This window comes from Candidatus Solincola tengchongensis, from assembly GCF_015711935.1.
GTDB lineage: Bacteria > Actinomycetota > Geothermincolia > Geothermincolales > RBG-13-55-18 > Solincola_A > Solincola_A tengchongensis.
Genome location: NZ_JACVJJ010000047.1, coordinates 1 through 53,447 on the forward strand (window position 1 = coordinate 1; position 53,447 = coordinate 53,447).

The 53,447-nt window shown below is 63.4% G+C and carries 46 protein-coding genes, 1 tRNA gene and 1 pseudogene; 25 read left to right on the forward strand and 23 right to left on the reverse strand.

Annotated features, from left to right (window positions below):
• The first annotated feature begins 118 nt into the window (after positions 1 to 118).
• From H7007_RS03420 to H7007_RS03450, 7 genes are all read left to right on the forward strand, one after another.
• The gene (locus H7007_RS03420) at positions 119 to 484 is read left to right on the forward strand and encodes an ArsR/SmtB family transcription factor (protein WP_287153097.1); all 366 of its coding nucleotides are present in this window, start codon (positions 119 to 121) and stop codon (positions 482 to 484) included.
• A gap of 232 nt (positions 485 to 716) precedes the next feature.
• Positions 717 to 1,886 (forward strand): ACR3 family arsenite efflux transporter, encoded by a 1,170-nt coding sequence (gene arsB / locus H7007_RS03425; RefSeq protein ID WP_287153098.1) that lies wholly within the window; start codon positions 717 to 719, stop codon positions 1,884 to 1,886.
• Positions 1,887 to 2,250: 364 nt separating this feature from the next.
• Complete coding sequence (locus tag H7007_RS03430; RefSeq protein ID WP_287153099.1) at positions 2,251 to 2,829, forward strand: thioredoxin family protein; 579 nt, start codon at positions 2,251 to 2,253, stop codon at positions 2,827 to 2,829.
• A 424-nt stretch (positions 2,830 to 3,253) separates the two neighbouring features.
• Entirely contained in the window at positions 3,254 to 4,429 is a 1,176-nt protein-coding gene (locus H7007_RS03435; protein ID WP_287153143.1) for an aromatic aminobenezylarsenical efflux permease ArsG family transporter, read from the forward strand.
• Between the two features lie 209 nt (positions 4,430 to 4,638).
• A complete protein-coding gene (locus H7007_RS03440) occupies positions 4,639 to 5,019 on the forward strand; it encodes a thioredoxin domain-containing protein (RefSeq protein ID WP_287153100.1) in 381 nt (126 codons plus the stop codon).
• A gap of 3 nt (positions 5,020 to 5,022) precedes the next feature.
• Positions 5,023 to 6,120, forward strand: coding sequence for a putative Se/S carrier protein (locus H7007_RS03445; RefSeq protein WP_287153101.1), 1,098 nt, complete (start codon positions 5,023 to 5,025; stop codon positions 6,118 to 6,120).
• Positions 6,121 to 6,500: 380 nt separating this feature from the next.
• Positions 6,501 to 7,094: a (Fe-S)-binding protein gene (locus tag H7007_RS03450; protein WP_287153102.1), complete on the forward strand. Its 594-nt coding sequence runs from the start codon at positions 6,501 to 6,503 to the stop codon at positions 7,092 to 7,094.
• A gap of 227 nt (positions 7,095 to 7,321) precedes the next feature.
• On the opposite strand, the gene H7007_RS03455 is transcribed toward H7007_RS03450, so the two are convergent.
• Both H7007_RS03455 and H7007_RS03460 read right to left on the reverse strand, forming a co-directional pair.
• Positions 7,322 to 7,555 (reverse strand): hypothetical protein, encoded by a 234-nt coding sequence (locus tag H7007_RS03455; RefSeq protein WP_287153103.1) that lies wholly within the window; start codon positions 7,553 to 7,555, stop codon positions 7,322 to 7,324.
• Between the two features lie 296 nt (positions 7,556 to 7,851).
• Positions 7,852 to 8,715, reverse strand: a complete 864-nt coding sequence (locus H7007_RS03460; protein WP_287153104.1) for a hypothetical protein — start codon at positions 8,713 to 8,715, stop codon at positions 7,852 to 7,854.
• A gap of 640 nt (positions 8,716 to 9,355) precedes the next feature.
• Here H7007_RS03460 and H7007_RS03465 point away from each other — a divergent pair.
• From H7007_RS03465 to H7007_RS03475, 3 genes are all read left to right on the forward strand, one after another.
• Entirely contained in the window at positions 9,356 to 11,194 is a 1,839-nt protein-coding gene (locus tag H7007_RS03465; protein ID WP_287153105.1) for an aldehyde ferredoxin oxidoreductase N-terminal domain-containing protein, read from the forward strand.
• Positions 11,195 to 11,309: 115 nt separating this feature from the next.
• Positions 11,310 to 11,765 carry a tRNA adenosine(34) deaminase TadA gene (gene tadA / locus H7007_RS03470; RefSeq protein ID WP_287153106.1) on the forward strand — a complete coding sequence of 152 codons (456 nt, stop codon included), beginning with the start codon at positions 11,310 to 11,312 and terminating at the stop codon, positions 11,763 to 11,765.
• 239 nt (positions 11,766 to 12,004) lie between these two features.
• Positions 12,005 to 12,096 (forward strand) — tRNA-Ser (locus H7007_RS03475).
• 34 nt (positions 12,097 to 12,130) lie between these two features.
• Here H7007_RS03475 and H7007_RS03480 read toward each other — a convergent pair.
• Positions 12,131 to 13,222: a 4Fe-4S binding protein gene (locus tag H7007_RS03480; protein ID WP_287153107.1), complete on the reverse strand. Its 1,092-nt coding sequence runs from the start codon at positions 13,220 to 13,222 to the stop codon at positions 12,131 to 12,133.
• A 498-nt stretch (positions 13,223 to 13,720) separates the two neighbouring features.
• Positions 13,721 to 14,554 carry a uridine phosphorylase gene (udp, locus tag H7007_RS03485; protein ID WP_287153108.1) on the reverse strand — a complete coding sequence of 278 codons (834 nt, stop codon included), beginning with the start codon at positions 14,552 to 14,554 and terminating at the stop codon, positions 13,721 to 13,723.
• A gap of 761 nt (positions 14,555 to 15,315) precedes the next feature.
• On the opposite strand from udp, the gene H7007_RS03490 reads away from it, so the two are divergent.
• Positions 15,316 to 15,945 carry a hypothetical protein gene (locus tag H7007_RS03490; RefSeq protein ID WP_287153109.1) on the forward strand — a complete coding sequence of 210 codons (630 nt, stop codon included), beginning with the start codon at positions 15,316 to 15,318 and terminating at the stop codon, positions 15,943 to 15,945.
• Between the two features lie 276 nt (positions 15,946 to 16,221).
• Here the strand turns inward: H7007_RS03490 and H7007_RS03495 are convergent, their stop codons facing one another.
• The 5 genes from H7007_RS03495 to H7007_RS03515 form a co-directional block, all read right to left on the reverse strand.
• On the reverse strand, positions 16,222 to 17,052 hold the full coding sequence (locus tag H7007_RS03495) for a methyltransferase domain-containing protein (protein ID WP_287153110.1): 831 nt from the start codon (positions 17,050 to 17,052) through the stop codon (positions 16,222 to 16,224).
• 13 nt (positions 17,053 to 17,065) lie between these two features.
• Positions 17,066 to 18,085, reverse strand: coding sequence for an alpha-ketoacid dehydrogenase subunit beta (locus H7007_RS03500; RefSeq protein ID WP_287153111.1), 1,020 nt, complete (start codon positions 18,083 to 18,085; stop codon positions 17,066 to 17,068).
• Positions 18,078 to 19,112, reverse strand: coding sequence for a thiamine pyrophosphate-dependent dehydrogenase E1 component subunit alpha (locus H7007_RS03505; protein WP_287153112.1), 1,035 nt, complete (start codon positions 19,110 to 19,112; stop codon positions 18,078 to 18,080). Before H7007_RS03505 ends, H7007_RS03500 begins: the two co-directional genes overlap by 8 nt.
• A 26-nt stretch (positions 19,113 to 19,138) precedes the next feature.
• Positions 19,139 to 20,533: a C45 family autoproteolytic acyltransferase/hydrolase gene (locus H7007_RS03510; protein ID WP_287153113.1), complete on the reverse strand. Its 1,395-nt coding sequence runs from the start codon at positions 20,531 to 20,533 to the stop codon at positions 19,139 to 19,141.
• 98 nt (positions 20,534 to 20,631) lie between these two features.
• Complete coding sequence (locus H7007_RS03515; RefSeq protein ID WP_287153114.1) at positions 20,632 to 22,071, reverse strand: IS1096 element passenger TnpR family protein; 1,440 nt, start codon at positions 22,069 to 22,071, stop codon at positions 20,632 to 20,634.
• A gap of 932 nt (positions 22,072 to 23,003) precedes the next feature.
• Here H7007_RS03515 and H7007_RS03520 point away from each other — a divergent pair.
• Positions 23,004 to 23,999, forward strand: a complete 996-nt coding sequence (locus H7007_RS03520) for a 3'-5' exoribonuclease YhaM family protein (protein ID WP_287153115.1) — start codon at positions 23,004 to 23,006, stop codon at positions 23,997 to 23,999.
• Positions 24,000 to 24,204: 205 nt separating this feature from the next.
• On the opposite strand, the gene H7007_RS03525 is transcribed toward H7007_RS03520, so the two are convergent.
• The 3 genes from H7007_RS03525 to H7007_RS03535 are packed head-to-tail and all read right to left on the reverse strand — an operon-like array spanning position 24,205 to position 28,712.
• Positions 24,205 to 26,442, reverse strand: a complete 2,238-nt coding sequence (locus tag H7007_RS03525; protein ID WP_287153116.1) for a transglutaminase TgpA family protein — start codon at positions 26,440 to 26,442, stop codon at positions 24,205 to 24,207.
• Entirely contained in the window at positions 26,388 to 27,752 is a 1,365-nt protein-coding gene (locus H7007_RS03530; RefSeq protein WP_287153117.1) for a DUF58 domain-containing protein, read from the reverse strand. The genes H7007_RS03525 and H7007_RS03530 overlap by 55 nt, the downstream gene beginning before the upstream one ends.
• Positions 27,753 to 27,761: 9 nt before the next feature.
• On the reverse strand, positions 27,762 to 28,712 hold the full coding sequence (locus tag H7007_RS03535) for an AAA family ATPase (RefSeq protein ID WP_287153118.1): 951 nt from the start codon (positions 28,710 to 28,712) through the stop codon (positions 27,762 to 27,764).
• A gap of 282 nt (positions 28,713 to 28,994) precedes the next feature.
• On the opposite strand from H7007_RS03535, the gene H7007_RS03540 reads away from it, so the two are divergent.
• The 3 genes from H7007_RS03540 (at position 28,995) to H7007_RS03550 (ending at position 32,295) form a co-directional block, all read left to right on the forward strand.
• Entirely contained in the window at positions 28,995 to 29,783 is a 789-nt protein-coding gene (locus H7007_RS03540; protein WP_287153119.1) for a hypothetical protein, read from the forward strand.
• Between the two features lie 205 nt (positions 29,784 to 29,988).
• Positions 29,989 to 31,212, forward strand: a complete 1,224-nt coding sequence (locus H7007_RS03545) for an alkaline phosphatase family protein (RefSeq protein WP_287153120.1) — start codon at positions 29,989 to 29,991, stop codon at positions 31,210 to 31,212.
• A gap of 312 nt (positions 31,213 to 31,524) precedes the next feature.
• A complete protein-coding gene (locus tag H7007_RS03550) occupies positions 31,525 to 32,295 on the forward strand; it encodes an alpha/beta hydrolase family protein (RefSeq protein ID WP_287153121.1) in 771 nt (256 codons plus the stop codon).
• 12 nt (positions 32,296 to 32,307) lie between these two features.
• Here the strand turns inward: H7007_RS03550 and argS are convergent, their stop codons facing one another.
• The 9 genes from argS to H7007_RS03595 form a co-directional block, all read right to left on the reverse strand.
• Positions 32,308 to 34,005 (reverse strand): arginine--tRNA ligase, encoded by a 1,698-nt coding sequence (gene argS / locus H7007_RS03555; RefSeq protein WP_287153122.1) that lies wholly within the window; start codon positions 34,003 to 34,005, stop codon positions 32,308 to 32,310.
• A 435-nt stretch (positions 34,006 to 34,440) separates the two neighbouring features.
• Complete coding sequence (locus H7007_RS03560; RefSeq protein ID WP_287153123.1) at positions 34,441 to 34,821, reverse strand: carboxymuconolactone decarboxylase family protein; 381 nt, start codon at positions 34,819 to 34,821, stop codon at positions 34,441 to 34,443.
• A complete protein-coding gene (locus tag H7007_RS03565; protein ID WP_287153124.1) occupies positions 34,822 to 35,112 on the reverse strand; it encodes a hypothetical protein in 291 nt (96 codons plus the stop codon).
• A gap of 481 nt (positions 35,113 to 35,593) precedes the next feature.
• On the reverse strand, positions 35,594 to 36,103 hold the full coding sequence (locus H7007_RS03570; RefSeq protein ID WP_287153125.1) for a hypothetical protein: 510 nt from the start codon (positions 36,101 to 36,103) through the stop codon (positions 35,594 to 35,596).
• Between the two features lie 307 nt (positions 36,104 to 36,410).
• Complete coding sequence (locus H7007_RS03575; protein ID WP_287153126.1) at positions 36,411 to 37,118, reverse strand: ABC transporter ATP-binding protein; 708 nt, start codon at positions 37,116 to 37,118, stop codon at positions 36,411 to 36,413.
• 11 nt (positions 37,119 to 37,129) lie between these two features.
• Positions 37,130 to 38,647: an ABC transporter permease gene (locus H7007_RS03580; protein ID WP_287153127.1), complete on the reverse strand. Its 1,518-nt coding sequence runs from the start codon at positions 38,645 to 38,647 to the stop codon at positions 37,130 to 37,132.
• A 94-nt stretch (positions 38,648 to 38,741) separates the two neighbouring features.
• Positions 38,742 to 39,497 (reverse strand): hypothetical protein, encoded by a 756-nt coding sequence (locus H7007_RS03585; RefSeq protein ID WP_287153128.1) that lies wholly within the window; start codon positions 39,495 to 39,497, stop codon positions 38,742 to 38,744.
• A 300-nt stretch (positions 39,498 to 39,797) separates the two neighbouring features.
• A complete protein-coding gene (locus H7007_RS03590; RefSeq protein WP_287153129.1) occupies positions 39,798 to 40,499 on the reverse strand; it encodes a response regulator transcription factor in 702 nt (233 codons plus the stop codon).
• Positions 40,500 to 40,839: 340 nt separating this feature from the next.
• Entirely contained in the window at positions 40,840 to 41,925 is a 1,086-nt protein-coding gene (locus H7007_RS03595) for a S1C family serine protease (protein ID WP_287153130.1), read from the reverse strand.
• Positions 41,926 to 42,944: 1,019 nt separating this feature from the next.
• Here H7007_RS03595 and H7007_RS03600 point away from each other — a divergent pair.
• Together H7007_RS03600 and H7007_RS03605 are read left to right on the forward strand one after the other, a co-directional pair.
• Positions 42,945 to 43,439, forward strand: coding sequence for a hypothetical protein (locus H7007_RS03600; RefSeq protein ID WP_287153131.1), 495 nt, complete (start codon positions 42,945 to 42,947; stop codon positions 43,437 to 43,439).
• Complete coding sequence (locus H7007_RS03605; protein WP_287153132.1) at positions 43,439 to 44,248, forward strand: mechanosensitive ion channel family protein; 810 nt, start codon at positions 43,439 to 43,441, stop codon at positions 44,246 to 44,248. The genes H7007_RS03600 and H7007_RS03605 overlap by 1 nt, the downstream gene beginning before the upstream one ends.
• Before the next feature lie 286 nt (positions 44,249 to 44,534).
• Here H7007_RS03605 and H7007_RS03610 read toward each other — a convergent pair whose 3' ends face one another.
• The gene (locus H7007_RS03610; RefSeq protein WP_350340615.1) at positions 44,535 to 45,554 is read right to left on the reverse strand and encodes a radical SAM protein; all 1,020 of its coding nucleotides are present in this window, start codon (positions 45,552 to 45,554) and stop codon (positions 44,535 to 44,537) included.
• A gap of 334 nt (positions 45,555 to 45,888) precedes the next feature.
• Between H7007_RS03610 and H7007_RS03615 the strand changes: the two genes are divergently transcribed.
• The 8 genes from H7007_RS03615 (at position 45,889) to H7007_RS03650 (ending at position 53,190) form a co-directional block, all read left to right on the forward strand.
• Positions 45,889 to 46,404 (forward strand): hypothetical protein, encoded by a 516-nt coding sequence (locus tag H7007_RS03615; protein ID WP_287153134.1) that lies wholly within the window; start codon positions 45,889 to 45,891, stop codon positions 46,402 to 46,404.
• A 596-nt stretch (positions 46,405 to 47,000) separates the two neighbouring features.
• Positions 47,001 to 47,759 (forward strand): HD domain-containing protein, encoded by a 759-nt coding sequence (locus tag H7007_RS03620; RefSeq protein WP_287153135.1) that lies wholly within the window; start codon positions 47,001 to 47,003, stop codon positions 47,757 to 47,759.
• A gap of 180 nt (positions 47,760 to 47,939) precedes the next feature.
• Complete coding sequence (locus H7007_RS03625; protein ID WP_287153136.1) at positions 47,940 to 48,848, forward strand: AAA family ATPase; 909 nt, start codon at positions 47,940 to 47,942, stop codon at positions 48,846 to 48,848.
• A gap of 19 nt (positions 48,849 to 48,867) precedes the next feature.
• The gene (locus H7007_RS03630; RefSeq protein ID WP_287153137.1) at positions 48,868 to 50,247 is read left to right on the forward strand and encodes a vWA domain-containing protein; all 1,380 of its coding nucleotides are present in this window, start codon (positions 48,868 to 48,870) and stop codon (positions 50,245 to 50,247) included.
• An 882-nt stretch (positions 50,248 to 51,129) separates the two neighbouring features.
• On the forward strand, positions 51,130 to 52,098 hold the full coding sequence (gene trxB, locus H7007_RS03635) for a thioredoxin-disulfide reductase (protein WP_287153138.1): 969 nt from the start codon (positions 51,130 to 51,132) through the stop codon (positions 52,096 to 52,098).
• 87 nt (positions 52,099 to 52,185) lie between these two features.
• On the forward strand, positions 52,186 to 52,515 hold the full coding sequence (gene trxA, locus H7007_RS03640) for a thioredoxin (protein ID WP_287153139.1): 330 nt from the start codon (positions 52,186 to 52,188) through the stop codon (positions 52,513 to 52,515).
• A 62-nt stretch (positions 52,516 to 52,577) separates the two neighbouring features.
• Positions 52,578 to 53,006 carry a DUF3842 family protein gene (locus H7007_RS03645; protein ID WP_287153140.1) on the forward strand — a complete coding sequence of 143 codons (429 nt, stop codon included), beginning with the start codon at positions 52,578 to 52,580 and terminating at the stop codon, positions 53,004 to 53,006.
• Positions 52,999 to 53,190 (forward strand): CooT family nickel-binding protein, encoded by a 192-nt coding sequence (locus H7007_RS03650; RefSeq protein WP_287153141.1) that lies wholly within the window; start codon positions 52,999 to 53,001, stop codon positions 53,188 to 53,190. The genes H7007_RS03645 and H7007_RS03650 overlap by 8 nt, the downstream gene beginning before the upstream one ends.
• Before the next feature lie 35 nt (positions 53,191 to 53,225).
• Here the strand turns inward: H7007_RS03650 and H7007_RS03655 are convergent.
• Positions 53,226 to 53,447, reverse strand: a pseudogene (locus H7007_RS03655) (hypothetical protein); the annotation flags it as partial.

A 53,447-nucleotide genomic window follows, 5' to 3' on the forward strand; every position in this document is an offset into this window, starting at 1 on the left:
CACCCAGCTTCCTGTGTACGACTGCGGAAGAAGACTTTAGTAGTTGACATCGATATTTTTATTTATTAAATTCGGTTACGAATTATATAAATAAGAATTTATATAAAATATTTAACAAATGAACGAATTCGACAGGCCCTGCATAGAAAGCGAAGCGGTTAACGATCTTCAGGTGTTCTTGCGGGCCGTAGCCGACGCAACCCGCCTGCGTATATTGTGCTTGCTCTTCGATGGAGAAAAGAGTGTTTGTTACCTCGAGGAAAGGCTCGGCGTCTCTCAGCCTCTTGTGTCGCACCATCTTTCCGTGCTCCGCGACGTGGGGCTCATCAGGTCCAGGAAGAGCGGGACCTGGTCCTATTATTCCCTGGTTCCGGAGGCGATGTTTAGGCTAAACCAGCTTTTCCTGCGTGTCCTGGGCGCGGAAAAGATTCCGGAGAACTATCCCTTCAGGGAGGAATGCGATGAGCTCGCGGTCTTAAAGTAACCATTGTGCGCCTGGGCGGCTAAAGGCGGGGTTGCGGAGTTCGTGTAACGGGTTTAATTGCTTTGGGAGGTCCGGGACGCGGGTGATGTGCAGTTGCAGGCATCTATTAGGGGATTTTCGGTGTAGCGGATCCGTAACTTGGAAGGTTTGAAGGGACCGGGGTTCGGGGAACCGCACCCTGGGGTTGAATCGAAGGCGGTGGAAATCGAAAAAACCGAGGGGGGAACAACCGGTGGAACAGCCTAAGGTAGCGCGCAGGCTTGGCTTCTTCGAGAAGTACCTGACTTTCTGGGTTCTGGTGTGCATCGGCATCGGAATACTGCTGGGCAAGGCCTTCCCAAGGATGGGGGAGGCCCTGGACAAGGTCTCCGTGGCCCAGGTGTCCATCCCCATCGCCGTGTGTCTCTTCTTCATGATGTATCCCATCATGGTCAAGATAGACTTCGCCGAGGTCATCAAGGCGGGGAAGACCCCCAAACCCGTGCTCCTGACCCTCTTCGTCAACTGGTGCATCAAGCCCTTCACCATGGTGGCCATCGCCACCTTTTTTCTGGGCTTCGTCTTCAAGCGGTGGATCCCCGGTGCGGACCTGGGCACCCATTATGTCCCCGCCACGGGAGGCATCCTGGTGGACGGAGTCCTCAGGCCGGAGCTCTTCCGGTCCTATATCTCCGGATGCATCCTCCTGGGCATCGCGCCCTGCACGGCCATGGTCCTGGTCTGGGGTTACCTGGCCAAGGGCAACGACGGCCACACCCTGGTCATGGTGGCCATCAACTCCCTGACCATGCTTTTCCTCTACGCTCCCCTGGGAGGGTGGCTCCTGGGCGTGAACAGCATGCCCGTTCCCTGGCTGACCATCGTGCTATCCGTGGGAATTTACGTGGCCTTGCCTTTGATAGCGGGATATTATTCCAGGAAATGGATACTAAAGCGCAAAGGGATGGACTGGTTCCAGGAGAAGTTCATCCACTACCTCACGCCCATCACCATCATCGCCCTCCTGGTGACCCTGATCATCCTCTTCAGCCTCAAGGGCCAGCTGATCATCGACCAGCCCATGTCCATCCTCTACATAGCCATACCCTTGTTCATCCAGACCAACCTCATCTTTTGGATAGGATACGGGTTGGCGAAGCTGATAAAGCTCAACTACCGGGACGCGGCCCCCTCGGCCATGATCGGTGCCTCCAACCACTTCGAGGTGGCCATAGCCACGGCCACCGTGCTCTACGGCATCGCCTCCGGCGCCGCCCTGGCCACCGTGGTGGGGGTGCTCATCGAGGTGCCGGTGATGCTCCTGCTGGTGAAGATATGCCTCAGGACCCAGAACTGGTTCCGTGCCGAGGAAGTCCCGTCCGTGGCGGCAGCCGACGGGGGTTCTCCTGAGGAGAGACGGTAAGGGCTTTCTGATATGTTCACGGGCGAAACAAGAAAGGAGGGGCAGGGTCGCGGTCCGGCGTGTGAGGCCGGGAGAAGGCTCGGCCGGGGTTGAGCCCCGCGGGAGCGCCCTCCGGCGGATGTTGGAGCATTGAGTGTAGGGAGAGACAATTTTGGTAACTCATTACGGCGTTGAGCACGAAAGGAAGCAGGAGCTTTGGGGGTTGGCTGAGTGGGTCTTCACGCTCCACGGATGATGGAAACGATCGGCAAAATGAGGATAGATACGTTTGTATTACTCGGTCGAGCTTTGCGGGCCCACGTATTTCGCAAAGCGGTTTGCGAAAGAGTGAACGGAAACTCGAAGACGGGAAAGGAATCGTGGCATGGCTGACTTTTACGAGAAGTCATTCCTGAAGGCGCGTCGGTCGGGTGGTGAGGAGAAGAAAAAGGAGGGGTCGAGGGCGGGAAAAATACTTATCGTGTCCCTTGCCGTACTCGCCTCCCTGGCCTTCCTCTTCCTGGCGGATTGCGGTTGCGGGGAACAGAGCGGGCACAAGGAAGAAATGCGGGCGGAGGTAGAGCAAGAGGAACAGGAACTTAAGGGGAATTCCTCCCAAAGCTTGCAGACTACGGCGAGCCCCTCACAGAAAGCCATAGAGTCGGCCCTCCAGGCGGGGAGGCCGGTCTTTCTGAATTTCCATTCCAATCAATGCATCCCATGTAAGGAGATGGAGAAGGCCATCGAGGAGGTGCGGCCGGAATACGAGGGTCGCGTGGCCTTCGTCGTGGTGGACGTCTATGACCCCGCCGAGATGGTTCTCTGCGATCGTTTCCAGGTGAGGGTCATCCCGACCAGCTTCTTCATCCGGCCCGACGGAACCGTGGTCGATGCCTATGAGGGCTTACTGCGGGCACCCGAATTAAGGAACATGCTGAACCGCCTCCTGGCCGGCCAGGCATGATTACCGGAGGATGTAGATCCGTGCTGTTGCGTAGCCGGAATCCTCGGTCGCCAGTATCTCGACGCCCGTGATGCTTATCGGGGGAGCGCAGTCCCGGCAGCAAGGAAAGGAGGCCGACGACTCCGAGCATTTTACCGGTGGTTTGAGAGGCACAGAGGGTCGTCGTTGAGATCGGTTTGCGCGGCATCGGAAAAATCCGCGACATGGAAGACCTGGGCATAGGGCGAGAGATGGCAATGGACAAATCATGCCGGGGGAAGTCTGGATAAGTGCGGAACCCGGAAGAGGCGGAAGGTGGACGAGAGAGGGTTTAAGAGTCGAGACGTCAGGGCATAAAGGGCGCACGTGCAGGCCGGTAAGAGTGTAAAGGCAAACCTGGGAAGAGCGGAAGAACGGGGAGAGGCTGTGGGTGGCGAGCGGAGAAATGGGTAGCGACAAGTGTCCCGGGACTACTACAAGCCTAGCCTTAAAAGCCTCTATTGCGGCCTTTTTGTTTGTAGTCGTCCTTGCGATTTTAGTCGCTCCTGCTCGAGCGTCGGAGGAGGATGGGACCACGGAATTTGACGCGGAGCTGCTCTACTTCTACCCGCACATCCGTTGCATATCCTGCGAGCAGGTGGAAGCCTACGCCGAGGAGGCGGCGGCCGCTTACCGGGGCCACGGTAAGGAGGGAGTTCCCTTCAGGCGCCTGGCCATTGACGACCCGGCCAACCGCGAGCTGGTGGAGAGGTTCGGCGTGGTGGGCTCCTCGCTCTTCCTGGTCTTGAAAAGGGATGGGGGCGAGGTTTTCCGGGAGCTCAAGGAGGTGTGGTTCAAGTGGGATAACCGCGAGGGGTGCATCTCCTACATCCATTCCGAGTTGGATCGCGCCCTGGAGGAGGGCTTGCCTTCAGGTGATTCCGGCATACCCCTGGAGGGCATCCCCCTCCTGGCGGCCCTAATGCTGGGCATGATCACCGCCGTCTCCCCCTGCCCCCTGGCCACGAACCTGGCCGCGGTGGCCTACATCGCCAGGGACCTGGGCGACCGCGGCCGGGCGGCGGCGGCCGGCGCGCTCTATACCCTGGGGCGGATGTTGTCTTACGTGGTCTTGGGCGTCCTCCTGGTATATGTGGGAGCCAGCGTGGTGCGCGTTTCCGATTTCCTGCGCAACTCCTCGGTTTATTACCTGGGGCCCCTGCTCGTCTTCGCGGCCCTGGTGATGCTCGATGTCCTCGACCTCTCGTTCTTCAAGGGAGGGCGCATAGCCCGCCTTGGGGAGAGGTTGTCCGGTTGGGGCATGCTGGGAGCGCTCCCCCTGGGCGCCCTCTTCGCCCTCGCCTTCTGCCCCTACAGCGCCGTGCTTTTCTTCGGCATGCTCATCCCGCTGGCCCTGGGGACGGCGGGAGGAGGCGTTTTACTGCCCGCCGTCTATGCCCTGGGTACCGGCCTCCCCGTGCTGGTCTTCGCCCTGGCCGTCGCCTTCGGTGTGGGGGCCTGGGCGCGACACGCGGAGAAGGTGCAGAAGTGGGAAAGGTATTTCCGCAAGGGTGCCGGCCTGGTCTTTCTGGGGGTGGGGATATATTATCTCGCCTTGCTGGTCAAGACGGTCTGGCGGTAGAGGCGGCGTCCTATTTGCCGGTGATGGTAGGCCGTGGCCTCCTGTAGCGCGGAAGATCAGGCCGGCAAAGCGAATGCCGGCACTTGCGCGCGGGATCCGGCGCTCCCGCGTGCGGGAGGGCTGTAAAAGAAAGGCGCGATGCGGCGTCCCGAATCGATTGACTGAGCCGGATGAGATACGGGAAAGCCTTGTGGGAGGAAGTGGTAGACATGGCGGACGCGGTTCAAAAGGTGGAGTTCTTCATCCCCGCACCGGCATGCTCCTGTTCGGGGCCGGTCTCCCTGCGGGACGCGGAGAAGCTGTCCCGGCTGGAGGTGCTGATGTCCGAGGTGGAGAGGAGGTTTCCGTCTGCGGAGCTGGTCCGATACCCCATGAGCGACGACCGGGCTTATACCGAGGGTTTGGCCAGACTGGCCTCCTACCTGCGCGAGGCCGGAGAGGAGGACTTCGCCTCCCGGGTGGCCTTCTCCCTGCGATATGTGCTCCCGGCGGTGGCTGTGGACGGGAGGCTGGTGGCCTACGGTAGGGTGCCCGACCTGGAAGAGGTGGAGTATACGCTGAGGACGGGGGAAGCGAGAAGGGAAGATTAGGCTGTGGCCGGGAAGAAGGAAGCGATTCTCGTATTTCCCTCCACCCACCACATGTTGCTCGCCGAGGCGCTGCTCAGGGACGAGGGCTTCCGATTGCGGCTGGTGCCCGCCCCTCCGCAGGCCGGGGAGCTGTGCACCACGGCTATAGCCGTCCCCGCCTCGGATGGCGGGAAAGCCGCGAGCCTGCTGGAAGAGCGGGCCGTTCTGGTCAAGGCGGTGCTTTTCCCGGAGGAAGCGGGCATGGAGGCGTTCGGCATCCTGCCCGCGGAACTCGCGGCTGATTTGCCGAGGACCCCCGGTCTCGAGGAGATCATGAGGAGAGTGGCCAGGAAAGAGGGCTTGGGCCGAGAGGATGTCGTGGCCTTGCTGGAAATGGGAGGCGGTGCGGGACTACTCTGCCGCGCCGCGGAAGCCCTGGCCGGCGCGCTCACGGGTCGGCAAGCGGTTCCCGCCGTGGTCCTGGACCTCTCCGGCGGGAGAGGGATGGGGATCGAGGAAAAGACTCCGGAAGGGCGTGGCAATGGCCGGGATCTCGGGCGTTTGAGAGAGCTCGTAGCGGAGATGTCCTCCCGGGGCCTCGTCTACCTGATACTTTCCCTCGGGGAACGGGAGGAGCTGCCCTGGAGCGCGGAGGAGTTCCGGGGAGCGATGAGAGAGGGGATCGTGACCGTGGTCCACGCCGATAGGTTGCCCCTCCGATCCGGTGAGTTGGTGAGGGATTTCAGGATCCGGCAGATCTTGCTGCGGCGGGATGACCTTCGCCGAATGAACCCCGGCGAGCTGGCCGACGAGGTGATGTTCCTGCGGGACAACCGCCCGGGACCGGTGGGGAGCGGGAATCTTCTGCCCATCCTTTCCAGAGACGTGAAAGGCGAGGAGGAGACGAGCAAGATCCGGTCAGCCCTCGCCGCCCTACGCCTGGTTATGGGGGGGTCCTTCCTCCCGCTCCCGGAGCCCCTCTGGAGGCGAGGGGAGCTTTGTGGGGGAAACCTATTGATCATGGAAAGCGTCTCGGAAGGGGTCGGGAAGGCGCTGGCGGAGGCCGAGTATATACTCGCCACAAAGGGGTGGTCGATAAGAAAGGCGAAAGGAACCGCCTGAGGATGTTTCATGCGTGTCTCGAAGCCCATTCCTCGTATCATAGACGGCCGGAAAAGGATGAGGGGCCTGCTAGAGTCCGTGGCACGGGACGAGGGCGACATCCGACCGGAGGGCAAACCTTAGGCGCCAGAGGGATGAACTGCGTTATCCCTCTGGGATTGACATTGGATCGGAATCTGTGAGCCGGGTTCGTGATGCCCAAAGCGGGAAAAGGGCGAGGATTGAATTTATAGGGAAGCGGGCCCTTGCAGGAAAGGCGCCACCGTAACGGGGGATTCCCCCTCTTTGGGTTACGGTTAATGAGGCGGACAACCGTTTCGTCGGGGCCAGTGCACGAGCAGCGACGCTGGAAGGGCCTGACGATATTGAAAGGAAGGCGTATGCTCATCGACAGGATCGAGATCGAGCAGGTGGAGCCCTGCTTCGCCGACGAGACCAAGATCAGGCTCATCGCCCGCATACCGACGGACGTGAGCGAGCTCCTTCCCTACCTCAACGCGTTGCTGGCCAATGCAACGTACGTGGGAGAGGGCGGCGGAAAGCACAAGGGGGCAGGACAGGAGAACTCCACCGCCTATGCCGGCGACCGGCCCGCTCTCACCTTCACCAGGGGCCAGCGGCTTATCACCGTTTATCCCCGTAGGGTGACCATAGCCAAGGCTGAAGACGTGGCCGACGCCGAGGAGGTCCTGGCCTGGTTGGCAGAGCGCCTGAACTACGTTTGCCAGCATCGGGAGGAGATAGAGCCCGTCACGGAGGGCAAGATAAAGATAAAGCCCCTGGACATATACGGACTCCTTCCCCAGACCAACTGCAGGGAGTGCGGGGAGCAGAGCTGCCTGGCCTTCGCCCTCCTCCTGTTGCAGGAGAAACACCGCCCGCGGGACTGCTCTCCTCTCTACCGAGAGGAAAGGTGGAAGGGAAAGAGGGAAAGGTTGGAGGAGGTCATGGCCTCCCTGGGACTTCCCACCTGAGAGACCTTCTGGGTTGAGGGACAAGCGATTTCGGTCTTTGGCCGATCCCGAGCCCTTTCGAGGCGGTCGACACCGTTGCTACGGGTGGCTCATGGTTCTTGAACCCCCTTCCGCGCGGGGCGGGATAGGTGGAGGAATGTGTTTCGCGAGGAAAGGTGATGGAGAGAGATCTGGCATATGGTCTCGTCGCGGAAACCTGGAAAAATGTCCTGTACGATCTGAAAAGGTTATGCCTTGAGGGACTTTATCCTCTCCGCCAGGTTGGATCCCACGTCCTTGCCGGAAAAGAAGGACACAGACTTGCTTATCTTCTCCGCCAACTCGGGCAGGTGGGCCGGGGTGAGGGTATCCGGGGTGCAGCCTATCAGCTCGCAGTTCTTCTTGACCGTGGCCTTGGCGATGAACTCACCCACCGCCTCCGAAAGTATCTTCTCTATCTCCTGCGCCAGTTTATTGGCCACCTTCCCTCCTTCAAGGTCCTCCACCCCGTCAAAGAGACCCTCCAAGGGTTAAGTCATACAATATATCGTTAACCATGCCGCCAAACTTTATCCTTTTTGCTGCTGGGGCCGAAGGGCCCTCCGACATCAAACAGAAATTTATTTTATCGTAATCGGCGCATCTTGGGAGGGCTCGAACCGTTAGGCCGCCCCTTTCGGGTTTCTCCTGCCGGGGCATGCTCCAAACCCAGGTACCCTCCCTCGGACCCTACCTTTCTCGCTGCGTCACGGCGGCCGATAGCGGGCAAAGCGGAACCTTAAGGGCCATCGAGTTCCCTTTCCATGCGCTGGAGCACTTTCTGCCCGCTCCGCAGCAATCCCTGCAGAGCGGCATAGGCGCTGCCCTCGTCCACCTTCACCTCTCCTTCGAAAGTGCCCTCCATTATCTCCCTGGCCTGGCGGTTTAGCTCCTCGATAGGGCCGGCCACGTATTTGTGCGTGAGGTAGCGGAGGCCGAAGGTGGTCAGGAGCAGGGACAGGATCACCGCCAGCACGGCGGCGATTCCTATCCGCAGCAAGTTGCCGTTCCTCTGGTCCCGGTAATATTCCTCCAGGTAAGACATCTTCTCCGTGCGGTCCACGATCATGTTGGTCCTGATTCCTCCGCCCCCAAAACCGGGGATGGGGCTTTGCACCGGGAAGAATACGGAGATGAAGAAGCCACTGCGGTCTCCAAGGTGATCAAGAGTTACGTATTCCTGGCTTTCCGTTGGAATGGGCAAATCGACGGGCTTGACGTCGATCCCCGGCTGGGCGGCGTAAGCGAGGTATCCGTCGCCGGACACGAAACCCACGAAATCCACGGGATAAAAGAGGAGGATCACCTTCGTCGCGTATCGGTATATCTCCGACACATCGCCCGTCAGAAGCTTGTTTATGAGGTCCTGGTTGAAGATTTCCAGCAGTTCGGTGGAGAAATTGCTGACGATGAAGGCGCTCCCGGTTTCCTTGAGTCCCAGGACCGCCTCCTCGATGACCTTCTGCTTGCCATCGGAGAGGTTGCGGTTGGTGGTGACCACCGTATCCACGGTAAAGTAGGCGATGATCGCCAGTACCAGCAGCAGGAAGGACACCGAGACGGCTATCGAAAACATGTGCATCTCGCGGCCTCTGCCCGACATCAGGCACCTCCTCCAAGATCTGAGCAAACCGCAATGTATGGCGTGAATTTGATTCGGCAATCGCCCTACCCACCTTTAGGTCGTTCCCGGCCAGTACCCTTTTGGACGTCTCTCCCTTTCATGCCCTCCCTCCAGAAAAAGTTATAGAATGACCAAGAGGAGCGGCAATTTGGAAGGAGGCGGAAGAGGGCTCTTTTCCGGCAGGAGCCGCGTTCGCCTTGTATATGCCCGATGGTCTACTCGCTCGCCCAGGCCGGAGAGCGTGAGTTGTCAGTAGAACGGGTGGTCTCGACCTCAGAGGTCAGGATATGCACGCTTCTATTATTCTTGACCGCCGCCGGTGTGCGCGCGAAGCGTTGTCTTGCCGAGAGGGGATCGATAAGGACGCATATGGCGTGTTCGGTCTTTCTGCTGGCGGAGGAGCGGAGCAATTAGAGTAGGACTGGATAACGGGGATGATGCTCGTGATTGGATTTGCGGAGCACTACTCCCGGACGAGCGGCCGCTCGGTGAGTGGTCGAAGAAGGGGCTGCAAGGCGGATAATAAGGGAATTCCTGTTTGAAAGGGAGCGATGTCACCGAGGGAGTCGGCCCTTTAGACGAGGCAGAGCGAAAGGGAACGGGAAAAAGGGGGGAAGAAGTGCAAGGAGGATACGCGGGGCGCATACTGGTGGTCGATCTCGCCAAAAGGGGGACGACCGTCGCCGACGTGCCCCCGTCCTTTGCCGAGGACTATCTGGGCGGGTTCGGGGTAAACAACCGCCTGTTCCTCGACTATTCCAGGCCTGGCGTGGACCCCCTTTCCCCGGAGAACCCGATTATCCTGGGGGCGGGGCCCTTCGTGGGCACGCCGGTGCCGGGCGCTGCCCGGGTGATGGCCAATGCGCGTTTACCTCTTACCGGCGCTGTGGCCTCCGCATCCGGGAGCATGGGGCTGGGGGTCAACCTGAAGCGGGCGGGTTGGGACCACTTGGTGATCCTAGGAAGGTCCCCCGAGCCCGTGGTCCTGGCGGTGGAGGACGATAAGGTGGAGTTCGTTCCCGCGGGTGGCTTGTGGGGGAAGGGTGTACTGGAGACCACACGGCTTCTCCGGGAGGGTTACCCGGGCTTCTCCGTCCTGGCCATCGGCCCGGCGGGCGAGAACCTCGTCCATTCTTCCCTGGCTATGATCGACGCCTGCGCCACCCTGGGGCGGGGGGGCCTGGGGGCGGTCCTGGGTTCCAAGAACCTGAAGGCGGTGTTGGCCAGGGGGAAAGGCGAGGTGAGAGTCGACGATCCCGAGAGGCTTCGCGGACTGATAAAAGAGCTTCGCGGCAGGTTGCAAAGATATGAGCTGCGGAAAGCCGCCCTGGAGCTGGGCATGATCGGGGCCTGGCCGATGTATGTGGCGCAACTCCTTCCCTACGGGGCCTCAGAAAAAGATCTCCTGGAAGCCATCGAAAGGTTCGGCCCACAGGCCTATCTCAGATTGAAGAAAAGGCGCATCTCGTGCCCTTCCTGTTTCCTCCCCGACAAGGATGAGCTCCGTCTGCCATCCTCGGAACGGACGGTCTATTCGACCTCCTTCCTCAACGCGGCCATCCTGGGTTGCGCCTTGGGCATGCGGGACGCCGAGGAGGCCGCCTCCACCCTGGCCCTCATTGACGACCTGGGCCTGGATTTCATGACCCTGAGCTGGCAGGCGGCCTACCTCCTGGAGCTGAGGGAGCACGGGATTCTCAAGGGCGATAGATTGGAGGGGGTGCCCCTGAAGAGGGGGGCGGACATCCTGCGCGGGCTGGCCCGGGTGGTCACGGAGCGTAGCGGCGACGCGGGAAACGCTCTGGCAGAGGGCTGGAAGGGCACCCTGGCCTTTTTCGGGGAGGATACGAGGCGTTTCACCATGCTTGTACGCGATCAGGACTGTCTGTACGACCCGCGAGTGAGCGGGCTGGGGACCATGGAGTTCGAGCAGGTGGTATCCCCGCGCGGCCCCACTTCCGCCAGCGCCGGTTCGGCCACCTACGTGCCCGGCCTCCCGGAGGAGAGGTTGCGGCGGCTCACGGAGCGCATGGGGGCGCCGGAAGACGCGCTGGAGCGCATTTTCTCTCCCCCGTGGGGGTTGAACGCGGGCCGGCTCACCCGCTATGCCGAGGACTGGTTCAGCCTCTTCAGCTCCCTGGGAATCTGTAACCGTTTCCAGATCAACCGCTTTTACCATGCCGGGTTGATACGGGACCTCCTGGCCGCGGTGACCGGCATGGAGCTATCCCTGGAGGAGATGATGGGAAGGGCCGCCGCTTCCTGGGAACTCTACCGGGAGCTGAACGCCCGGGAAGGGTTGGGGCGGGAAAAGGACCGGCCTCCCGAAGCCTGGTTCGACGAGAGGCCGCTCTGGGGCCGGGGCGGCCGGCTTCATGACTACTTCGGCAACCCCCTCACCCGCGAGGACTTCGACCGACTGCTCGTCGATTACTATGATGAAAGGGACAGAGCCTGAAATCGAACATCCATGGCGAGAAGGAAGGCTGTTGCTCACTGCTAAGCGAGTTCGCCCCGCCCGTTAGGGCAAGTATCTCCAGGTTGCCCGGGCTTTGGTGGGAGCCGTAAAAGCGATGAAAGACAGGGACTTCATGCGTTTGGCGCTTGAGGAAGCCCGCTTGGCGGCGGAGGAGGGCGAGGTGCCCGTCGGAGCGGTCCTGGTGAAGGACGGCGAGGTGCTGGCGAGGGCCCACAACCGGCGCGAGGCCACGGGAAACCCGTTGGACCACGCGGAGATGCTGGCCCTGGTCGAGGGGGCACGTCGGCTGGGAGGGTGGCGCCTGGAAGGGACTACCATGTACGTGACCCTGGAGCCCTGTCCCATGTGCGCCGGAGCCCTTGTGCAGGCCAGGGTGGCAAGACTGGTGTTCGGGGTTCGGGATCTGAAGCTGGGTGCGGCCGGGAGTCGCTATAACCTGGTGAGCGACGAGACCATCCATCACCGCCTGGAGGTCGTCGAGGGCATCCTGGAAGAGGAATGCCTTTCCCTCCTGAAGGGGTTTTTCGAGGGCCGGCGCGCTCGCCCCTGAACTGGCCCGTCATGGCCCTCGGCTTGGCCGCTTCTTCATGCGGAGGACGCTGACGCCGGGCATGGCGAGGATTGCGAGTGGTTTTTTCGCTTCCTTCGCCGGTAAGGCGAAATGCCCTGAAGCTCGCCCTCGTCGTCGGCTGAACGGAGCGGGCGGGGGAAGAAGATGCAGGGGTGGAGAACGGGTGGTCCGGTTACGGCTGCAGGGCATCTTCTCCGATGGCTATAATAGGGATGCGCGGAGAGGTGCCAGAGCGGACGAATGGGGCGGTCTCGAAAACCGTTGAGCCCTTCGCGGGGCTCCGTGGGTTCGAATCCCACCCTCTCCGCCAACCCTATTCTGTCCTCTCCTGTGTGAGGACGCGGTCACCCTCTGCGCGGCGGGGGGACGAAGACGCTGCGCATGCCGGTCCGTTCCAGGGACATGGCTCCGCTGGGGCAATGGTAGGCGCAAACACCGCAGCCGATGCACCTGTTTATGTCCACTCGCGCTACCTCCCCGTCCAAGGCCACGGCCTCCATGGGGCACTTTTCCACGCACACCTCGCAGCCGGTGCAGAGGTCCCCGTCGACGGCCGCACGGTGGGAGGCGTAGGTCATCATGGGCGCCGCGCCGCGGTAGAAGAGGTCGAAGGTGCCGCAGCAGCACTTGCAGCAGTTGCAGATGGCGAACTCGTCCCTCAGCGGGTCGTTCTTCTCGTGGAAGAACTTGTGGACCAGGCCGGCATCCTCGCACTCCTTGAGGATTCTCTTGGCCTCTTCCGCCGTTATCTCCTTGCCGAACCCGTAATCGATCATGAACCGGGCAGAGCGTCCGAAGGTGAGGCAGTTGACCTTCTCCTCCGTCACCCGGCAGGGATTTCCCAAGAGGTCCTTGTGATGCCGGCAGTAGCAATGGCTGACGGCGAAGGTGTCGAACTTGTCCACTATCTTCATGGCGTCCTCGTAAGGCATGACCGTGTCCTGCTTCAGGTCCACCTCGCATTCCACGGGAACCACCCGCGTTATGGGCGGCACCGCCTTGAGGACCTCCATGGTCGGCTCGTAATTGGCCTGCACCAGGCCCGCCAGCTCGTCGAACAGCATCTCGAAGAGCATTGCGAGCCTTTTCTCTTTTTCCCCCCTCCCGCCCCGCACCATGGTCAGCTCGAAGAGGCCGGGGAGCGGGGGCATGAGGTGATAGACGTCCACGCCACTGCTCCTGCTGCGGCTGACCATGAGAGCTCCCTTGTGCAGCAGGCCGTCCAACATGGCCTGGAGTGAAGCATCGTCCAGATCGCAGCGCTCCCTTATTTCCTGCAGGTTCAAAGAGGGTCTGTCGAAAGTCTGGATGAACTCCGCTTCCTCCTCGTCGAGGATGGTCTGCAGGAGCTCGATGAGGGTCTCGGTGACGGGCAGGGGGACCTGCCCGGCGGCGACCATCCTGTTGGCGGCCCTGGTCCATACGTTCCCGGACATGCGCACCTCCCTCTCCGTGATCTTTCAGGTTCTATTATAGTGGCCGATGCGTTGCTCCGTGATGAGAATCGAAGGATTTCGGTTATTGCCAGCTCGCGAACCGCGCTTTCGACGTCTTGCCCCCGATACGGCGAAGATCGAGGAGGCCGTTCCTCTGCTGCAGGGAGGGTTCCCGAGGCGCCCCCGATAAAATTCGTGTTCGGGGAAGGTGCGGTGCCCAGAGGGCCTCGGTCCTTCCCCTGTGCCCGGACCTTCCCCCGCCGCGGCCTCGCGTTAGGGCGGCTGGTGGAGTGGGAGGCGAAAGAGGCGTTGTTCACATCGCCGCACTGCAACGGCATGAAGGGGCCGCCTTTTTGGCCGGGCCGCGAACGGCGTGGAGATGAGGAGCGGATAAAATGTCTTAAAGGCGCTCCTCAATCGAGCGACTGGGTTCCGCCGGCAACGTGCGGTGGCCGGGATTTCCGTCGCCTGCCTAGCTCCCCTGGTCGGCACGCGGAATTATCCCTGCGCCTGTCGCGCGGCGACAAGCGATTCCATGGCCTTCACCGCCACCGCCACAGCGTTGCTCTCGCCCTTCTTCAAAGCCTCCGGTCTGATGCGCCCTCCCTCCGCGTGGCGGTCCACCACGCCCGTCACGCACCCCCCTCTGAGCCCCAGCACCCCGCACATGGTGAGCAGGGTGGCCGCCTCCATCTCGTAATTGAGGACGTTCATCATGCGCCATTCCTCGGTCATTCCCCGGAAGCGGCGCGGGATGTAGCCGCGGAAGGCGTCGTGGCGCTCCTGTCCGGGATAGAAGGTGTCCGAGGAACAGGTGATGCCCACGTGATGGTGGATGCCCAGTTCCTCCGCCGCGGAGACCAGGGCGCCCACCAGTAGATGATGGGCCACGGCGGGATATTCGACAGGGGCATAGTGGGCGGAGGCGCCGTCCATGCGCACCGCGCCGGTGGTGATCACCACGTCGCCCACCTCGATGTCCGGCTGGATAGCCCCCGTGGTGCCCACGCGGATGAACGTCTCCACGCCCAGCCGGGCCAGCTCCTCGACGGCGATGGAGGTCGAAGGTCCCCCGATGCCCGTCGAGGTCACCAGCAAGGGTGTGCCTCCCAGATAACACAGCCAGGTGCGGAACTCGCGCTTCCAGGCCAGCTCGCGGCATCTCTCAAGGGGAGGGGTGGAGGCGATGGCTTCCACGCGGGCCGGGTCGCCGGGGAGCAGGGCGTATTTGGCGCCCACGATGTCCTTCTTGCGGAGGGAGAGGTGATAGACGGTTGACGACCGTCTCGGTTCCCTCGCGCCTGCCGCTTTCGCTTGTCCGTTAAGGTCCATGCCGTGCGTGCCTCCTCGTGACAAAAGAGACATGGGTTTTCACGGTCCTTAAGTGTCGAGAGAAGTATTCCCGTTCGGATTCGGATCTTAAACCTCGTGCTCTCCGTGGCGCCTTACGCGCGCCGGAAGCTCGATGCCCGTTTCCCGTCCGGATACCGTAGCCTTTCGGCGGTCGCCTCAGGATTTGGGAACGTTCGAAAGACCGACATTTCATCCTCGCGAAGCGGGCAGGTCTGCGGAACGAGAGAGGCGACCTCTTGCAGGTCAGATCTTAGACAGCGTGTCTCGCTTGTCTGTGCGGCGAAGTACCTGGAGGATGTCGATAAAACCGCAGGGGCTGCATTCGAGGATTTGACCATGCCTTGAGAAGGTCTTATATTCGAGAAAGGTGAATCAGGAGCGCCTTCAAGCTTCCGTCGAACTCGGCTAGAAACGCGAAGACGCCGTTGGGAGAAAAAATAGGAAGCAGTTCTTCAAGAGGAGAGATCACCGCCCTCCGGGGTCAAGCGCGTTTATCGTGGAAACACCGTGCTCGTCGTTCACATGGGATTCTTGACGCCTTGACCGTGAAAATGCGAGTGCCCGCGATTGCGGGTTGAAGCCCGGACGCGCCGAGCCGTGTGTTCTTACCTTAAAAAACGGGATTTGTGCTCGCGGAAGGGGAAGGAGGGCTGGCCTCGAGCACTAGGACACTGGGTTGCGAGGAGGCTGTCAGGCACGGTCGGACGGAGGTGGGGGTAATGGATGTTCAAAGGAGATTAATGGTAATCCTTGCTGTGTTGTTTCTTGTGAGCCTGAGCGCGCTCGCGGGGGTGAGCTGCGGAAGGTCGGAGACCGCGGAAGTGACCGCCGAGGAAAGCTTGGAGGAGAGGGCAGGGGAGGGCACCGAGGGGGTGGAGGGGACGACCACCGGCGAAGGGCCGGAAGCGGCGGAGGAGGGCGGGGAACGCCCGGAGGAAAGACCCCCTCGCGAGGCCGGGGGTCTGCCCTTCAGCTTCGACACCCAGACCATCGGATCGGGCGGTTATCCCGACCTCACCATCTCCGACATCCGATGGTCCGACCAGGGCGATTACTACCGCTTCGTCTTCGAGATACGCAAGACGGATGGCGGCAACGCCGACCGCCTGCCGCTCTCGCAGAGTTACTACTCACCGGATCGGACCCGCCTGTTCATCTTCGTGTCCAACGTGTCGGTGACGGACGACCAGCTGCGGGAAGAGGGCGACAGCGTCTTCCTGGGCCATCTGCCCGTCTCTCGTATAACCCATACAACGGGCCCGAGCAGCATAGAGATCACCTTCGTCCTGGACCTGGTGAGGCCACTGCCCTGCTACCTGCATTACGAGACCGCTCCCCTGAGGGTGATCCTGGACGTGAGAAAAACCTGATCTCCGCCAAGGGATTGGCCTGACGCATCAAGGGATTCGTCCAGCCGTTCCGTTGCGACGGATCTCAGATCCACGTTTACTCAATCGGCAGGAAGCAGGTGCTGATGGTGGCCAGAACGTCGCCCGACGTGCAACTTTTCCGCTATTCTTCCTCCAATACCGCCGGCGGCTCTTACATCCCGTTCCGGTAGGGCGCATGGCTATGGCCTGCCTTGCCTTGCGGATATTTTCCAGGGGCTGGCATATGAGCGGACCTAGCGGCCCGATGCAAGCCCCTTATTTGAGCGCCGAGATCATGCCGTATCCCATGACCCCGTCGCGAAAGGCCTTCTCCAGGCTGGTGCAGGCCCTGGCGAAGTCGGCGGCGTAACGGCGGGAGGCCTTTTCCCCGGCGCGCTCCAGGAAACGCAGGGCGTTCTCTCGCCAGTGTTTCAGGGTGGGGGTGACCTTGTCCGTCACGTTAACCACCCGCAGGTCGGTGAAACCGGTGTCCACGAGGATATCGCATAGCTTCCCCAGCGTGCTTATATGGGCCGGCCCCCACACCTTGGGCGCGAAGAGGAAATCCCTCAGGTTGACGACCATGTTCCGCAACCCTTCCCGGAAGGGCAGCGTCCTCAATTGCACGAGATCGCACATGGCCAGCCTCCCGCCTTTCTTCAGGACCCTGAAGCACTCCCGGGATAAGGCCGCCTTGTCCTCGATGGGGTGAGAGGCCTCCATGATCCACACCAGGTCGAAGGTCTCATCGGGAAAGCCGTTCCGCAGGGCATCGGCCACCTTGAACCTCACCGCATCGCATCCCCGTTCCCTGCTCGACCCCTCGGCAATGCGCACACCCACTTCGCTGTTGGAGATGCCGTCCACGGCGCATCCGTATCTCTCGTGGATGTAGAAGGCCGCCCCTCCTATTCCGCAGCCCACGTCCAGTACCCTGTGGTTCGCATCAAGCTCGCACAGGCGGAGGAGCTCTTCCACCATGTCCAGTGCGGCCTGAGAGAGGCTCTCCTCCCCGGTGCGGAAATAACCGAAGTGGAAGTGGTCACCCATGAACTCTCTCCACAGGGCGGTGACCTTCTGGTAGTGAGCCGCCGAATCCCGAGTCAACACCTTCCTCCTCTCAGGCGTCGTGTCCGCAGAGGCGCAGGGCGGCTTCCCTTATGCGGCGCACGTCGGGCAAGACCTCGTCCTCCAGTCGGCGGGCGTAGGGGATGACCTCCCGAGGGCCCACCCGGGCGAAGTCCGCTTTGATCCCGGCCTCGGACAGGACCGCGGCCACCTCCCCGCTGAGCCCGTACCCGAGGTAGTCCTCATCCACCACCAGGACGCGGCCGGAGCGAGCGGCGGAGGAGAGGATGAGCTCGCGGTCCAGCGGGCAGGCGCTGCGCAGGTCGACGACCTCGGCTTTGATGCCATTATCTTCCAGTATGTCCGCGGCCTCCAGGCAGCGGTGCAGGCTCACGCCCAGGCTGAGGATGGAGATATCGCCGCCGTCCCGCGCTTTTCTGGCCTTGCCGATGGGGACCGGGAGGGGTGGGGAGGGCACCTCCCCCCTCGCCCCGGCCGCGGGGACGTCGAAGCAGACCGTGCTCCGGCCGCCGGCGCCGAGGTAGTCCAACCAGTAGTCGGAGAGCAGCTTGTGCTCCAGGAAGACCACCGGGTCCTCGCTCTCTATGGCCGAGAGCATGAGCCCGGCGGCATCGGCGGGGTTGGAGGGGACGACAACGGCTATCCCGGGCATCCCGGAGAGAAGGCCCCACAGGCACTGCTCGTGCTGTCCCGCGTCACCGTAGCCGCCGCCGCAGGAAGCCCGTACCACCAGGGGAACGTTCCACTTGCCTCCCGAGAAGGCCCTGATCTTCGTGGCCTGGTTGAGGAGGGCGTCGAAGGCCACGGCGATGAAGTCCACCATCATGATCTCCACCACCGGGCGCAGGCCGGCCATGGCCGCGCCCACTCCCGCGGCGAGGAAGGCGGCCTCGCTTATGGGCGCCTGGCGCACTCTTTTAGGGCCGAAACGCACGAAGAGTTCGCGGCGCAGCATGGTGACGTCCTCCCCGAAGGTGATCACCCGCTCGTCGCGTTCCATGGCCATCCCTAGGGCGAAGTCTATGGCTTGAGCGAAGGTCATCTCAGGCATGGGATCCCCCCCTTCCGGCCTCCCACAGGGCGCGTTCCACCGCCTCCTCCACCTCGCGCCGGGCCTCCCCCTCGATCCGGCGGCGCGCTTCCTCGCCCAGGAGGGATGCAGACCGCCGGAGGGGGTCCTTTTTCAGGAGGCACCTTTCGGCGCCCAGTACGGTGAGCGTCCTGCCGATCGTCCCCAGGCGAGGCAGCCGGTAGGCGGCCGCGGAAACGGGCTTAGAGAGGAGGGCCCGCATGAGGGGCGGCCCGATCTCCATAGTCTGGCGAATCGGCTCCCGGAAGACCCGCAGCAGGGGGTCCCCCAGGAAGTGCCCCTCCATCCTGGGGCAGGAGGCCAGGATGAAGCTGGGGCCACGGCCGGCGCGGGCCCGGCCTACCGCCCAGGCCGCCGCCTCCCATACCTTGTCCACGCGGGTTCCGTCCACCCGGCGGGCGGGGATGCCGAAGGAGCGCGCGCGGCGGAGCAGGTTTCCGCCGGTCACCGAGCGGGACCTGGTGGTGATGGCCCAGCGGTTGTCTTTGCACACCAGGACCAGGGGGAGTCTCCACGCGGCGGCCAGGTTCAGGGCCTCCAGGAGCATCCCCTGGTTGCAGGCCCCTTCCCCGAAGAAGGAGACCGCCACCCGCCCGGCTTTGAGATACTGGGCGGCGACGGCGAACCCGGCGCCCAGGGGCGCCGAGGAGCCCACTATCCCCGAGGAGGCGGAGAGCAGCTCGCGGCAGAAGAGATGCATGTGGCCTCCCCGCCCTCCGCACAGGCCGTCCTCATGCCCCAGCATCTCCAGGAAGAGGGGGAGGAGGTCGATCCCCCGCGCCACCAGGGGAGGCGTGGAGCGGTGATCCAGGGCCATGGCATCGCCCTCCACCAGGTGGGCCACCACACCCGCCGCCACCGCTTCCTCGCCCACCCCCAGGTGCATCTCCCCGGAGATCAAGCCCCGTTCCCAGAGGTCGGCCAGGGCCTCCTCGCAGAACCTGGCGCGCGCCATCCTCCTGTAGAGGTCTTCCAGGTCCGGTTTCATCTTCCCGCCTCCCGGACTCTTCGGGATCATTCCTCCACCAATCCGGCTGAGATCAGGCGGTCCAGGGCCCCGAAGAACCTGAGCCCCAAGGAACGCGCCCAGTCGCTGGCCTTGGTGGCGCGGGGCCTTCGGAAGACGCCCCCTCTCTTGGTCAGGGTGCGCGGTCTCCATTGCGGCGAATAGTCGATCTCCTCCCGAGCCCGGTCGGCCCACTCCATGCGCAGAGCGTCGCCCACCCAGACGGGAACGTACTGGTGGCGGCACGGATTTCCGGGCGTGATGTATATGGTGCATCGCCCGGGGTCCATGATGATGGAGTTGAGGGTGCGGGCGATGTTCATCTCCACCAGGGCGTCCAGGATCTCCCCCCGGCGCAGGTGGCGGAAGAAATTCCAGGGATGGCAGCAGATGGTGGCGTCGTCCACGCGCTCCTCGTAGGGGCTGCGGTCCATGCCGAACTCGGCCAGCGCGGAGTAGTTGAGGCCGTGGTCCCGGGTTATTATGCGGGCCGTCTCCCGGTCTATCCTCCCCCGGAACATTTCCAGAAGTTCCCACATGCGCGCTAGGCGCGCGAAGGAGCCCGCGATGACCTTCTCCCTCCGCGGGTCGGCGCCTCCGGCCAGTTCGCGGTCCAGGAACTGGTAATGGTTGGCGGAGGCCAACACGCCCCCGTGGTCCGCGGCCTTCTCCACGGCCATGTAGCGGTGGGAATATTCGATGACCGCGGCGTCCCCGCCCATGTCGGCGAAGATGCAGTTGGCGTTCATGAGGATGGCCATGGCCAGACCGGGCAGGACCTCGCGGGGGTTGTCCCTCCAGACGCCTACCGCTCCGTCCACCGTGGACTGGGTCTCCATGGCCAGGTTGTTGAGCTCGAAGAAGGTGAGGCCTTCCCCGCCGTCCATGGAGCCCACCGAGTTGACGCAGGCGGACAGCCCATCGGAGTTCATCACCCCGATGCCGAAGAGCACCGGGAGGCCGAGACAGACGTAGGGCTTGGCGCCGGCCACGTCCCTGACGTAAAGGGGAATGCGGCCCATGAGGAGGCGGAAGAGGGGGGAGAGGTCGAAATTCCAGGACACGTACACCTTGCCGTCCCCCGTGGCGGGAGGCACGGCGGCGAAGTTGGTGCACCCGGTGCCGGGCAGCGAGGCCAGAGTCAGCGCCGCCGCGGCCACCTCGGCGGCCTCGACCCCCAGGGCGCTGGCCAGCCCCGTGAGTCTCTCCCGCTGCGCCGGATAGCGGTCAGCCAGGAGATCGAGGTGGCGGCGCGCCGTTTCCCGGACGCGGCCGGGCTGCGCGCCCGACCTTCTAAGCCAGACGGCGGTGCGGGAGAGCGCCGCCCGGTAAAGGGCCTCCCGCTCCCTTCCCGCCGCATAACCGAAGCCGAATTCGTCCCTCGAGGTTATGGCCCAGAGCATCCCTCACTCCTTTCCGAGAGTCGTGAACCGAAAACCGAAACCCCGATTACGCCCGTCACGATCATTTTCTCCGGATTGCCTTTACGCGTAAACCGCCGTCATGTGGAAAAGGCGATGAAGAAGCGCAAGGCCGGGTCGTCGAACTCCACTTCTTCCGGCCGGAAATCCAAAGGGTCGAAGTCGCTGCCCAGCCATTCTATGTAACCTTGACGTTTCGGGTGGCTGGGGTCGGCAAGGATGCGCAACATCCGGTAATAACCGGGTATCCCTCCGCAGTCTTCTGGGGGGCAGGCCCCGGAGCCGTCCAGGCAGCGGGGATAGAACACGTCCGGGTCCCGCGGCAGTATCCCCTCCAGTTCTATCCCGTGGATCCAGCCGTCTCCGAAATCGTATTCGTAAGAGGCGAGGGCATTATCGGGCGTGAACCAGTCGGCGATCTTCTCTTCCCATCCCGCGAGCTCGGTATAGGGTTCCTCGTTGGGGTCCAGGCTCAATTCGTCTTCGTCGGGTATCCCGATATGTGCGACGCCGTTGCCGCCCGGTCGCGGCATGGAGAACATGTGGAGGTGGCAATCGAGCCAGCCCATGGCGTCCTGAACGGCGACGTGCAGATCCCAGAAGGAGTAATCACCCGGGACCTGGATGCGCCTCCATATGAGCGGCTCGCTATCCACTAGATAGACGAGGAATTGGTAAACATTGGAATATTCCCTTTGCCACCCCGCTTTGGCGAGAGCGTCCTGCCATCCCCTTCGGCGGCTCTCCATCAGGCTTAGGATGTGAGGGATGACCTCGGGAGGAGTCGTGGGGTTGAGGATGTTGCTAGCCAGCCGGGACATCGTGGCCATTGTCGACGTCGAGAACTCGCGTTCCAGCCGGTTTTCGCCGAACATCTCCCTTATCTGCCTGGAGCGCGTGTTCATGGAGCTGTGGGAGATGCCGAAGAAGGCCGCGATCTCGTATGCCGCCACGTGAGGCTCAAACCAGGGGGTGAACAGCAGGTTGATGCTTCCCAAGGCATGGATGACGCCCGCCGCCCAGACCTCGGGTTTGCCGGAGAGGAAGGGAACCTCCTTCTTGCGGGACATCTTTTCCACCAGCCTCCCGCACAACTCCCGGTATTCCGAATCCAGGTAGCGGTCGCAGAAGGAGAAGACGAGCTCCAGGATACGCTCCTTTTTTTCGTGGATATCCCGTTTCTTCTTCGCCTGCGACCCGGAAGAGCCTTCGGAGAAGCCCTTTTTCAAGTCCAGGATAAGAGCCTCCGCTCCCTCCTCGCCCCGGTTCCATATGGAGTGAGGCGTGCCGGCGAGTATGAAGGCCGCCTCCCTCCCCTTCACCTCCAGGGGATGTCCTCCTATTTCCAGCACGAGCGTTCCGTGGAGAACCACGACGACGCGATCGTGGGCGTGGGCATGCGGCTTAGGGGGCCCTCCTTCGCCGGGTTCCAACCCCAAAAAAACGCATTTTATGACCCGATTCCCCTCCCCGTTCAAGAGGGGAACGGGTCGCGAAAAGCCGTGGGACCGCAATCTCATCACCCTTCCTTCAGCCCGGATTCCACGCGACCCTGGTGGTACCCTTCTCGGCCATCCCTTCAAGCCCTGCCTGGCCTCTCCTTACGTGAACGGTCGCCGACCCTCTCTTTTCTGTCTTTCAATTTTCCTATCCGCCTCTCGTGATTACAAGTGGCAGTACAGTCGCCGAGGCGCTGTCTGGGCCCGCCTGAAGGCCCTGTGCCCGGCTGCAGAGGGTAAAGAGACGGCGGGACGCGTTTCCGCTCTTTTACCGTATTTTTCCTGGACTGGATCGCCTTACCTGACGGGTGGCAGCGGCACGCGACCTCCTTGTTGTGCACCGTATCCGCCAGCGGGCAACGCGGTGAACCTCGGATGCAGCGGCGCCGGAGGAAATAAGCGCCGCCGTGAGAACGCGCTCCCCCATGGCCACGGATAGGAGGCATCGTTTCTCGAGCGCCTCCGTCCCCGCTGCGAGGCCTCGCGGTTGCGGAAATGGTCACCGGGGAAGAAACCCTTCGGACTCGAGCCTTGATACCTCGGGGCGGTGAGGGAAGGCATCCGTTTCAGTCGGGTTTCGAGGCGGCATCGCATGGTCCGGAGTCGTTTGTCACCCCTCTCGGTTAGCATTTTCTAAGAAGGGTGAGAAGAAGACCGTGGCCATAAACCGCATGTTGCCGAGCTGAACGGCTCTAATTGCTCGGTCGGCGAGTAGTGCATGGACGAATAGATAGTAATTAATGCCATAAAGAAAAGATGAGGTCGAAGGGACATCAAATGTATCGCCATCCGAGCGCTCCGGCGGCGAAGGCTGCCTGTTGGGAAGGAGAGAATCTTTTCTCGCCCGTATAGGGGGTTGGCAGGAAAGAAACGTGAGAGGAAGAAATTTTCGATTGAGAGCCGTTCGGTGACCGGATTGCCGGACCGCAAGGGCTGGAGGACGGGAGGACGAGATGCCCAAGCAACTGGTGAGCGAGCTGGAACCCGGGGAGGAGGTAAAGAGCGTTTTCCTGGTCATGCGCAAGGAGCTGCGCAAGACCAAGACAGGAGCGCCTTACCTGGCCCTGGAGCTGGCGGACAAGAGTGGAAAGGTGGAGGCGCGGATCTGGGACAACGCCCTCCGCTACAAGGACGCCTTCGCCGAGAGGGATTACGTCGCCGTGAGCGGACGGGTGGAGAGATACCGCGAACAGGTCCAGGTGGTGGTGAACTCCCTGCGCCGCTGCGCCGAGGAGGAGGTGGACGTCTCCGACTTCCTCCGAGTTGTGGGGACGGATCGCGCGGAGCTGGAGGGCGAGTTGCGCCTGGCGGCAGAGGAAGTAAGGAACTTTCACCTCAAGAGCCTGCTTCTCAGTTTTCTCAACGACCCCGATTTCATGCGCCGCTTCACCAGGGCCCCTGCCGCCAAGAATTACCATCATCCTTATCTGGGGGGCCTGCTGGAACACACCGCCAACACGGTACGCATCTGCCGCATGGTCTGTGAGCTCTATCCCGAGGTGGACCGCGACTTGCTCATCACCGCCGCCGCTCTCCACGACATAGGCAAGATACAGGAGCTGGAATACGACAGGGCCATCGACTTCACCGACGCCGGTCGTTTCCTGGGGCACCTCCTGCTCTCCGACCAGATGATAAGAGAGAGGGTAGCCGCCATGCCGGGATTCCCCGAGGATCTGGCCATGCGTCTGCGCCACGCCGTCCTCAGCCACCACGGCGAGCTGGAATGGGGATCACCCAAGCGCCCCAAGACCCTGGAGGCCATCCTCCTGCATCATGTGGACAACCTGGACGCCAAGGTGAACAGCTTCCGGGAGATAATCGAGAGGTCTGCGGAGAGCGACTCCCCCTGGACGGACATGCGGAATCTCTTCAAGCGCCCGCTCTACAATCCGCGCGCCTTGAGCCAGGAGATGGAGCTGGACCTGGAGGAGGAGTTGCCGCGGTAGAAGTCTTTCGGTTGGTGCGGAAAGCGCTACAGGCGGATTTCGGGGCAAACGATCGCACTCTTTAACATCCTCCGCGCCGGCGCCCTTCCTGCTTGCGGGAAACGGGTTTGACGGATTCTGCTTCACGGAGTAAACGGAGGAGAAAAGTGGGGCTTCGGGGGGTGGGGCCAGTGTTGTGCGCCGGTGCCGTGGCCAGCACGGGGCTTCAGCGGTGCTTTGCCGCCGAACGGTGCCTGAGCCACCGAGAGGCGGGCCTTAAAGAAGAACGCAGGGCATGCATGGCGTGCAGCATCCCTTCGCGGAAACGTTGGAGCTCTCCGACATCCAAAGGATGCCCTCCATAGCGTGCCCTCTCGTACAGGAGGAGTTCCGCCTCCAGGTCCAGTCCGGGGATTGCTTCCTTTAACATGGAAAAATATTCCTTTAGCGTGCTTCCCGGAGGACGCGGATACCCCAGCCTTCCGGCATCTTCCAGGAAAATGCCCATGAGTGAATGCAGGGCGGGAGCGTTCGAAGCGGTCGCGCGCCGTTTACGCAGGTGGAACCTGAGTATGAGCCCGGCCATGAGAAGCAGGGCAAGGACTGAGGGAAGCCACGGCGCACTGCGCGCTGAGTAAAGGACGCCGGAGGCAAGGGAGGACAGGCCACCGCCGAGGGCGGAGAGCCCCCTCTTCAGGGCGGGGCGCAGGGAGGGGGGCAGGAGTGAAGACAGGGTACGGCCCACCCAGGCGAAGAAGTCGCGGAAGACCCACGAAAGGCCGTAGGAGCCCCGGCTTTCGGGAAGGGAGAAACCGGGTGTGGGCTCCCTGGTCACCCAGCCCACTCCCGCCAGGTAGACCTCCACCCAGGCGTGGGCGTCGTCGAGGGTCACTTCGTATAGGCCGGTCACCGGGTTGTATTCCCCGGTGGCGTATCCAGTGACCACCCGGGAGGGGACGCCCGCCAGGCGGCACAACACGGCGTGGGCGGTGGCGAAGTGCTCGCAGTAACCACGGCGCGTCTCGAAGAGGAAGTGGTCCACGGCATCTTGGCCTGGAGGAAGAGGCGGTACGTCGAGGGAATAGGCGTACTCGCTCTTGAGGAAGTCCTCGATGGCCTTGACGCGTTCCAGTGGTCCGGCATCAGATGGTATTATTTTCCTGACCAGCTCCTTCACCCTTTCAGGCATTTCCGGCAGTTCGAGGTAGGGCCGCATGGCCTCTCCTGTGGCGAAAGCACCGAGGGAAGCCATCTCTTCCTCGCTCATGTCGATACTGTGGGACACCACGCTGTAGACCAGACCCTCCGTGAGCTCGAACGGGCTCCTGGTGCCGGATTCATCGTGGTAGACGTAGTCGGACGGGTAGTAAAGCAGACTCGGGCGATAGGCGGCGAAGATCACGTTGGGCTGGTCGCTCTGAAGGTAATAAGTCTGCAGAATCGTTTTTCTCGCCAGGTGAGACTGGCATTCCGGGGCGGGTATGGTGAAGGGCTGGTAAGGAGTGCCCAGCCTGGGCGGCTCCTCCTCGGGGAGGACCCAGGAGTAGCCGTTGTAGACGGAGAAGGCCAATCCCCTCCAGTAAGCGGGTTCGCTGGCCCGCACCAGCATCACCGGGAGATCCACAAGCTTGCCCCTTGCCCTCAGGTCCAAGAAGGTGCCGAAACCGAAGTAGGCTTCGGGGTTGACCTCCAGGGGACGGTCGGGTGGGCGGAGGGGGAGCTGAGGGTATCCCGGGTTGCGCACCGAATAGCCCTGGGAGGAGAACCAGGGACGCCGGAGGGAGAAGGGGAGGGAACGGATGTAGGTGGCCGGGATACGAGGTATGAAGGCTCCCACCAGAAGACCCACGACCACTACGAACACCAAGAGCAGGCTGAGGGTGGCGGAGACTCCCCTCCAGACCGTCCTGGGAGGGCTCTTGAGATGGCCGTTCCGGGAGAAGGAAGCAAGCCGGGACCTCTGGGCGAAGTAGAGCGAGGGAGCGGCACAGGCCAGCCAGAGGAGCACGACCCAGGCGAAGGATGAGGTGAGGGAGTAGGAGGCGGCCAGAGCCAGGATGATGAACGAGCTTACCAAGGAGAGCAGCAGATCCCTGCGGCGCGGCAGATCGAAGCTGTGCAGCACCTGTACCCACAGGAACAGCTCGGCCAGTGGCGCGCGGGTGTCAAACGGCTGCAAGTAGGACCGGCGCAGGAAGGAAGCCAGGGCCACCAGGGTGAGGGCGGCGATGGTCAGCTTGACGGGGATGTTGGAGCGGTGGCGGCGCCACCAGCTGAAAAGGGATCCCGCGGATATCAGGAGGAGGGATGCCAGGACCAACGAGGCATTGATCACCTCCTGGAGGCCAAGGGCGGCGATGGACACGCACACCGAGGCCCAGACGGCAAGGCGCAGCCCTCCGGATTCCTCTATATCCCTCGGCGCCGCAAGCCTGCGCAGGTTACGCAGGGATTTTCCAGACATTTGGCTATGTCATCTCCTCGGCCGCATACGGCCACACCCTCGACATAGGGGGGCAGCTCCACGGAACCGTGGCGCAGGATGCGCTCCAGCGAGCCGCCGTCCTCCATGCCGGTATTCCATTTATTGCCATCCGGTCCCTCGACCAGAATCCAGACCACCCCGAGGTCCTGTGGTATGCGGGATGCCGCCGGCAGGTCCTGGAGAGAGCTTACCGCGACTATCTGGCACACGAGAGCGCCACCGGATATCATGTGACGCAAACCCTCCAGCTGTTCCGTTGGTCCCGGCTCGCCCTCCGATTCCAGCGCCGCAAGCCAGCGGAGAGCCGCCCGAAGGCCCGGTGCCTCGTAGGCAACGGGAACGGGGCCTCGGTAGGCGGCCAAAGTCACCGGGCACCCCACCGAAAAGGCGTAGGCGGCAGCGGTGGCCGCCACGCGGGCCTGCGCGTCCAGTCGGTCCCGGGCTTTCCAACCTCCCGAGTCACTCCCGCGGTTGTCCAGTAGGACGACCAGCCGGATGCTCCTCTCGGCCTCGAACTCCCTGACCACCAGTTCTCCGCGCCTGGCCGTGGTCTTCCAGTGCACCCGCCCCAGGGGATCGCCTGGCCGGTACTCGCGCACCCCGTAAAAGTCCAGCCCCTCTCCCCGGGTGGTGGCCGGAAGGAGTTCGCGCCAGGGGTAAAGGAGGGCGTCCAGGAAGGGGAAAGAGGCGAGCTCCGCGTAGCGGGGATAGACTTCCAGCCGGGATGCCGGGGTTATCCGGCTGGAGTGCCGGGAGAGCCCCAGAGTCCCCTCGGAGTAAAAGTAGAGTGGCCAGTCGCGGTAGATGCCCCGGCGCAGTCCACTCCTCCTGTATCTTATGGCCTCTTCCTCTCCGCCGGGCAGGCGGGGGAGCAGAAGCACCGCCGCTCCGCCGGGATACCCGTCGTCGTGAGCGGCCTCCACATCTCCGGCAAGCGCTTCACGAAGCGCCTCTCTTATGCTCCGGCGTTTGGCTTTAAGGACGAATCTCGACCTCGTATCCGCTTCACAGGGATCCGCGTCGACGACCGCCAGGAGATGGCGTGCGAAACGCCCGCCGTTGCGCACCCGTATCTCTATCTCCAGGTCCTCTCCCTCGACGGCACCCGGCGGGTGGAGGCGCTCCGCCTCGAGTCCGCGCACTTGGAAGAGAGATTCCAGCCAGGAGACCAGCAGTGCCGCAAGGAGGAGGCCTGCCAGCCAGAAAAGCCAGCCCGATTGGGAGTTTATCCCGATCAAGATCATGGCCAGGGAAAGAGCCACCACGATCAGGGAACGCGCGGAAAACAACGCCACCTCCTAAAGCACGGGCACCGGGACGCGCTCCAGGACCCCCTGGATGAGGGCACGGGCTTCGGAGAGGGCACGGGAACGGGCGGCGGGAATGACGCGGTGGGCGAGCACCGGGACTGCCAGTGCCTTCACGTCGTCCGGGGTGACGAAATCGCGGCCCTCCAGGAAGGCCCTGGCCTGGGCCGTCCGTACCAGGAATATGGTGCCGCGGGGGCTGGAGCCCAGGTGGAACCCCTCCTCCTCACGGGTGAGCCGCACCAGCTCCACGGCGTAGGATAGCACGTCGGGATGTACGGTCACCTCCCGGACCCTCCTCTGCAGAACGGGTATTTCCCCGGCCTCCAGGACGGGGCCCAGCGCGTTCACCGGATGCTCGAGGAGCTGGGCCTCCACTATCTCCCGCTCCACCTCCGCCGATGGGTAGCCGATGGTGAGGCTCATGCAGAAGCGGTCCAGCTGGCCCTCGGGAAGGGGATATGTCCCGTGGTATTCCACGGGGTTCTGAGTGGCGATGACGAAGAAGGGCCGGGGCAGGGTATGGGTGGTGCCGTCGGCGGTGACCTGGCCTTCATCCATGGCCTCGAGGAGACTGGACTGGGTGCGAGGAGTAGCCCGGTTTATCTCGTCGGCCAGGATTACGTTAGCGAATATGGGTCCCGGCTTGAACTCGAAGTCCGACGTCTTCTGGTTGTAGATCACCGTGCCGGTGACGTCGGAGGGGAGGAGGTCGGGAGTGAACTGTATGCGACGGTAGGTGCCGTGGATGGACAAGGCCAGCGAGCGGGCCAGCATGGTCTTGCCCACCCCGGGGACGTCCTCCACCAGCAGGTGCCCGCCGCTGAGCAGGGCGACCACCGCCAGGACGACCTGCTCGTCCTTGCCCCGGATCACCCGGCGCACGTTGTCCACAAGAGCCCTTGCCGGACCGTTTCCCCCGTCCGCCGTCCTCTCTCCCATTGAATTCCTCCCCGCCTCGGGGCTATAAGCCGGCCGTCTCTATACGGCCGCATCACCGCCCGGCTCTCCGGACCGGAAGGCGATTCATCGCCTCCCGCGGCGCTTCCGGGCGGAGACCCCAATTCCTAATATCGAGATTAGGGGCCGGGATGTTGAGATGCAACGACGGAGGTCAATGGGCCGCGTTCCCCCCGACCCGGGCAGGGGCGTGGTTTCGTCTTTCATAAGAGGAGGGGATAATGGAAGACGTCGGACCAACGGGTCGTGGAGGAGGAATACGGGATGTTCCGCCAGGCGGACCTCTTGATGCCCGGAGAAGGGCTGCCGGAGCTGGGAACCTGTGACGCAGTGGTGGAGGTGGCGGGCCGGGACAGCGTGGGCGCAGCGGTGGCCCTGGCAAGGGCGGGCAGAATAAACCGCGTCCTCCCCTCCATAGCCTTTACCGGGACGGAGTTCGGGGACCTGGATTCCCTTTGGGGGAACGTCGAACGCTTGAGGCGGCTGCTGGAGCCGGAGGGGGTGGCGGTAGAGAAGCCGGTCCTCCACGGCTCGCCGCTCTGGTGGCGGGCTACCGTGGGGAGGGTGAACTCCCTGCTCTCGCTCCGCTACGGTCCATGGCACGTCTGTCTGGGATGCCATATGTACCTCCATGCCCTGCGCATCCCCCTCTGCAGGAGGATAGGGGCGCGGAAACTGGTGGCAGGAGAGAGGCTGAGCCACGCCGGGAGGGAGAAGATCAACCAGTCCCGGGAGGCTGTGGAAGCCTATGCGACGGTGGCGGAGGCCTTCGGCGTGCGCTTGGAGCTCCCTCTCCTCGGGGTGGACGACGAGGGGGATATAACCTCCCTGGTGGGGGAGTGGAAGGAGGGGGAGGGGCAGCCCTCCTGCGTCCTCTCCGGGAATTACCTGGCACGGGACGGAAGGACCATGACCGACCCGGAAAGGGTCCGCGCCTATTTGGACGAATATCTGGTCCCGGTTACGTTGAGGATACTCTCCGAAACAGTCGAGAAGGGAAGTGCCGATTATCAGGGGTCGGTATGGGATGTAATGGTAAATATTCCCATGTAATACGGAGGCCCACAGGCAGACTGCCGTCCGGGAGTGCCGCCTCCGGTGACGGGCGGTCGGAAGGCGGCGCGTCGAATCTCTCCGGTTTGCGCGGTCTCGAGGAAAGGGAGGGCGCATCGCCGGGGGCCCCGCTTACCGGTGTCGCACGGCGGCGCGCAAGCGGCCGGGGAGGCTCCCGTTTGCCAAACCGCGCTTCGAAAGGAGGGTGAACAGGGTGAAGGTCCTTTTCCTGGTCCTGGACGGGCTGGCCGATGTCACCCATCCGGAGCTGGGAGGAAGGACGCCGCTGCAGGCGGCGAGGACTCCCACCCTGGACCGGCTGGCGGAGGAAGGGTGCTGCGCCCTCATGTATCCCCTGGGCCCCGGGGTGTGCCATTCCAGCGAGGTGGCGCACTGGAGGATGTTCGGGTACCGCCCGGAAGAATATCCCGGGCGCGCTTACTTCCACGCCCTTTCCGAGGGAATCCCCTGCTCATCGGGCGATGCCCTGTTCATGTTCAACCTGGTGCCCGTGGTACGGCGGGAGGGAAAGGTCTACGTGGCGGATGAAGGGGTCCCCGGCATGGCGGAGTACTGCCGCCGGGTTGCGGAGGAATTGAGGCGATCCGCCCCGCAGGGAATGGAGCTCCATTACCTCGGAGGCATCGAGTTCCTGGCTGTGGTGAAGGAGGGGTCGGCGCATCTCCTCCCCACTGATCCCTTCCTGCACTACCTTCCCGTCGCTGAGCTGGGGCCCGAACCGGGCTGGGAGGGGGACGAGGATACGGCGCGCACGGTGCGCGTCCTGCGCGAGTTCGAGGAGAGAGCCGAACGGGCGATGGCTAGAAGGCTCAAGCCGGAAGGTTGGGAGGCGGGCCTGATAATGAAATGGCCCTCGCGGGCCGCCTCCCCGCTTTCCTTCGAGGGGAGATACGGAATGCGGGCGGCGGCGGTGGTCTCCACGCCTTGTTTCCGGGGCCTGGGCATCTTCCTGGGCATGCGCGTGGTCTACATGGGAGACGCGGAGGCCGGGTCCGACCTGAATGCCAAGCTGGGCGCGGCGTCGGAATGGTTCCGGGAAGGCGGGGAGTTCGCCTTCATCCATACCAAGCATGCCGACGAAGCTGCCCATGCCGGAGACCCGCAAGGGAAGGCGGAGGTCATCGAAGCTATGGATCGCGCCTTGAGCGCGCATGCGGAGACCCTCTTCTCGCGCGAGGTCCTCACGGTGGTCGCCTGCGACCATTCCACCCCTACCGCCCGCGACCCGCGCGTCATCCACGGCGGGGACCCGGTCCCGGTTCTCTTCCGCGCCCCAACGGTGAGGCGGGATGCGGTGCGGGAGTTCGACGAGGTGAGCGCCGCCGCGGGCGGGATGGGCCAGCTGCGGGGCGAGGACCTCATGCCCCTGGTCCTCTACCTCTCCCGGCGCGCCCGCTTCGTCACCTGAGGGAGGCGCCGGGCTTTTCGGGAGGGAGGCCCGTGCCTGTGGGAGAACACCGTCCTTTCCTTGCGGAACCCTGCATCGCGGACCGGTCTTTCGTTCGCGGGATAAAGCGGACACGGCTCACGGGATGGGGCAGGGGCATGAGAACGGGCGCGGCTTTTAACGGAGCGCGGGACATCCATGGCCGCGACACGTGCAGAAGGCGCTCTCTTGCGTGAGCGGGGGTAGAGGGGAACGCCGCGGATCTTGCGGGTATAATGCTCGGTGTGTGGGTTCGCTCCGGCGTCGGACGGAATGCGGGAGGGAGAGTCGTAGATGGAGGCAAGGGATTTCGTCCTCAACTGCTCGGACGTGGAACTCAGAGGCAAGGTGCTCTACCCCCTGGGAGGGGGAGGGGTCCCCCTGGTGATCTTCTGCCACGGCATACCCAGCGGGGATCCGGCCGTGCCCGGCGACCCCGGCTACGAGGGCCTGGCGGAGCGTTTTCTGGAGAGGGGCGTGGCGGCTTGCATCTTCAACTTCCGGGGCACCGGCGATTCGGGGGGCGATTTCTCCCTCCCCGGCTGGATGGAAGACCTTACCATCATACTCGAGGAGGCCGGCTCGGGACGTGGCGCCTTCGAGGGATGTCTTCCGGACCGCATGGCCCTGATGGGCTTCAGCGGAGGGGCCGCGGTGAGCATCGTGTGCGCGGCGCGGCGTCCGGGCCTGCGGGCCCTGGTCTCCGTCTCCTCCCCGGCGGATTTCGCCCACCTCATCACCCGCGAGGGTATAGGGGGCTTTATCGCCCACGCCAGGCGTATCGGCATTATAAGGGATCCCGCCTTCCCTCCTTCTGAGGACGAATATTACGAGGGGATGCATGCCTGCCGCCCGGTGAGGGAGGTGCACCGGATATCCCCGACGCCCCTGCTCATCGTCCATGGAGACGCGGACGAGACGGTTCCCGTGCGGGAGGCCCACCTCCTCTACGAGGCGGCCAGGGAGCCGAAGGAGATGTTCATCGTCCCCGGGGGAGGCCATAAGCTGAGGCACCACGCGGAGGCCATGGACCGGGCCGTCGTCTGGCTCCTGGAGAGGTTGTGAAACTTCAGTGTCTCACATGCTCTCCGGGGCGGAGACCCCCAGTATGGAGAGGCCGTTGCGCAGCACCTGCAGCGTGCAGCGGACCAGGAAGAGACGGGCCGCGGTGAGCTCGGCGTCGTCGCTTATCACCCGGTGGCGGTTGTAAAAGAGGTGGAAGGCGGCCGCCAGCTCCTCCAGGTAGCGGGTCAGGCGGTGGGGTGCGCGGTCCAGGGCGGCGTCGCGGATCAGCTCCTCGAACTCGAATATCTTCAGGGCCAGGTCCATCTCCTCCTCCTCGCCCAGCCGGCGCAGGGTGGCGAGGTCGGGTATCTCCTCGCCCATCTCCACCCCTTTTCCCAGCCCGTAACGCAGTATGCTGCAGATGCGGGCGTGGGCATACTGCACGTAGTAGACTGGGTTCTCCATGCTCTCCTGGACGGCCAGCTGGATGTCGAAGTCCAGCGCCGTGTCCTGGCTGCGGGTGAGGAAGATGTAGCGGGCCACGTCTTTACCAACTTCTTCCACCAACTCGTCGAAGGTGACCATCTCCCCTGTGCGCTTGGACATGCGCACCGGCTCTCCCCCACGCTTGAGGTTGACCAGCTGCCCCAGTATGACCTCCAGGACGCCGGGATGGCCCTTGGCCTCCAGGGCGGCCTGCATGCGGCGCACGTAGCCGTGGTGGTCGGCTCCCCAGATGTTGATGAGGTGTCGGTAACCCCTGGCGAGCTTGTTCAGGTGGTAGGCGATGTCGGCGGCGAAGTAGGTGGGCGCCCCGTTGCGGCGCAGGAGCACCCTGTCTTTGTCGTCCCCGAAGCGGGAGGTGGCCATCCAGATCGCGCCGTCCTTCTCGTAGGCCAGCCCCTCTTCCTGGAGTTTCCTGACCTCCTCCAGAACCGCACCGCTTCTGTGCAGTTCCCTCTCGCTGAACCAGTTGTCGAAGCGCACCCCGAAGGAATCCAGCGATTCCCTTATCCTCCGGAGCATCAGGCGGTAAGCCCTCTCTCCCAGCTCGGCCCTCCTCTCCTCCGGGGGCGCGTCCACCAGCCTCCCGCCGTCCTCCTCGAGGAGAGCGCGGGCGATGTCCCGCACGTAAGAGCCGTGATATCCCTCGGCCGGGAACTCCACTTCCTTGCCTGCCAGTTCGAGGTAGCGGGCCTCGACGGAAGCGGCGAAGACCTCCATCTGGGTCCCGTGGTCGTTGAGGTAGAACTCGCGGTCCACGTCGTAGCCGACCGCTTCCAGGAGGTTGCACAGGGCATCGCCGAGGGCCGCCCAGCGCCCGTGACCCACGTGCAGCGGGCCCACCGGATTGGCGGAGACGAACTCCACCAGGACGCGGAGCCCTCCCCCCAGGTCCCAGCGGCCGTAGGACGCTCCTTCCGAAGCCACGCGCGTGAGCTCGCGCAGCACCCGGTCCCGGTCCAGCGTGAAGTTGATGAAGCCCGGGCCCGCCACCTCGACGGCGCTGAGGAGGGGATATTCCCTCCCGTCACCGGCTGAGCAGCCGCTTTCCTCCAGGCGGCGGACGAGGGCGGTGGCGATCTCCCGGGGATTTCGTCCCGCCCGGCTGGCCAGGACCATGGCCACGTTGCTCGCCCAGTCCCCGTGTGCCTTGTGGCGAGGGCGTTCGAGCACGAAGTCCACTCCCTCCGGAGCCGGGATCTCCCCCGCCTCCGCGGCGTCCTCCAAGGCCCGCTCTATGAGTTCCCGCAGTTCCTTGACTATCAAGCCATCTCTCCTTCCCGCTCTTCTGGCGACGGCTTCCCGCTGTCCCTTTGCTGCGGCGCGCTCAAGAAGTCCCGCGTGGTCTTCACCCGCCGTGCCCTCCTGACGCTCGGCCCATTCTCTACCCTCCCCTGTGCGAGCGAAGCCGGGCGCGCCGACTCCCCTGCCTGTGCCGGCCTTTCCCCGTTGGCGGGTCAAGGCGGCAGAGACCGTGGCCTTCAAGAAGGCGTCAGGACATCACCCGTATCTAAACCATTCCTAACGGGTCGCATCTTGAGGGAAGACGTGCAACCGTACGCGGGTTTATTTTAAACCCCGTGTCGCCCTAGGGCTCAAGCTCCCGCCGGATTGCCCGGCGTGGGATTGGATTCCCCACTTCGAACATTCCAGGGGACGCTCCAAGCTCTCCCTAAGCCCCGCGTGGATCGCGGTCCTTCTCTACGCCGGTCTGGATGCTGCGAGCGCCTTTTTCCGGGAGGCGGACTTTCCCGCTCCCGTGACTCTCGCCAGGGGTTTTTCCAGAATGGAGAGCAGCCGGACACCGTACTTACTCCTTTGGATGGCGTTCATAAGCAGGTTTATGCAGAACATGCACTTCATCGCCGTCTTGACGTACAGCTGCTCGCTGGGGGTGAAGGCGGAAGCAAAACGCTCTTCCACATCCTCCGGAACGCCGTCCGGACGGGTCAGGAAGTCCCGCACCCATTTCAGGGCCACGTATTCGCGGTCCTCGAACTCGTCGAGCTCCAGCTTGCGCAGGCGTCGTATCTCCTCCAGGGACAGGCCGGCGTTCCGACCGAACGCGCTGTGCGCCCGCATTCACCAGTGGCAGTCGTTGCAAGTCGCAGTGACGATCATTATCCGCTCGCGAAAAGCGGGGGATATGGCATGGCGCAGGTAGATGTCCGCCAACGTCATGAGCCCCAGGCCTACCAGCTCTTTCCAGTGGTGAAACGCGTGCTTGAGATTCCGATATTCCCTGTGGACCACGCCTATCTGCGGTCCCCGCCAGTCATAGGGGTGCATGGACACCGTGCGTTCGCCGCCTCCCTGAAGAACCATCGTGCCGAGACCCAGTGCCCCGAGGATGAGCAGCGATCGCTTTTTCATGGCGAGCCTCCTTTCGCAGCCGGAACTTGTTCTGGATGAAAATACCTTCGCCCGTAACTGCGGCAGGCCGCGTGCCGCAGGGCGCTTTCCGTTTCCGGCCCCAGCCGGCCTCCGGCGGCGAAAGCCGGATACCCTTTCACCTTGTCGGCGGGCGAGAATATACCCGGCGAGAGGGCTTCTCAACCACAGCTCGCCCGACCGGTCACCGCCGTTTTCACTCCATTTATATGTTAGTTACTCCATTCGGGACAAGCGAAAGATGCGTGGGGCCGAGTGTCAGGCTCCTTGGCCAGAGTGCCATCCATGGCCGAACAGGGTTCTCGCCTCTGGGCGGAAGCTGCGAGAGCGGTTTTTCACCTCCTTTTAAACTCCCGCAATCATGTCGATGAGGGGTGGGCTTTCCGGGACAGGAAAGGCGATGCGGCCGTCGCCGGGACGGCCGCATCTTTTAGGGGTGCATGGGGAGAGCTCTATTTACTGCTCACTCTCTTAGGGGCCCTCGCAGACCCTGGAGGCCGCCGTGCACGAAGAGAGAGGCCAGGGCTTCAGCCCTTGACTTGACGGCCTCCGCCCGGGATTCGTTGATCTTCCCTTCCGAGGCCAAGCGGTCGGCTATCTCCCTTATCCGGAAGGCCAAACTGTCCACCAGGTCCTCGGCGGAGACCCCCTTCTCCTCCGCCACCTCGGCGATGCTCGCCCCCTCCTCAAGCCGCTCTTCCAAGTCCTCAACGGAGATACCCAGCTCGGAAGCCGCCACCTCCAGGAGCTCCCTGCGGGAGCTCCTCAGGAGATCCACCCTCTCTCTCGGGATTTCCCCCCTCTCCCTGAGTCGAGGATAGGGATGGTTGGGCCCAGTCTCCGTCCAGGGCCTCCCGTGGACGGGACCCGCGGGGGCCGGTCTTTCTCCGTCCGGTTTGCCCACCGCGTAGCCGAGGGCGAACATCCCTCCGAGGAGGGCGAGGGTCACCAGCCCGGCAAGAACAGCCGCCATCACCCGGTGGCGCCTGAACCATCCGAGATGTCCATCACCTGTGGCACGGGGTTCACCTCCCACCGGCGGCGGAGCGGCAGAGCCGCCGGCCGTCTCCGGCGTAGGCGTCATGGACAACTGAGAGACTTCCTCCGCGGCCTTCTCTCCTGCCGTATCGGAAGGGCCACAGGTCGCCTTTTCCTCCGACGGCAGGGAGGATCCCATAGTTCCGTTCTCCAGGCTCACTTTCGTCACCTCCCTTCAGGCCCTGCCGCTCCCGAGAATCCGGCACTTGGGCGGACAGGGTCGTGTTCTTCGTTCCTAACCCTCACACCTCGATGCCTCTGAGCTTCCCGTCGCGCATCTGGTAAGCCCAGTCTGCCGCTCGCAGGATGCTCTCGTCGTGGGTCACGATGAGAACGCATTTCCCTTCCCGGCGCGCCAGCCCGGCCAGGATGTCCACCACCACCCGGCCGGAGGCCGAATCCAGGTTGCCGGTGGGCTCGTCGGCCAGTATCAGGTCGGGGTCGTTCGCCAGCGCCCGGGCGATGGCCACGCGCTGTTTCTCGCCGCCGCTCATGCGGCTGGCTCTAGCTCTCAGCAGGCGGCCTTCGATGCCCATCCCGGCCAAAAGCTTCTCGGCCCTGCCGCGCTGCTCCTCGGACGGTACCCCGTCCAGGTCCATGGGAAGGGTCACGTTCTCCAGAGCGGTGAGGGAGGGGATGAGGTTGAACATCTGGAACACGAACCCCACTCTCTTTCTGCGGTAAGCGATGAGGTCGGCGTCGGGACGGCAGATGTCCTCCCCGAAGGCATTTATCTCACCAGCGTCCGGCCTCTCCAGCGACCCGATGAGGTAGAGGAGGGTGGTCTTTCCGGAACCCGAGGGTCCCAGAATGACGGTGACCTCCCCTTTGCGGGCTCGCAGGCTGACCCCGTCCACCGCCCTCACCTCACCCGATTTAACCCGGAAGGACTTGCTCACCTCTTTGACCTCGAGAAGGTCAGCCATGTTCCCTTGTTCCACCGCCACCATCTCTTATCACCTCACTCCATGGCCAGTACCCTGGCGGGCCTCAGCCGGTTTATCCATACCACGGGAACCGCCGTTCCCAGCAGGCTTATGCCCAGAAGGATCAGGATTCCGTAAGCGAGAAGGCCGCCTCGGTACACCACCTCCAGCTTCACCTCCGGTTTGTCGCTCCCGGACAGGGAGAAGCGGCCGCCTTCCTTGTACAGGTTGCGGGCCATGAAACCCATGACGGGCATGCCCTGTCCCGACTGCGCTTCCTGTTCCGAGGTCGCGAGGGCGTCCTCGCGGAGGAGCCAGTCCCCGAGGCGCTGGGATATGACCGCCGACATCCCCATGGCCAGGAGGGCGGCCACCAGGCAGACGCAGGTTATCTCCGCCGCGAACTGCAGGAGGACCTGGCGGTGGGTGGCTCCCATGGCCTTGAGCACGCCGAGCTCCCTGGCGCGCCCTCCCACGATGATGGCCATGGCCAGCACGATTATCATGGCGCAGGCGGCGAGAGCGCCGACCAGGCCGATGAGCGATGTCCTGGCCACCTTGTGCAGCGGCTCGGAGATGGCCTCGAAGTCCGAGTAATCGGTGGCCAGCTCGTACCTCTCACCGCCTTCAGTTCCATTTATTACCATATCCTGGAATTTATGCTGCAGAGCGGCGGAGCTGTCCGCGCTGTCCAGGTAATAACAGCCGAGCTCCACGTACCCGGGGGTACCGTTAAGGATCTGGACCACGGAGAGAGGGGCGTAGAACTTGCTTCCCGCGGGGTTGAAGGCCATGGGGTCGCGGGTCTCGCCCTCCTGTTCGGCCTCCACCGTCTCGTAGATGCCCTTGACCGTTAGCTCCATCTCGGAGTCGCGCCCTTGCGCGCCGGTTATCTCCGCGGTGATTGTGTCGCCCACCTCCAGGCCGTTCTCCTCGGCCAGGGTCTTCTCCACCAGCACCACCGGGTTGGCCTGCAGGTAGTCCTGGTAAGTGTAGAAGGATCCCTCGGCGAGGACCTTGGCCCCCCTCAGGAAATCGGAGGCCGAGGCCCCGTCGGTGTTCCCCTCGAAGAAGAAGGAGTTCCCCTCCGATGGGGAAAGGGCTCCCGAGCTCGGCCCACCCCGCAGGGATAGGGTGCTCGCCAGCTCGGCGGACTCGATTTCCGGAAGGGTGACTCGGGTCTCCAATACCTTGTCGTAGCTGACGACTTCCGGTTGCCTGGAGAAGTCGTCCACCAGTTCCTCGGGCACCATGAGTTGCGCCCGCTCCGCCAGCACTTCCTCCTCGGACATCTTGCGCGCCTCGGCCTGGCGTTTGGCCGGGTCCTGCTGTCTCTGTTGCTGGAAGACCTCCATCTGGTATTGCGAGCTCACCCTTAGCTCGGCGTAGTTTCCCACGCTCCCCTTTACTTCCTCCACCTGGGAATCGGCGGCCATCCTGACCGCAAGCATGGAGAGGGATAAGGTCAGGCACACGAAAAGGAGGAGGATGACCGCCAGGCTGGCCAGGGGGTGGCGAATGAAGCTCCGGAGTCCTCTTTTTACGGAACGCATTCTCTCACCGCCCTTCTTTGTCGGCTGAAGGACCTGCTTCCCGAACCGTGGCCATCGATCTTCGGGTACGCATTTCGTCACCGCCCTTCCGCTCTCAGTCCGGGAAACCGGCCAGGTTTACCTCCACCTTCTCGCCGCTTTCCGTGTCGTAGATGACCAGGTTGGAGCCTTCCTTGGTGAAACCATCGTTCCTGGATACGCTCAGGGGATTGAGGTCGAAGAAGAGGAAGACGTCGCCCAGCTCCTCCCCGATTCTGAGAGTGGCGGTCACTTTCTGCAGGGAAGCGTAGTCGAGCAGCGCCGCGGAGATGATGTTCTTGGAAACATAACCCCCGTAGGTGGTCACATTGCCGTAATAATCGTCGTAGGATGCGGCGTTGATGTGGGGATTCCAGAGGCGAAAGGAAAAGCGGGACAGGCTGGCCAGGGAGTCCCCGCCGTTCCTGATTTTTAACTCCACCTCCAGAAAATCCCCGCTCACCTCCCGCGTGCCGGATGAGGCGACCAGCTTGTTGTCGTCCTGCCGCTTGGCCGCCACCACCGTGAACTCCACACCGTCGAGGGTTACCGACTTGGTCACGGTCGAGGTTCCTGCGGAGGCGTTCCCGGAACCCGTTTCCTCCTCGTCTGAGGTTCCCGCGCGGAGAGTGTTATCGCCGGCAGCGCTCCCCGCTTCGTAGGATGAGCCGGCAATGCCGGTGGAGTCCGTGCCCGCCAATCCAGGCGGAAGTTTGGTCTCCGTCGATGTGGATTTCTCGCTGCCCCCGCCGGCGCAGGAGGCAGCGGCCAGAAGGGCTACGGTGAGCGTCGCAGTCGCGAGCGCCGCCCTGGACAAACATGCGCTCTTCATTTTCACCTCCCGGCATCTCGTGGCGGATGGCTTTCACTGGAGAAGATGATCTGACGGAGAAGTTAAGGATTTATGGCGGAAAGGGGAATGGATTGTAAAGATTTCCTCACCTTGCGGCGCCAGGCTCATGGCCCTCGATGCGGCCAAGGATTGAGCGACGGTGCCCTCAGCGTTCTCCCGACCTCTTCGGTCGGCGGCCGATCCCATAAGCCCTCTCGATAAACGACCATCCGTAAGCGGCCTTCAGCACCCTTTTTTCAAGCCCTTTGACCCGTGCGTCCGGCGGAAGATGTCCGGCGATCAGCCTTCTTTCTCTTTTCCGGCACGGAAGCGGTAGCCGACCCCGTATACCGTCTCGATGAACGCCCAGCCCTCCGCCGCCTCCTTCAGTTTCCTCCGGAGGTTCTTTATATGGGTGTCCACGTTGCGGTCATAACTCGAGGTGGCATCCTCCAGAATGGCCGCCAATAACTCCTCGCGGGTGAACACCTTCTCCGGATGCGAGGCGAGGGCCGCCAGGATGTCGAATTCCCTGGGGGTGAGGGCGATCTCCCTGTCCCAAACCCGGGCCGTCCGTGCCTTTGGCTCCACCACAAGGGGTCCCGCGGAGATCGCGTCCCGTTCCGTCTCACATCCGCGCCTCCTGAGGATGGCCCGAATCCTGGCCACCAGCTCCCGGGGGCTGAAGGGCTTGACCACGTAGTCGTCCGCTCCGAGCTCCAGTCCCAGCAGCTTATCCTCCTCTTCCGCCTTCGCGGAGAGGATGACGATGGGGACATCGGAAGACTTCCTCACCTCGCGGCAGATGGAGTATCCGTCGAGGCCGGGCATGATGACATCCAGGACCAACAGGGAGGGGCGGTGCTCGTGCCACATTCGGAGAGCGGTCTCCCCGTCGTGGGCCGTGAGGGTGGTATAACCCTCCTTCTCCAGGTAGGCCCGGACGACGCTCGCGATCTCCCTCTCGTCGTCAGCCACCAGGATGAGCTCTTTCTTGGCCACCTCGTCTTCACCTCTGGAAGAACCCGTCGCGCGGCCGCGTCGGCCGCGACGCCTCCTCAAGGCGCTGCTGTGCGCCTCAGGTTCGGGAGATGCCTCGCGGGAGTCGGCGACGAATCGCGCTCGCGGAGCCGAGTCACCGCCGAGAGTCGCTCTCCCGCCCTCCTCCGCGCGATTCCCCGAATACAGGGTAAGGGTTTTATGTTAAGAAATTGTGAAGAGGGGATGCGGTTTTCCCCCGTCGAGCGAAAGCCCTCGAGAGCCGAGGTCTCCCGTGCGGATGCTTTTCCACCGGGAGCGGCTCTCGAGGGCCTCGATAAAGGGGTGCGGGAAAGCGCTCCCCTCAGAAGGATACCGGCTTTTCCTCCAACACTGCCTTGGTGACCTTCTTCTCCCTGCCCCGGTAAAACTCTATGGTCACTTCGTCACCTACCTGGTGCCTGCGGATCTCGAGCATCACCGCGTCCATGGAATCCACGGCCTTGCCGTCTATGGAAACGATGATGTCTCCCGAGAGGAGCCCGGCCTTCTCCGCCGGTGTGTTGGGCAGCACGCGGCGCACGATGGCCCCTTTGTCCACCGGGAGGTCGTAGATGCGGGAGATATCCGGGTCCAGGGTGCTGCCCATGAAACCCAGCCAGGGATGGACAACGCGTCCCTTGGAGATGAGCTCCTCGATGATGGGCTTGGCGTTGTCGATGGCTATGGCGAATCCCAACCCATCGTAACCCCCGCTGGCCGTCTGGGAATAGATGGCAGTGTTTATGCCTATGACCTGCCCCGTGCTGTTGCAAAGCGGGCCCCCGGAGTTGCCGGGGTTGATGGCCGCGTCGGTCTGGATGACGTCCAGGAGCGTGATGTTCCCCACGGTGATGTTGCGGTTCAGGGCGCTGATTATTCCGGAGGTCACGCTTCCCTCGAATCCCTCCGGGCTGCCCACGGCCACCGCCAGCTCTCCCACCACGAGATCCGAGGAGGTTCCCAGCGGGGCCGCTGGGAGGTCGGAGGCGTTTATCTTGATCACCGCGAGGTCGGTATCCGGGTCGGTGCCCACTATCTTGGCCTCGTAGGTGGATCCGTCGCGCAGTGAGACCATCACCTTCGTGGCCTTCTCGACCACGTGATTGTTGGTGACTATGTAGCCGTCGGAGCGCCATATGAAGCCGGAGCCCACGCCGGCCTGGGTGGCCCCGTACTGGACCTCAATGTTCACCACGGAGGGGAGGATGCGCTGTGCCACCTCCACCACCGCTTCCTGTCCTCCCTTGACCACCCGTTCCTCCACCGTCCTCACTTCCTGCACCTGGGTGACGCCGCCCTTACCGCGCAGGATGTCCACGGGGTTACCGCCGAAGGCGAGGGGCAGGAGAAAGACCACGGCCAGGGCTATCACCAGGGATACCGCGGCCGAGAGGAGCACGGTCCGCATAACGGCCCTCTTTCCCGGGCGCGGCGGGAGAGGTGAAAGCGGAGCTGGCTCCACGGGCGGGGGCGGCATGGTAGGAGGAGGCGGCGGCATCGTGGGCGGCGGCGGTGTAACCGTAGGGGGCGTGGTGTTGAAATCACGGTTTCCGCTGAAATCGTCGTTCATTTCCATCACTCCTTATCATCACTCCTTATACTGGCAATATTTGCCTTATATCACGCCGCCTCTCACATCCGGTCTTTCGCAACGGGCAGGTGCTCTCGGCAAAAACGCTTGTGAGGGGGGTTGTCGAACCTTTCGGTTTGAAACCCCTTTTTCCCGTGCCGTTTAGGGGATGGACTTCTGCTTCCTTGCCGGTTTTCGCCTCCGTATACGGACCGATGTATCCGTCCGGACGGAAGAACCGGAGCCTCTCCGCTTGCGAAGGTTCGATATGCGCCCTCTTTCCTGTTCCCATCCGGTTATCGCGCCTCCTCCATCTCCTCCTTTTCCTTACATTATATTTCCCTGTTACTCATTTCTTTTTCCGCCTCCCCCCCGGCCCTTTGGAGGAGGGGTCCCCGGACCGGCCTTGAAGCCCTCCGGATAATCGGTGATCGAACACCAGGCGGCACGTGCCGCGGGTCGCCCGCACCCCTTTCCTCGTTTACGACGTCCATGCGCCGGAAAGGGGTGCCCACATCCCTTCCGGAGACCTTCGGCGGCGAGGCTGCTCCACGGGTTCGGAGGACGGTCGCCGGGTTATGGTTCGATGCTCCATAGCTCAAGGTTATTCCCGATTTGTTAAATCCCTGTAAAGAAGCGGGGGGCATTCGGTAAAGGCGTACCTGCGAAGATGCGGTTACCGTCGGAGGTCCAGACCCGGAACCCCGACGGTTGGGGATGGGACCCCGCCCTTAAAGGCCGCCGGCGGGAACGTTGCAGGGTTTTCGGCTATCCTAAAGAAGGATTATGCGACGGAGGTGAGAGCAATGAATCATAGTGGCGAGCAGGGAAGGCCTCCGGGTCCGCCGGAGGGAGCTTTGCCGGAGGGAGCCGCGGCCCCGGTACCCCGCAGGGAGAGGGCACGTCCGGAGAAGAAGAGGCGCAAAGTGAGCCTCATCGCCGCCCTGGTGGTCAATGTGGTCACGGTCATTGTGGTGGCCATCGTCATCGTGGCCATCCTGCTTCCCGGCTATCGCAGGTCGTTCACCGCGGCCAAGGCGGTGAAGGGCGCGGATGAGGTGCTGATACTGGTCAAGAACAGCGAGGCCAACATGCGGGAGAATCAGACCGACTTCATAAGGGCCCAGGACGGCCTCAGGAACACCCTCCAGGAGCTGGTGCAGGGTGGCGGCGATAACGTATACGCCTACGTGCGCGACGGTTACCCCGATTGGTCGTGGGTGGAACGGAACCTCCCCCAGGACATGCAGGAGTGGCTTAAGGGTCTGGTCCCTCGGCAGGCGGAGGGAAGTGAAGGGGAAGGTGCCGGGCAGGGAACGGGAGACGCCACCTCAAACAAGGTGAGGCCTTGATGATGACCGCCAACGTTGTCTTGGACGCCTTCCGGGATCTGTGGGAGGGTTTCATGTCCCGGCTCCCCTCCCTCGCGGTGGGGCTTGTGGTCTTGCTCTTCTTCTACCTCCTGGCCCGCGCGGTGCGCTTTCTGGTATCCCATTCCATCATGAAAGTCCGGGCCAGCGAACACGCGGCGCGGGTCGTCTCCCGCTTGGCCTTCACGGGCATCCTGGCCCTGGGCGTCCTGGTGGCCCTGGGAGTGATGGGCGTGAACCCCGGAGCCCTGGTGGCCTCCCTCGGGTTGGTCAGCGTAGGGATAGGTTTCGCCCTCAAGGACGTCATCGAGAACTTCATCGCCGGGATCACCATCATCCTGCAGCGCCCCTTCGTCATCGGGGACGGGGTGCGCTTCGGGGACGTGGAGGGCGTGGTCGAGGACGTGCGGGTGAGGGACACGGTCATCCGCATGTTCGACGGGCGCAAGGTGTTCGTGCCCAACCGCTCTCTATTCTCCGGGGTGGTCATCAACAGCACCGTGAACCGGAGACGCCGCCTGGATTTTAAAGTGGGAGTGGCTTACGCCGCCGACCTCACCCGGGCAGCCGCGGTGGCGGAGAAGGCCCTGCGAGCGCTTGACGGCGTCCTCGACGAACCCCCTCCGCTGGTGGTCCTCGAGGGCCTGGGGGAAAACTCCGTGGAGCTGCGGGTCTTCTTCTGGCTGGATCCCACGACCTGCGACCCGCTTCAGGTCAAGTCCCGGGCCATCTCCGCGGTGAAGGCGGCCCTGGAAAAGGAAGGAATTACCATACCCGAGGCCACCGCCTGAGACCCCGAACCCTATGCCCCCTGGGATCGCGCCGCGCCTTGTGAAGATGCGCGAGGCTGCGTGTCCAGGCATGAATCAATCCGCAAACTCTGGAGGAGAAGCCACGGCCCCTCCTGACGCGAATCTGCGGGCTTCGTGCGTGGGGAATGAGATGGATTGTGCTCTTCTCCCGAAACGGACGGCGAACCCGTTATCCCGGGAGGGTTGGCGTATTAGTTTGCCGGCGCCCTCGAAGGGGTTTAGGAGCCGGCTCTCGGCTTTGGGGGATGGCGACAAGGGAGGAACTTTAACAGAGGGCTATGCCCAGGCGGGAGGCGATGGCCACCGCCTCGCGTTTCTCCTCACCGGAGGGGCGCCGGTTCATCTCCGGGTAGAGGGAGGCCCGGTATTCGGGGCGGTACTGGAACATCAGGTTGAAATAGACGTCCGGCATGTTCTCCGCCACCCATTGCATTATCCTCTCCGTGCAGCAGCGCAGGTGTCCGGGGAGGAGGAGCTGGCGGAGCATGATCTCCCCCTGGCGGTGGGCGATGGAGAAGTTCCGGCTCACCACCTCGAAGTATCGCTCAACGTCGGAATACTTCCTGGCGCAATCGTCGTTACCGTACCGGAAATCCGCGAGGTAGATGTCCATCACGCCCTCCAGGAGCCGCATGGCCTCCAGGGAGGTGTACATGTTGGAGTTCCAGACCATGGGGAGGTTCTTGCCGTCCTCTCCCAACACGATGATGGTCTCCAGGATGGTGTGCAGGTTGGGGTCCGGGTTGCCCCCCACGAAGTTGGCGTTGCGCGAACCCTGCCGCATGCCCTGTACGAGGGCGGAGGCCAGATACGAGGGGTCGGCGGGGCTACCGGTCCGTGCGTCCATGGCGATGTCCCAGTTCTGGCAGTAGATACAGCGGAAAGTGCATCCGGAGAAGAAGACGGTGTGGGACGGCACCAGCTCAGGCTCCTCGCCGAAATGTAAGAATATGGAAGCTACGCGGGAGGTGGCCCCCACGCCGCAGAACCCCCTCTGCCCGGCGGCGCGGTCCACGCCGCACCTCCTCTCGCACATGTGGCAGTCCCGCAGCATGCGGCGGGCTAGGGCTGCCTTCAGGTCCAGGAGGGAGGGAGAGGCCGCTTCGCCCGGCCAGGCCCTGTCCTCCCAGGCGCGGCGGAAAGCCTCCATGCCCCGCTCGTGCAGCAGCCACAGCTCCTCGTCGGGGAGTTCGTCAAGGCACTCGTGGCCCGCGGGGATACGGCTGCTCACCCAGTGGCGCGCCGGCCTCTCCCCGCCCAGGATGGAGAAATAGTCGTTCAACATCTCTTCTCGGTCACTTTTCGGTCACCGAGCAGACAACCGCCTCGTGCTTGCCGCTCTTGCTTCTCCTTTCCGGTCATGGTTTGGAAACGACCTCGCCCCAGGATCGCACCGCCCTTCTTTCGACCCCCCTCCTTTTCTCCGCGGTGGTGCCCCTTGCTTGTCGGCCGACCATCGCGCCGCCTCCATGCTTGTCTCTTCCGGGAAGCGCTGCAGATCGGGACGTTCGCGCTGTGAGCCGTTAGCTTCACGCTCCCCCGGCGCCTTTGGCCGCCGCTGTGCGATGGGTAGTTCAATGAGTTCCCTTTGATAATATAACAACATGGTTGCCTGGGCGATGCTCTTAGGGATGGTCACCCTCATCAACGTGACCATGGTGGGGGCGGTCATGCAGCTTGTCGGGCATATCCCCGACGGCTCGCTCCTGGTCATCCTTTCCCGGTATCTCAGGAGGAAGGACAATCCGCCTGGAGCACTCCTTTTGCCGGAGGAGGCCTCTTCCCGGCTGCACAAGCTGCGCCGCCGCGCCGCCCTTCTGGCCCTCACGGCCTGTGGGCCGGGCCTCGGCTTCACCCTATGGGCCACGGCGGCCGGGTGGGGGCCTGTGGCCGGGGCCGCCCTGGCCTTCTGGGCGCTGGCTGGGAACCTGGGGTTCCTCACCCTTCCCCTGGGCTCGCTTGCCGGGAGGACGAGGCGCATGCGCCTGACGCAAGGCCCGGAGCCCATGCCGGAGGGAGAAGGGTCGGCTCCTTCGCCTCCGGAAAGCGATGCCGTAATCGCAATGGCACCGGGAAGCGAGGAAAACCACCTCGCGATCCCCGGAAAAGACTCGGAAACCCGGCATCCCGACTGACCTCCGATCAAGCCCACATGCCTCCGCGGCTCAAGCGTCCAACACGCACCCGATTTCGGCGAGTCCGAGTCGTTTGTTGGGCAGGGCCAGGCGCAAAGAGGGAACTCTGCCTGAGGAGCCCCGGCGCATATCCTTTACCTCGACAAGGTGGCCGTATCCTTGGCCGTCGTCGCCACGGAATGTGGCGGGTGAGAGCCGTTGAGCCACACTCTGCCTCTAGCCCGAGAATGACCTTCCCGGCTTGAAGAACGCACTTCCTTTTCCGTCCTTCCGCAGGCCGGTCGTCACGGAGTCTGCCCATGGCATGCGGGAGAGAGAGCGGTACTCGATTTCGCTCCCGGGCTCTCCGGAAACGGTTTCCCGTCAAGCGCTGCGCGCGAGGAGTCTTTTCCGGGTACTCCGCATGGGTCCGGTCACGGCGGTTTCCCTTCGTTTGGGATAAAATTTGCTTGAGGCGTCTTCAGCCGATCCGCCGCCGGGGGGGAAGTGGGCCCGAGAGGCGGAACGGCGTGAATGAGGCCGTGGGCCCGTGGCCCACAGGAATTTCGACGGATTAACCGCGAAAGAGGAGTTGAAGGACGGGAAAGGCCCGCGAATTGCTGCCCGAAGAGTACCGTGAGGCCAGGGAGATATCCCTGCGCATCGCCCGCGAGGTTGACCCTCCTCGCTTTTATGTCGATAAGAGCGAAGAGGTGGAGGCCTCTCGCCTGGCGCTTGAGGCTCACCCCACGGCCCGCACGGTCCTCTCCCTGGTGGAGGAGAGAGGAGAGAGGCTGGGTCACGGGGTAGCCCACGTGGTCAAGGTGGCGGTGGACGCCGGGGCCCTGGTGCTCATCGAGACCGGATTCTCGCGGGGAGAGGCAAGGAGGGAGAGGTACCTCCTTCTGGCGCACCTTGCCGGGCTCCTGCACGACATAAGGAGGGAGGAGAGGGACCATGCCCGAAAGGGCGCCGAGGAGGCGGGGCGCATCCTGCTCCGTCTCGGCCTGCAGCGGGATGAGAGGCAGGCGGTGGTCCAGGCCATCCGCAACCACGAGGCCTTCCGGCCGGAGGAACCCCTCGAGGACCCGGACCTCCAGATACTCTCCGACGCCCTTTACGACGCGGACAAGTTCCGGTGGGGGCCGGACAACTTCACCGAGACCCTGTGGTCCATGGTGGGCCCGACCGGTATCCCAATTGCGGCCCTGCTCCGGCATTTCCGGACCGGCATGGAGGGGATCATGCGCATAGCGGACACCTTCCGCACCCCAACGGGAAGGCAGTACGGGCCGGACTTCATCGCTCGGGGGCTGGAGATCGGGGAGAGGTTGTACCGGGAGCTGGCCGGGATGTACGGCCTGGATGATGGATGAGGTGTGCGGATCGCGAGGTGGAGCGGGAAAACGAACGGACCCGCTCGCTTTGGACCTGCCTTGAAGGGCCGGTGGAGCAGGAAGCATCGTGAGGCACGGAGGGAAGAAGCGCCGGGACGCAGTTTGCAGGCGAGTTTGGAGCTTGATGAGGCGCAGAATCAGAGAGGAAGTGTAAACGGCATGTTCGAGAGCATCGAGGAAGTGCGGACGAAGCTTGCGGAACAGAAGTACATCTGCAGCAAGGAGATCGCCACGGTCATCTTCCTGGCCGAGAGGCTGGAGAAGCCGGTCCTGGTGGAGGGCCCCGCCGGGGTGGGCAAGACCGACCTGGGCAAGGTGACCGCCGCCGCCCTGGGACGGGAGTTCATACGCCTGCAGTGTTACGAGGGCCTGGACGAGTCCAAGTCCTTATACGAGTGGGAGTACGCCAAGCAGCTCCTCTACACCCAGATACTCAAGGACGTCCTGGCCGAGGAGCTGGCCGGGGCCCGCGACCTGGCCGAGGCCGTGGAGCGGGTGGCCAGGCAGGACGAGGTCTTCTTCTCCCAGAAGTTCATCGTCCCGCGGCCGCTCCTGCGCGCCATCCTCTCCGAGAAGCCGGCCCTTCTGCTCATCGACGAGGTGGATAAGTCCGACCCCGAGTTCGAGGCCTTCCTCCTGGAGATACTTTCCGACTTCCAGGTGAGCATACCCGAGCTCTCCACCCTGAAGGCGAGGCACATCCCTATGGTAATACTTACCAGCAACAACTCGCGGGAACTGAGCGACGCCCTCAAGAGGAGGTGCCTGCACCTGTTCATCGACTTCCCGCCCCCGGAGCAGGAGCTGGAGATCGTCCGGCTCAAGGTTCCCGGTATCTCCGAGAGCCTGGCGGAGCAGGTGGTGTCGGCGGTGCACCGCCTGCGCAAACTGGACCTGAAGAAGGTGCCCGGTATCAGCGAGACCCTGGACTGGGCCCGGGCCCTCGTGGTCCTCAATGCCGGGAAGCTGGACCCGGGGCTGGTGAGGGACACCCTGAACATCGTCCTCAAGTACGAGAAGGACATAAGGAAGGCCGAGGAGAACCTGCACCAGATCGCCGCCGGTTGATTCCCCGGAGGTTCGCGCATTGGAGGAACGCATACTCGAGTTCGTGAGAAGCCTGCGCAACCGCGGGGTGCCGGTCTCCACCGCGGAGAGCATCGATGCCCTCTCCGCCGTGGAGGCGGCGGGGATGTGGGACCCGGAGGTCTTCCGGGCCTCCCTCAAGGCCGCCCTGGTGAAGACCAGGAAAGACGGGGCGGTGTTCGACGAGCTCTTCCCCCTCTATTTCTACGGGCTGGAAGGTTCCGGTGAGGTGGCCTCACCGGATGAGGAGCTCCTGGCCCGGCTGGAGGAGGAGCTCCGGGCCATGGCGGCGCAGAACGGGCACAACCCGCTGCTCATGCTGCTCCTTGCGGGAAGGGGAGGGGAGTTCGAGTCCTTCATCCGCGCCGCCGCCGGCGCGGTGGGCACATCCCAGCTGGTCACGCGCATGCAGGTGGGGATGTACACGCGGCGCATCTTCGACTCCTTCGACTGGGAGAGGATGGACGAGGATTTCCGGGAGCTGCAGTCGCGCCTCCGGGAAGCGGGCTGGCCGGAGGAGGACCTGGAGGAGCTGGAGAGGATATACCAGGCCAACCGCGAGGCCCTGCGCCGCCAAGTGCGCCGCTACGTGGAGAGGGAGCAAGCGCGCAACGTGGACCGCGTCCCCACATCGGAGCGCGTGGACCGGCTGATGCTCCGTCCCCTCTCCAGCCTGGACGAGCAGGAGCTGCAGCAGATGCGGAGGGCGGTGGACGTGCTGGCCCGCAAGCTGCGCAACAAGCTCTCCCTGCGCGAGAAGAGGATGCGCCGGGACAAGCTGGACGTAAAGGCCACCCTGCGCAGGAACATGCGCCACGGAGGGGTCCCCTTCGACCTGGTGCTGCGCACCAAGCGCCTGGAGAAGGTGGAGCTCATGGTGCTCTGCGACGTCTCCTCCTCGGTGGCCCGGGTCTCCCAGTTCATGCTCCAGTTCGTGTACACCCTGCAGGACTGCCTGGCCAAGGTGCGCTCCTTCGTCTTCGTCGACGAGCTGGGAGAGGTTACCAGCTTCTTCCAGGAAGAGGAGATCGAGAGGGGAGTGAGGCGTGCCCTCAGCGAGGCGGGCATCGCCTACCACGCGCGCAGCGACTTCGGCTACGTCTTCCGCCAGTTCTGCGAGAAATACCTTCAGGACGTGGGCTTCCGCACCTACATCCTCATAATCGGGGACGCCCGCAACAACTACAACGACCCCTGCGCCTGGGCCCTGGAGAAGATGCGGGACCGGAGCAAGGGGATCATCTGGCTGAACCCCGAGACCAGGCCCTTCTGGGACACCGGGGACAGCGTGATGAGCGAATACGCCCCCTACTGCCGTGAGGTGCGGGTCTGCCGCACCCTGCGCGACCTAGAGAACGCCGTCTCCTCCCTATTAGTTTGAAGGGGGTCAGGTCTTGAATCGTGATACCCCCAGGGGTATTTTATTACAGGCACGACTGACGCGAGCGTCTTGTGGGCGATCACTCTTTTCATCCCCTCGTTACGGTTACTGCGGTCTGCGGCACCCTGCGCGACCTAGAGAACGCCGTCTCCTCTTTATTTTGAAGGGGGTCAGGTCTTGAATCGTGATACCCCCAGGGGTATTTTATTCCAGGCACGACTGACGCGAGCGTCTTGTGGGCGATCACTCTTTTCATCCCCTCGTTACGGTTACTGCGCAGAATGGCAACCAGGCGCCGCGGACGGTCCCGCGGATTGTCACCCTCTGCGACTCATCATGTGCTTCCCGCCAAGGGTGACACCCGGATTACCGGCTGAACCCGGCGCTGACGGTCCTGCGGATTGCCCCCTCCCCGCCTCATCGTCACGCTTCGGTGCAAGGGCGACTCCCTGGCGATGTGGGCGGTCTTATGAACAATCGCTCTTTCCCTGTTTTCGCCCCTCTCCTGAGGCCGGACAGGAAAACCCGAGGGTTCAGGGTTGACGGTCGCGGCGCCTCAGGCCGTTCTTTAGGGTCTTTCTTGCGTTCTGCGGTTGTTTATATCGCGTCGTCCGGCTCCTCCGCATTGCCTCGCTCACGACCGCTTCGGCGTTTCGAGTCTATGATTCAGGACAGGACCGGTGAAGCAGTGTGGTTTATAATCGAATAATCAAAGGAAGAATCAATTTTATCGGTGGTAAGAAAGCCGCGGAGCGCGCGGGCTCGGGAGGCCGGGAACGGCCGAGAAGAAGGACGATAGAACACCAAATGCGTATCCTGCGGTAAATGCGACGGGCGGCATGAACGCCGTGCAAAGGACCGGGAAAGGCGGATGGTCGAGAGATGACGGACGTGAATGCGGAAAGCGGTTCCGGCCAGGCACTGGACGTGGTGGTGGTGGGTGGAGGTCCGGCGGGACTAACGGCCGGGATCTACCTCGCCCGGGCGCGCATGGACGCCTTGCTCATCGAGAAGCAATCGCCGGGCGGAGCACCGGCCCTCACCGAGCGCATAGAGAACTACCCCGGCTTCCCGGAGGGCATCTCCGGCTACGAGCTTGTGGACCGCATGCGCCGCCAGGCGGAGGGCTTCGGCCTGCGCATCTCCTCATTCAACCCCCTCCTGGGCCTACGCGAGGAGGGGGAGGTGAAGGTCCTCCAGACGGAGGAGGGGGAGCTCCGCGCCTACGCGGTGATCCTGGCCACCGGGATGCGTCCGGCCAAGCTGGGGGTGCCCGGGGAGGAGGAGTTCCACGGCCGCGGCGTCTCCTACTGCGCCACCTGCGACGGCGCCTTCTTCAAGGACAGCGTGGTGGCGGTGGTGGGCGGGGGAAACTCCGCCGTCGAGGAGGCCCTCTTCCTCACCCGATACGCGGAGCGTGTGATCATCGTCCACCGCCGCGACCGCCTGCGGGCCGGGAAGATATTGCAGGAACGCGCGTTATCCCATCCCAAGATAGATTTTAAATGGAAGAAAGTGGTAAAAGAGATAAAGGGTGACCAGAGGGTCACCGGCCTGGTCCTCGCCGATGTCGAGAGCGGCGAGGAGGAGGAACTCCCCGTGGAAGGGGTCTTCCTCTACGTGGGCAACCTCCCCAACACCGAGGAGCTGAGAGGCGCGGTGGAGCTGGACGAGAGGGGCTTCATCGTCACCGACGCCGACCTGCGCACCAGCATGAAAGGGGTCTTCGCCGCCGGGGACGTGCGCGCCGGGGCCGTCTGGCAGGTGGCTGCCGCGGTGGGGGACGGGGTGCGGGCGGCGCTCAACGCCCAGTTCCACGTGGAGAACCTCAAGGGCACGGCCTACGTGTGAGGGCCAGGCGCGTGAGAGCGGCGTGCCGGAGCCAGGGGTGAAGGCGCGAGTACGACGAGAGGTCACGACGGCGAGGAGGTGTGAGGAGTGGCCGGAAAGGTGATAGAGCTGAACGACGGGAACTTCGAGCAGGAGGTGCTGAAGAGCGACAAGCCCACCCTGGTGGATTTCTGGGCCCCCTGGTGCGGCCCCTGCCGGATGATGGCGCCCATCCTCGAGGAGGCGGCCGAAGAGTGGGAAGGGAAGATAAAGGTCTGCAAGCTCAACGTGGACGAGGCCATGTCCACGGCGCGCAACTACCAAATACAGTCCATCCCCACCATGATCCTCTTCGAGAAGGGCGAGCCGGTGAAGCGCCTTGTGGGAGCGCGTCCCAAGCAGGCCTTCGTGGAGGAGTTCCGCAACTGGCTGCAGTGAGGCGTGGGATCCTGAAACGTTGAGCCCGTTCTGATCGGGGAACCGCGACCGGGGGTGCGGAGATGAAGATAGCCGTGGTGGACGGAATGGGAGGCTCCATCGGGCACCAGATAGTCCTGGAACTCCGACGCAACCTGCCCGAGGACACGGAGATCATAGCCCTAGGGGCCAACGCCATCGCCACCGGGAACATGATGAAGGCACGGGCCAACCGCGGGGCCACGGGGGAGAACGCGGTGCGGGTGTGCATCGGGGAGGCCGACGTGATAATGGGAAGCCTTTCCATCCTCATCCCCAACTCCATGATGGGGGAGCTCACACCGGGCATGGCCGAGGCCATCGCCTCCGCCCGGGGGCGGAAGATACTCCTCCCTCTCACCCACCCCCGCATCGACATCCTGGGAACCGTGGACACCCCGCTTCCCAAGCTCATCGAGCAGGCGGTGGAGATGGTCAGGCGGATGTGCGAGGAGGTCGAAAAGGATGTGTGAGGCAGCCGTCTATATAGACCGGGGCGGGGAGCTGGAGAAGGTCATGGAGGACGTAGTGGAGGTGCGCCCCGAGGAAGGGAAGCTCCTCCTGGTGGACGTCTTCGGCGAGCAGAAACTGGTGTCGGCCCGCATAGCCGAGGTAGAGCTCCTCGACCACCGCATCGTCCTGCGGGAGCCCGATTAGGGTTTCCGGTGCTCAGAACCTCCGGGCACCGGAGATCAGAGCGAAGCGGCCCGTTCCGCCCGGGCGCCCGGCAGGTCCACCTCCCACTTCCCGCAGCGGCCGCCCCAGCGGGCCAGGGTCTCCCCCTCCACCATGATCTTCACTATCTCGCAGTTGTTGGAGCACCCCTTGCAGTTGAAGCTGGAGGTGCGGTACTCGATCTCCGTGACCCGGAAGCCCTTGAAGTTGGTGACCGTCGGGTTGAGCTCCCTGGCCAG

Excerpts from the sequence above, each read along its gene's own strand:
- H7007_RS03460 (WP_287153104.1), bottom strand. The coding sequence starts at position 8,715 with ATGTCGGGCAGAGGCCGCGAGATGCACATGTTTTCGATAGCCGTCTCG.
- H7007_RS03650 (WP_287153141.1), top strand. The coding sequence starts at position 52,999 with ATGTGTGAGGCAGCCGTCTATATAGACCGGGGCGGGGAGCTGGAGAAG.
- H7007_RS03565 (WP_287153124.1), bottom strand. The coding sequence starts at position 35,112 with ATGAAAAAGCGATCGCTGCTCATCCTCGGGGCACTGGGTCTCGGCACG.
- H7007_RS03585 (WP_287153128.1), bottom strand. The coding sequence starts at position 39,497 with ATGAAGAGCGCATGTTTGTCCAGGGCGGCGCTCGCGACTGCGACGCTC.
- H7007_RS03515 (WP_287153114.1), bottom strand. The coding sequence starts at position 22,071 with ATGAGATTGCGGTCCCACGGCTTTTCGCGACCCGTTCCCCTCTTGAAC.
- H7007_RS03575 (WP_287153126.1), bottom strand. The coding sequence starts at position 37,118 with ATGGTGGCGGTGGAACAAGGGAACATGGCTGACCTTCTCGAGGTCAAA.
- H7007_RS03645 (WP_287153140.1), top strand. The coding sequence starts at position 52,578 with ATGAAGATAGCCGTGGTGGACGGAATGGGAGGCTCCATCGGGCACCAG.
- H7007_RS03550 (WP_287153121.1), top strand. The coding sequence starts at position 31,525 with ATGGAGGCAAGGGATTTCGTCCTCAACTGCTCGGACGTGGAACTCAGA.
- H7007_RS03450 (WP_287153102.1), top strand. The coding sequence starts at position 6,501 with ATGCTCATCGACAGGATCGAGATCGAGCAGGTGGAGCCCTGCTTCGCC.
- H7007_RS03480 (WP_287153107.1), bottom strand. The coding sequence starts at position 13,222 with ATGTCCGGGAACGTATGGACCAGGGCCGCCAACAGGATGGTCGCCGCC.
- H7007_RS03490 (WP_287153109.1), top strand. The coding sequence starts at position 15,316 with ATGGTAATCCTTGCTGTGTTGTTTCTTGTGAGCCTGAGCGCGCTCGCG.
- H7007_RS03580 (WP_287153127.1), bottom strand. The coding sequence starts at position 38,647 with ATGCGTTCCGTAAAAAGAGGACTCCGGAGCTTCATTCGCCACCCCCTG.
- H7007_RS03570 (WP_287153125.1), bottom strand. The coding sequence starts at position 36,103 with ATGGCGGCTGTTCTTGCCGGGCTGGTGACCCTCGCCCTCCTCGGAGGG.
- H7007_RS03520 (WP_287153115.1), top strand. The coding sequence starts at position 23,004 with ATGCCCAAGCAACTGGTGAGCGAGCTGGAACCCGGGGAGGAGGTAAAG.
- H7007_RS03625 (WP_287153136.1), top strand. The coding sequence starts at position 47,940 with ATGTTCGAGAGCATCGAGGAAGTGCGGACGAAGCTTGCGGAACAGAAG.
- H7007_RS03595 (WP_287153130.1), bottom strand. The coding sequence starts at position 41,925 with ATGCGGACCGTGCTCCTCTCGGCCGCGGTATCCCTGGTGATAGCCCTG.
- H7007_RS03430 (WP_287153099.1), top strand. The coding sequence starts at position 2,251 with ATGGCTGACTTTTACGAGAAGTCATTCCTGAAGGCGCGTCGGTCGGGT.
- H7007_RS03525 (WP_287153116.1), bottom strand. The coding sequence starts at position 26,442 with ATGTCTGGAAAATCCCTGCGTAACCTGCGCAGGCTTGCGGCGCCGAGG.
- H7007_RS03610 (WP_350340615.1), bottom strand. The coding sequence starts at position 45,554 with ATGTTGAACGACTATTTCTCCATCCTGGGCGGGGAGAGGCCGGCGCGC.
- H7007_RS03435 (WP_287153143.1), top strand. The coding sequence starts at position 3,254 with ATGGGTAGCGACAAGTGTCCCGGGACTACTACAAGCCTAGCCTTAAAA.
- H7007_RS03560 (WP_287153123.1), bottom strand. The coding sequence starts at position 34,821 with ATGCGGGCGCACAGCGCGTTCGGTCGGAACGCCGGCCTGTCCCTGGAG.
- H7007_RS03535 (WP_287153118.1), bottom strand. The coding sequence starts at position 28,712 with ATGGGAGAGAGGACGGCGGACGGGGGAAACGGTCCGGCAAGGGCTCTT.
- H7007_RS03540 (WP_287153119.1), top strand. The coding sequence starts at position 28,995 with ATGTTCCGCCAGGCGGACCTCTTGATGCCCGGAGAAGGGCTGCCGGAG.
- H7007_RS03605 (WP_287153132.1), top strand. The coding sequence starts at position 43,439 with ATGATGACCGCCAACGTTGTCTTGGACGCCTTCCGGGATCTGTGGGAG.
- H7007_RS03420 (WP_287153097.1), top strand. The coding sequence starts at position 119 with ATGAACGAATTCGACAGGCCCTGCATAGAAAGCGAAGCGGTTAACGAT.
- H7007_RS03500 (WP_287153111.1), bottom strand. The coding sequence starts at position 18,085 with ATGCCTGAGATGACCTTCGCTCAAGCCATAGACTTCGCCCTAGGGATG.
- H7007_RS03510 (WP_287153113.1), bottom strand. The coding sequence starts at position 20,533 with ATGCTCTGGGCCATAACCTCGAGGGACGAATTCGGCTTCGGTTATGCG.
- tadA (WP_287153106.1), top strand. The coding sequence starts at position 11,310 with ATGAAAGACAGGGACTTCATGCGTTTGGCGCTTGAGGAAGCCCGCTTG.
- trxB (WP_287153138.1), top strand. The coding sequence starts at position 51,130 with ATGACGGACGTGAATGCGGAAAGCGGTTCCGGCCAGGCACTGGACGTG.
- H7007_RS03440 (WP_287153100.1), top strand. The coding sequence starts at position 4,639 with ATGGCGGACGCGGTTCAAAAGGTGGAGTTCTTCATCCCCGCACCGGCA.
- udp (WP_287153108.1), bottom strand. The coding sequence starts at position 14,554 with ATGGACCTTAACGGACAAGCGAAAGCGGCAGGCGCGAGGGAACCGAGA.
- H7007_RS03615 (WP_287153134.1), top strand. The coding sequence starts at position 45,889 with ATGCTCTTAGGGATGGTCACCCTCATCAACGTGACCATGGTGGGGGCG.
- H7007_RS03505 (WP_287153112.1), bottom strand. The coding sequence starts at position 19,112 with ATGAAACCGGACCTGGAAGACCTCTACAGGAGGATGGCGCGCGCCAGG.